We start from the raw sequence: 53,564 nt of genomic DNA on the forward strand, positions 1-53,564 counted from the left end.
CATATGCAGGCTTTTACAAAAACCGAAGTAAAGGTAGCCAAATACATTGTTGATTATGCGGAAACGATCATCTATTGCTCGGTGACTGAATTGGCTGAAAAAGCAGATGTTGGAGAAACGACCGTTCTCCGCTTTTGTAGGAAGCTAGGATATAGTGGATTTCAGGATTTTAAACTTTCGCTCGCTCAAGATCTCGTCAATCCCTCAAGTCAGCTCCATGATGATGTGACGATGACAGATGATGTGTACACGATGACACAAAAGCTCATTGCAGGGCATAACCACAACCTTCAGGAAACGGGACAGCTGCTTGCCATAGACGCAGTTGAAGCGGCCATTACCGTGCTTCATCAGGCGCGAAAAATTGTGTTTTTTGGGGTTGGTGCCTCGGGATTGACGGCATTGGATGGCAGTCACCGTTTTCAGCGAATTGGAAAGGAATGCGATGCACAGCAGGACACCCATTTTCAAGCGATGGCAGCTGCCCGCTTAGGTACTGAAGACGTGGCAGTAGGGCTGTCAACATCAGGGAGCACGAAGGATACGGTTCGGCATTTAGAAATGGCTCGTGAAGCAGGGGCGAAATCAATTTGTATAACGAGCAATGCCAAATCACCGATTACAAAACAAGCGGATATAGAATTGTTTATGACCGCTAAGGAAAGTCCGTTGCAAGGTAGTTCACTTTCTGGAAAAATTGCACAGCTTGCGGTGCTTGACTTGCTTGCTGTTGGTGTTTCCATGCGAATGGAAGATGTGGCTGTAACGTCCCGAAGCAAAATGGCTAAAGCGGTTTCAGAGAAACTGTACTAAGAGCTAAAACATTTGCGTCAGTTGCGCGGACAGACGTCTCGTTATACAATACTTAAGGATACACCTTGAAATGGAGAGGATGACGACAGATGGCAAATCATGTAGGTGTCATAGGCCTAGCTGTAATGGGTAAGAATTTGGCATTGAACATTGAATCGAGAGGATTCGATGTTGCGGTTTTCAACCGTTCGTATGAGAAGACTGAAGCATTACTGAAGGAAGCTGCAGACAAACAGCTGTCCGGATTTCAAAATCTCTCTGATTTTGTTGCTTCGTTAGAAAAACCACGCCGTATCATTATTATGGTGCAAGCAGGAGCAGCAACAGATGCGACCATTAAACAGTTAATTCCTTTGCTCGATAAAGGGGACATTATTGTTGATGGAGGCAATGCATATTTTGAAGACACGCGTCGCAGAAATGAACTGTTAGCAGGTCACGATCTTAACTTTATCGGAACTGGCGTATCAGGTGGTGAAGAAGGAGCATTAAAAGGGCCTTCAATTATGCCAGGTGGGCAAAAGGACGCCTATGAAATGATTGAGCCAATTTTAACAGCCATTTCAGCAAAGGTGAACGGCGATCCGTGCTCTACATATATTGGACCAGACGGAGCAGGGCATTATGTGAAGATGGTTCATAACGGAATTGAATATGGGGACATGCAGCTTATCTGTGAGTCGTACCATTTATTAAAGGATGTTTTGGGCTTTACAGCTACAGAGTTGGCCGAAACCTTTAAAGAATGGAACGCTGGTGAGCTCGATAGCTACTTAATTGAAATCACAGCGGACATTTTCACAAAAGTTGATCCTGAAACGAATCAACCACTCGTTGACGTGATTCTTGACACAGCAGGTCAAAAAGGAACAGGCAAATGGACAAGTCAAAGTGCATTAGACCTTGGCGTTCCTCTTTCGATCATTACAGAATCAGTCTTTTCTCGCTTTATCTCAGCGATGAAAGCTGAGCGAGTGGCGGCGAGTGAAGTTCTCCAAGGGCCATCACCAGCGTCCCTTGAAGGTGACCGGAGTGAATGGGTTGAAGCGATTCGACGTGCATTGTATGCAAGCAAAATTTGCTCATATGCGCAAGGGTTTGCGCATATGAAAGCAGCTTCTGATGAATATGGCTGGGACCTAAAGCTCGGCGACATTTCAATGATTTTCAGAGGCGGATGCATCATCCGTGCAGCCTTCCTTCAAAATATTAAAGATGCCTACGGTCGTAATCCAGAACTGAAAAACTTGCTGCTTGACGAATACTTTAAAGGAATTATTGATGAGTATCAGGACGCTTGGCGTAAAGTGGTTGCTCTTGGCGTGACGAAAGGTGTACCTGTACCTGGTCTTGCGAATGCTCTTTCCTATTACGACAGCTATCGTTCTGCAGTTCTCCCTGCAAACCTTCTGCAGGCACAACGCGATTACTTTGGCGCGCACACGTATCAGCGGACAGACAAAGAAGGCGTATTCCATACGGATTGGATGTCAATGTAACGGTCGTTTGCCGACATAAGGTAATAGATGTATAAAGTGAGGGTCAATATGCCCCTCACTTTTTTGCTATGACAGAAAAAGAGTAAGGGAAGAGGCGAGGAAACGATGTATATTATCGGAGTTGACATTGGAACAACGAGTACGAAGGCGGTATTGTTTGATAATGATGGCAATGCTTTGGCTAGAGAAGAAAAACAGTACCCATTATTAAGTCCGGTAAAGGGTAGCGCTGAACAGGATTCAGATGAAATTGCGGACGCATGTTTTCATTGTATAAGAGAATTAATTCGAAGCAGATCACTTAACGCCGATGTAATTGAAGCCATTTCATTTAGTGCCGTTATGCATTCATTAGTCATTACAGATGCATCTGGAAAACCAAAGACGCCGCTCATTACGTGGGCAGATGAACGGTCTTCTGACAAGACGAATCAATTAAAAGAGACTTATGGCCTTCGTTTCTATGAACGAACAGGCACTCCATTACATCCAATGTCACCGCTTGCTAAGCTAGCATGGATAACGGCTGGCAATGCCCCATGGGATCTGACAGCAGATGACCATGTCCTGTCCATCAAAGACTATGTCTTTTATCGGTTGTTTGGTACGTTTGTTACGGATGAATCCGTGGCTTCTTCTTCTGGTTTATATGATTTATACACGCGGACGTGGAATAAAGAAGCCCTTGATGCTGCGGGTGTGAAAGAGCATCAGTTGCCAACGATCATGGAAACAACAAGTGCGTTACGAGGTCTTGACACGGCCATTGCAAACGACCTAGGTGTCCATCCTGAGACACCGTTCGTTCTAGGTGCCAGCGATGGTGTTCTGGCGAATCTAGGAGCTGATGCTGACGTAGGGGATACGGTCGTCACGATCGGGACGAGTGGGGCTATACGGGCAATCGTTGCTTCCCCCGTAACGCATGAGCAAGGGCATACGTTTTGCTATCATCTGACAGCAGATGCATTTGTCATTGGTGGTGCAATCAACAACGGTGGGGTCGCATTACAATGGACAAAAGAACATTTGTTCAAAGAGGCGTATGAAGGACGGCCAGAAGCTGAGCGGGACGTTTGGTTTGAAGAACTTGCTAAACAAGCACCTATAGGTTGTGAGGGTCTGCTTTGCTTGCCCTATTTATACGGGGAACGAGCGCCATACTGGACAACAGGCGTCACAGGTGGGTTTGTTGGGATGTCTTCAAGGAATGAACAGCCACATTTTGCGCGTGCAGTATACGAAGGTGTGATGTATCAAATGAACTTGATGGCGCAAGACATTGCCGAAATGGTTCCAGAAAATAAACAGCTATTAGTAAACGGAGGGTTCGTGCGCTCATCCTTTTGGGTGCAGATGATGGCTGACATTTTGGAACGTGAAATTATTGTTCCAGAGCATCACGATGCGTCAAGCAAAGGAGCCGCTATGCTGGCGAGGAACGCATTGAACAAACCCCCATTTGAGAAAAAAAATGGGAAAATAACGAGCTATAAGCCAGACAAAGAACAGTCTGTTTTATATGAACAAGCGTTTACAAAGTATAAAAAATGGGCCAATGCAATGCTTGCGATGGAATAGCATTGCAATAGCAAAACAGCCTATGCAGTGATAAAATAAGTTGGTAAGAAGAGAGACTGGAGCTGATTTGATGAACTGGAAGGTTGTGGCTGCCAGCGTCCTTATCTTTGTGTTGCTATATGTCCCAGGAGTGCAAGCGATACTTCGCACTTGGAATACGATCGTCCACGAAAGCGGTCACGCACTCATGGCGGTCATCGTTGGTGGACAAGTATCGAGCATTCAACTGTTTGCCGATTTAACTGGCGTGACAAGATCATGGACCTCCACGGGGTGGCCAATGATTGTTGTCTCTTTGTCCGGATACCTGACCTCTTCTGCCGTTCTTCTACTCTTTGCTTGGTTATGGCGTAAAAAAGCGTACAATGTGCTGCTTGGTATAGCAGGAGTTCTCGTTTTTGCGAATGGTGTTTTTTGGGTGCGTAATCCATATGGTCTTTTATGGATCATCGGTTTCCTCGTCCTCGTAGGTCTGCTCTTTTGGAAAGGGAATAGGTCATGGTTGGCATTTACTAGTTTTGGTCTGACGTTAACGTTGCTTGTCGATTCTGTAAGAGCTGCGTTTGACATTTTTATTCTTAGTTTATTTCGTTCTGGATCTGCTGGGGATGCCTCCTTACTCGCCCAAACCACCTTTGTGCCTGCGCTCGTTTGGGGTTTGCTTTTTCTTATCATTAGCATATGGGCAGCTTGGCAAAGCATTCGTTTGCTTTTGCCTGCGTTTAAAGCGCAAAAGGAAATGGCGGCACCACGTGTTGAAAAAAGACCGAGAGAAACAAGGGGATAACGCTTTCATAAAAGTGAGAAACACTTGCTTTTTTATCATGAAAACGGTAGCATTATGGTAGAAAGACAGAATTTGAAAATTAGGCAACGAGGTGGTGAAGTACATGGAAATGAATGGATTTATGGGCACCTTATACTCCATTTGTGAATGGATCATGCGTTTAGCCTATGTAAATCTTTTGTGGATTGGGTTCACTGTCCTTGGTCTCATTATATTTGGATTTGGTCCAGCGACCGCTGCGATGTTTGCTGTCAACCGGAAATGGGTGCGTGGCGAGCCGGAAGTTGCTGTGTTTAAAACGTTTTGGAGTGAGTACAAGCGTGAATTTGTTCGCGCCAACATACTAGGTGTATTGCTTCTTTTAGTCGGGTTTATCCTCTGGGCCGATTTTCGGATCCTCAACACGCAGGATACTGGAAGCTGGGGAGTTTTCGTGCAATACTTTTTAATCGTAGGGACGTTCATTTACGGCACGATGACAATGTTCTTTTTCCCAGTTTTTGTCCACTATGACCTGAAGCTGTTTCAGTACTTTAAACAAACATTGCTCATCGCCATTTCACGCCCAGGTGAAATAATCATGATGATCGCAGGCGTCATGTTGATCGCTTTTATCATGCAGCAATTTCCTGGCTTGATATTATTTTTCTCAGGCAGTGGGTTGGCGTTTGTCGTCATGTGGTGTGCCAATCGAGCCTTCACGAAAATCGAGCTTAAAGCTGAGGCACTCCGTAACAAAGAACAAGAATCCCAATCGGCATAAAAAGAATGAATACAACGCAGTCCTCGAGCAATTGGAGGGCTGCTTTTTCATCTGTCGAGAACTTTTTATATTGAACTCATGTAGTGGTGGGTGAGTAGCTGGTCACGAAAACACAGGCGAGTACCATTATGTAAGCAAATAAGCCTTCTATAAAAAAGGGCATGGCTGAACCTCCACGCCCTTTTTACATAGACTATGAACGACGACGTTTTTTCTTTTTGCAGCATTTGTGATGATTGCTTGACTCGTTCTCCGACTCTTCCTCATCTTCTGCAAAGACAGGATAGCAGACAAAGCCTATCAGGTCAGTGTTATTGCCATTGTGGTGCTTGCAACATTTTCTACGATGGCGTGAAGATTCCTCAACCTCTTCGACGAACTCCATTTCGTTTACTTCATTTTGATTCTCTTCTTCCCAGCGTCTACAACAACAGCGTTTGTGTTTATGTCTTCCCATTAGGATAGCCCCCTTTGTTTAGCAGCACTCATTCACTGCTTGCTTCATGCTATGTAGGGGACGACATCGCTGCATAAACTTGTACCTAAAAGGGTTCGTAAATGATGCAGGTCCACCAGACGATTTGTCCATTTGCTTAAAAAACTGAATGGAAAAAACATCGGAGGCGAAAAGGGACGTGTAAGATTTGGCATTCGACAGTGAATTTAATACATATTCGATTCATTGTCCTCATACATAAGAAAATTGTATTAAAGTGGGCCGGAAGCCATTATAAAAATGCAAAGACAGTTTGCGAAAAACTGAGTTGTTAACGAAGACGTGCGCCAAACGTCACAAAAGTCCTGCCCTTAAAATCCGCCATCCTGCTCTTGCAATGGAAACAAAAGAAGAAGGGCTTGTCCAATTGTCGTTGTTCTGACTTTTGGACAAGCCCTAATCGATTATTTTGGACGTTTTGAAGTTTGATCGTGCAAAGATTGGGACCAACCGTGAATTTTTGTATTAATGGCTGGATAAGGCTCATTAAAGGGATACGCTTGTTTAATGAGAAGGAGCTCTTCCTCTGATAGTTTCTCCCATTCATTTGCCATTTCGTTGCTGTGCTTCAGCATTTGTTGTAGGTGATAATTAAATTCGCTCATGACGCCGCCTCCTTTTGTAGATGAGATTCCCTACTTTTATAAGGAAGAAACGTCACGCTGCTGAGAATCGCTCGTATTCTTGGTTGTTCTTGTAGAATGTGCACTTTCTCTCACAAACGATAATAACGTTGTGGAATCCATGGTAGTCAAAATGAAGGTCATGAGGGAGGCTGAGTTTAATTAAACGATAAATATGTTTGAAGACGATGTTTTATCCATAAAAGCAGACATCCTTGTTCCTTGTGTTGTTGAGAATGCTAGGATGGAATCTTTGAGTGTGGAGGCAAATTACGGAGAACTTGGAAATGATAATAAAGGCCGAGCGTGAGCATGTGTTCAAAAAGGCTGATGAACACAAAACGAATTATTGAGCCATCTGTTATGATCTCTTCCTGTGCATCACCTACAAAATGCAGCAAAGGTCCGTGGAATCATTTATCTCAGTAGCATGTTATGGCTTCCACGGGTAGCTTTCCCCTAGTCGTTTAAATACAGGTGCTTGACGTTGTTTATGACCTGAGTGCTTTTCATCACTCGTTTGACGCCAGCCTGTATAGTCTTGTAACACATTTTTCGCCTTCGTCAAAGTCATTGATGTCTTTGGGTTCCGGTAGCTTTCACTTACCGTGCCAAGATGCGGTACTTCGGCAAAATCAGATTTGCTCGGTGGCACATGAAAATAATAATCCCCTACACGTATAAGTAAATCCGAGTGTTGTTGAGATTTTTTAGGATTTTTCGTAAAGTGCATGCCGATTTTCTTTGCTTCTTTTTTTTCTATAAGTTTGCGTATCGCTTTATGTTTAAGAGAATACAAATCGCGAGGATTCGTCGCCGTCTTTGCGTGCTTGTTAATGACAAAGATCGCTTGCGCAATGGTTGAAATGGACCAATTTGCTTGTTCGCTTTTTTGCAAAGCGTTCACCTCCTATGTATAGTATACCTTTCCTTATAAAGAGCTTCCAATAGTTCTGTTCAATAAAAAAACGAGCGACCTATTGGCTCTCGTTTTTCATGCATTATGCTGAAGTGTTCGCCATCGGTCGATTTTCCTCAAGTATGGTTTGTGTCACATAATACAATACTTGTTCCGCATCCTCTTCATCGCATGTGAGACTGATTGTGCTGTTCATTGGTGCTACGAGGAAAAAAGAGATGAGGCTTAGCGTATCATCGGCATTAATTGAAGTTTGCTCAAGTGTGAATGTGACATCACGTTTTTCTTCTTTTAAACGATGGGATAAGGCCATAAGTGTCGCGGCAGAAATTCGATTGCGTAAAGTAAATGTCATATGCTTTTTCATTGTTTTTCACTCCGTTATCAAAAAGATGTATAATGCGTAAGAAGGGAGTTCGTTGTTTTACGAACTTATATTGCATATTCCCTGCATTGGCTACGCATTAAACCACTAAAGTGAAAAAAACAAAAAATTTTATACGAAATGATCAGGAGCTTCTTGAATGAGTTGTTTACACAGATTGAAAAAAGAGTTAAAGATGTAACTTTCGCAGTGCGGAAATCACCTTCAACGCTGGCTGTGCTTGAGTGAAGTAAGGTGCGATAGATCGATTCATTGACATCTTGTCATGATAATTAAGGAGTGCATTATTAAAAGCAGCCACTTAACGAGACTTCAGGTGCATCGTAAATCACGATAAGTTAATTTTGACTCGATATTGCACTTGTGCCCTTTAGGGTGCAACGCAAATACGACCGCTTCGTCAAAACACTCCGCTTTCCGCGGGCACGGCTTCAGCTTCCTCGGAAAGCAAAAGCGGCTTTCCTGCGGGATCTTCAGCTCGCGCTGTTCCCGCAGGAGTCTGCGTATTTTGACTACGCTTGATGTTTGTTTCTGCGTAAATTTTTTTATTTTTATAGGTCTCATATAACAGAGAAAATGGAAAAGTGAGTTGAATCGTCCTACTTTAGCATACAAGACAATTAAGTGCATCGTTTCATGCGAAGATATATCACATAATGTAGAGATCCATTAACCTCTTCAAAACAACGCCTGCTGTATTCAGTGACAATAAAGATCCCATTGCTCACAATTCTATATTTTCTAAAGGGGCGCTTGTAAGTAACAAAGCGGATTTGTACATCATAAAAAATGAATGAATCATTAATAGCAGCCACGAACGAGACTTCAGCGGCAATGAAAACACGATGAGGTCCTTTAAATCGAAGCACTTGTGCCTTTAGGGTAAAAGCGAGTTTGTATAAAAAGCAATCACAACAATGAATTTCAAGTTAATCCAGTTATAACTAACCGTGTCTGCCCAACGTAAGGTGCGAAAAGCCATCATCGATGTTTAAGTCTTTCTCTCTAGTGTAAATACGGAGAGTTCGGGGCGGCAAAAAAAACGATAAGGAAGCCGGGTCGTCCCAATGCCTCGATTCACATAAAGAATCATGTCACTGTTTGGAAAAGTGTACATACCATCGAAGTATTTCTCCCCTAGTGGTGGGAGCACAATAGGACCGAAAAACGGAAGTTGAACTTGCCCGCCATGCGTATGGCCGGAAAGCTGCAATGAAATATTTAAGTTCTTTGATTGTGCAGCAATGTCAGGTTCATGAGCAATAAAGATAAGATAATCATCAGGGGATATACCATTCATTGTTTTTGCCAAATCGGGACGTCCTAACATAAGATCATCTATACCGGCGATGACAATATGTTCACCTTCTTTTTCAATGGTTGTTGATTGATTGAGAAGGACAGTAAAGCCTGCATTCTCCATAATGTTTTTGTAAATATTTGTGCCGTAATCCCCGTGATCATGGTTGCCGTAAACGGCTATTTTTCCGTATGGCGCTTTGAGACTTTTGAGGATGGACGTTAAATGGTTTGGCGTCTCGTATTGATTAGGGCTGTCCATTAAATCGCCAGAAAAAACGATAAGGTCGGGCTGGAGGCCATTGATTTTTGTGACAAGGTTTTCGAGTTGCTGCTCTTCATAATGGTAGCCAACATGCGTGTCACTTACCTGGACAATTTTGAATGACTGAAAGCTCTTAGGTAGGTTTTTGCTCGGAATGGTATGATGGGTCGTCTCTACCCAACGTGGTTCAAGATAGGTAGCATAGCTATACCCTCCGGTTGCAGTGACGACCAGCCCGGTAAACCAGCCGAACAGTCGTTTTATAAAAGAACGACGTGTGATTTTTTCATTTTTCATCTATATCAACCTTATACGTATAGTGGTGTGATGCAAAAATCGTAACAAAGACGATACAACCTCAAAGAAAATAAAGGAGGCCGTCATAATGGACCCATTAGATATCGTGACACAAAAGGACAGTGTTTTTCCAGTTTTCCAAGGGGTGTATTCAGCAGATGATTGGCGTGTGAACGCTTGTGAGGTCTATGGAAGACTAAAGCAAACGACGCACGATATGCCATTGGGACCGTTTTTTCACGATGCCAGCGTTCCAGAGGAATACCGATTTGAAATCGATGTCCACCTCTACCATCAGGCGATTGAGCAATTTCTTATCACAGAGGACATTGCAACCTTGTTTCTGAATGCCCATCCAGATGTGCTGTTAGAACACGGAGAAGAGCTCATTGAAATGCTTCTTACTTATGAGAGAGAACGTGGGTTAAAGCTCGACTCGCTTGTGATTGAAATGAGCCTGTCCTCATTTCATGGAGATTTGGAGCATCTGCATCATTTTATCATGTATTTGAAGACCTATGGAATAAAAATTTCGCTCGACAACATTGGGCTGATTGAAACGAACCTTGATGTCATCGGAATGGTTTCGCCACATTTTATAAAAGTGAATCTTCGCCCATTGCTTGATGCTGAAAAACCTCAGGCATATCACGATGTAATGCACTCTTTAACTCAACTTGCGCGGAAGATTGGAGCAGCGATGATCTTTCAAGAAATTGAAACTGAATTTCAGTTGCAATATGCTTGGAGAAACGGTGGGCAATATTACCAAGGAAATTTTTTAGATCAGCCAAACGGCTCAATCGAAAAGTCATCCATACAGCTGGATCATTTGAATGCCATTTTTAGTCGCTTTATTCGTCATGAGAAAAACAAGCTGAAAAGGCGTTTAGCCATTGAAGAAGAGCTGCAAAAAAAGTTGGAGGATGCACTGCTTTTGAGTGAAGATCATACCGATAATGAACTTCTGTCTTATATAGGTACACTGTTTCAACATGAAAGTTTCCGTATTTATTTATGTGATGGAGACGGGTTTCAAAAATCGGCAAATATGGTGTGGCGTGACAGTGAGTGGGCATTCCAACAAGAGTATATGGGGAAAAATTGGAGCTGGCGTCCCTATTTCCTTGAAAATATTGTTCGTATGGAGTCGGGTGGCAAAGGTATTCTTTCAGATCTTTATTCAGATATTGAAACAAAGCAAAACATCCGAACATTTTCTTTCCCTGTGCAGGAGCACTTGTATGTATTCATTGACCTATCTTACGAATTTTTATTTAAAAATGATCATCACGTCTAGGGCACGCCCTAAATGTATGAGCACACTCTTTAAGGGGAGAGTAATCGTAAAAGAGGCTTAGTAATAGCCTCCCTATGAAGAGGTGCTTTGAATCATGGATGCTGCAATACTTGCACTATCTGCTCTCACCGTGTTGGTCGTGTTGTGTGGAGCCATCGTGTCAATGCGGATTGGCAAAGCAACGAAAAAAGAGACGGACAGCTCCGTCTCAGAGTCGATTTCACGGCATCCAGTTGGGAGAAATCCGATCTTTTGGGTCTATGGGATTGCTGCTCTACTAATCCTTGGCTATATTGTGTATTTAGCCATCACCTATACCGCGTCAAAGGGCGTTGCTTAAAAATCCAAATGATGTAAATTAACAACGGAGCGTGGATGTATTATCCATGCTCCGTTGTTTTTATGCTTTGCTTTTCGTTGTTTGCTTGAACGCTTCCTCAAATTCCTGTGCTTTTTCAGCGGATGCTTCAATGGCTTCTCGGAAAACGTCCTTTGCCTGTCCTGCTTCTAGCCGAGCAAGTCCTTCATACGTCGTTCCTTTTGGAGATGTGACTTGAGCACGAAGCTCCGCTGGCGTTCGGTTCGTTTGCCGTACCATTTCAGCAGCACCCGCCATAACGTCAACAATCCATTGGCGCCCCTCTTCCTCTGTAAAGCCGTGTGCTTTTGCAGTATCCTCAAAATATTCCATCACAGCGTACATATAGGCTGGACTGCTTCCAGCAAGCCCCGTAAAGAGATTCATTTTTGCTTCTTCAATTTCATAGGCCGTGCCAAAGCCTGAAAGCAACGAATGCACAATGGCTTTGTCCTCTGTTGAGACGGCTTTTCCTGTGCAATAGCCTGTTGTAGACATTGAAATGGCTGAAGATGTATTTGGCATCACGCGAACGACCTTTGTGTTTTTGGAGGTCCAATGCGTCATTGTCTCTGTAGAGAGTCCTGCAATGACAGAAAGTAGCAGGGGAGAATGGTCTATAAGGGAAGAAATGCGAGCAAAAATCTCCTCAGCATCTTTCGGTTTGACAGCCATGACGACTACAGATGCCCGTGAGATGCAACTGTCAAGATCTTGACTAGCTGTAACGCCATACTGCTGTTGTAACTCCTTTAGCCGTTCGGCGTTTGTCCGATTGAGAACGGTGATTTGGTTAGGTTCGACAAGTTGATTGGCAAGAAGTCCACGAATCATTGCCTCTGCCATAGAGCCAGCACCTAGAAATACGATTTGTTTTCCTTGCATCATGGTGTAACAACCTTTCTAAAGTTCTTCTCATTTGCAAATGGTGAATGGGCTTCGCGCAGCCCTTGTTTAAGCCTTCTAATCGTTATTGTCGTTGATTATAAAAAAAACCACAAGTTTTTTAAGCAAAATCCTTGAAAGTCAAAGTAGGTCAAAGTATACTTTCGATATAGTCAAAGAAAGTCAAAGGTGATTTATCTAAAATAAAGGAGGACAAATCGATATGAATTGTCAACATTGTCATCAACGTCCTGCTTCTGTGCAATTGAGGATGAAAATAAATAATAATAAAGAATCAATACACTTATGCCAACAATGTTTGCTGACTCTTGAAAAACAACATCAGCAAAACCCAAACGCGTTTTATGGACAAATGATGGGTGGTCAAAGTGGAGCGGTTACTCAGCAGCAGACGTCACAAGAAAGCTTACTTGAATCATTGGCTACTGATTTAACGGACCAAGCGAACGCAGGTGCTATTGATCCGGTCATAGGACGTCACGATGAAATTCAAAGAGTAATCGAGGTTCTCAACCGTCGAAACAAAAACAATCCGGTTTTGATTGGTGAACCAGGGGTTGGGAAAACGGCGATTGCTGAAGGGATCGCCTTGCGAATTGCTGATAAAAATGTACCGAACAAGCTATTAAACAAACGAGTCATGCTTCTCGATGTTGCCTCACTCGTTTCAAACACGGGCATACGTGGCCAATTTGAGGAACGCATGAAGCAGCTCGTGGACGAAATACAATCACGCGATGACATTTTGTTATTCGTGGATGAAATACACTTGCTTGTTGGTGCAGGACAGACTCAAGATTCGCAAATGGATGCTGGGAACATCTTAAAACCGGCGCTTGCACGCGGAAAAATGCAGCTCATTGGGGCGACGACATTAAAAGAATATCGCGCGATTGAGAAGGATGCTGCACTTGAACGTCGCTTTCAGCCGGTGATCGTTGATGAACCTACGGAAGATGAGGCTGTTGCGATTTTACAAGGCTTGCAACAGCGTTATGAGGAGTACCACCGTGTCCTCTATACGGAGGATGCCATTAAGGCAAGTGTACAGCTGTCTAAACGTTACATTCAGGACCGGCAGTTGCCAGACAAGGCGATTGACTTGATGGATGAAGCAGGATCTGTTCTCAATTTGTCACATGAAGAAAAGGATGAAAATCAAATAGAGCATCGTTTAACGGACGTGCGCAAGGAAAAAGAGGAAGCAACGGCAAACGAGGCATACGAGCGTGCAGCTCAACTGCGGGATGAAGAAAAACGCTTGCTTGAGCAAAAACAACATGCGACCTCGGATATTCCTGAGGTAACGCGTGAAGTGATCGAGCAGCTCATTCAGAAGAAAACAGGTATTCCCGTTTCGCGTTTAGAAGAAGACGAGCAAACGCGCATGAAGGAGCTTGAAATGCGCTTGTCCCAACAGGTCATTGGCCAGGTCGAGGCGGTTCAAAAAGTTGCCAAAGCCGTGAAACGCTCACGTGCAGGTCTTACCTCGAAACACCGCCCATCAGGATCATTCTTATTTGTTGGTCCAACAGGGGTCGGGAAAACGGAGCTGTCTAAATCGCTTGCTCGAGAGCTGTTTGGTGATGAAGATGCTTTGATTCGATTGGACATGAGTGAGTACATGGAAAAGCATGCCGTGTCGAAGTTGATTGGCTCACCTCCAGGCTATGTTGGGCATGATGAAGCGGGTCAACTAACTGAGAAAATTCGTCGCCAGCCCTATAGTATTGTGTTGCTCGATGAGATTGAAAAGGCACATCCAGATGTGCAGCATATGTTCCTGCAAATTATGGAGGATGGGCGTCTTACCGATAGTCAGGGGCGCACAGTGAGCTTTAAAAACACTATTCTTATCATGACAAGCAACGCAGGTACTCAAGTCAAAACGCTCGATACACTTGGGTTTTCGACAGGCGAGGAAATGGCTCAAGAAAGTCAGTTGCTTTCTTCGTTAGGCGATTATTTTAAACCAGAGTTTCTAAACCGCTTTGATAGCATTGTTTCTTTTAATGCCCTTGAGAGAGACCATCTCGTTGATATTGTTGGTTTGATGTTAGACACTTTAAAGGATGCGCTCAGCGAAAAAGCAATCACTCTGCGTGTGACGGATGTCGCAAAGGAAATCATTGCGGATCTAGGCGACTACAAGGCGTTTGGTGCCCGTCCATTACGTCGAGCCATTCAGGAGCATGTTGAAGACGCGATTGCTGATCTATTAGTTGAAGCAGAGGTTTCTGTAACGAGCATTCTTGTCGATGCTGAGGAAGGTAAATTAAGTGTTCAAGCAACTACCTAAGCGCATAGAATGTGAAACGACCAGAACAAAGGCACCATTGTTCTGGTCGTTTTTTAGTAAAGGATCGTGCTTAAAAAAATGACTAAGCTCACTGTCACTGAAGACAACATTGTCGAAGCGAGCACCGTTTGCGCAGAGAACTCCGGCTCGTTGTTGTACTCTTGCGCGATAATAGCGCTGTTCACCGACGTCGGCATAGCGGCGGAGATAAAAAAAGCTTGGGCTGTAATGCCTTCCAGTTGAAATAAATAAATTAGTCCAGCAGCGATAGCAGGCCCGAGGAGGAGACGCAAGGATAGAGACCCATACACTTTCCCTAAATTGCGTTTTAGCTTAAGCTCAGCGACCTGACAACCGAGGGTGATGAGTGCAATCGCAATGACGGCATCTGAAATATACGTTGCTGGTGTATATAGCGCCAGTGGTAAATCAATTTTTGTAACATTGAGAGCGATAGCAGCCAGCATGGCGTACAAAACAGGTAATTTGGCATATGACAGTAGAGCTTGCCAAAAAGATTTGTCCGAAGACTGCAACGAAAAAATACCGTAGGAAAACGTTACGATGTTTTGGATGAGCAATACGATGACCTGGATTGACATGGCATAAGGATCTGATCGGAACACTAGGTCATTGACTGGAACGCCATAATTTCCGGAGTTATAGAAGATCACTGAATTCGAGAAGGCAATCCGCATGCTTTTCGAAAACCGGAACACCGTTGTGATCACTCTGGCTACCAAGTAAAGAATTGCCAACGATAGCAGTGTAAGTCCTGCAATCGTGAAAAACTCATGAAGAGAAATGGCCGTTTCATAAAGCTTGGTGAAAATGAGTGCGGGCACTAAAAGATAAAGATTCATCTTGCTCAGCGTATACATATCTAAGTGGAACTTTCGTTGTAAAATGACGCCAATTATGACAAGAACAAAGACCGGAGCAATAATGGTGGACACAATAGTAAACCATTGCGAAATCATGCTGGAACCTCCTTCAACTGTACTTATAGATGCTACTGTATCTCGGGTTCAATTGTAAAGAGTTTGTGGAAAACGTTCCCTAAGGAAGTTCCCTGGAAACGATGCTACACTAAAATTATTAGGAGGGAGAAATCATGAATAGAGAGAAGTTCACTGTCGAAGAGAGAGACCTTATTTTAGAGTCACTGTTTAATCAAGACATGGTAGCAGAAGTGATTGCTTCAGAGATTGCGGATAACGAAAGAAGGAAAGAAAGGGTGCCAGACGAGCAAATGAAAAGGTTATCAAATCTTTATGATCGTCTGCAAAAACGTACATAAATAAGCATCCAAATGTGGGGGTGGAAAAAAGGAGGCTAAGCCTTCTTTTTTTCGTACCATGATGTTTTGAAGACAATTTTCGCACCTTAATATCGGGGACACTCATAGATATCGATGGGTAAACCTGAAACTCAGTGTTGTGGCTGCTTTTAATTCGTTGACATTTATTGCAATTTCAGGCTCTGCTTACAAAAACTTTGTAATGAAATTTACTGAACTACCTAATTACATGTTTTGAAGAATTCTTTGCCTTTAAAATAAAGCTTCATATGTAGTGAACGTTGGTATCTTCACTTTACTAGGGCGTGTCTGAGAACTTAGAAGGGAGCAGATGTTGCCGAATTTTCGTTCCAAGCAAGGCGCTTTTTCGCAGGCTTACCGGACGTACGTCAAGGAAAAGGAACGCAGCAGGGGACGAAAAGGCGTTGACAGGTGCCTCAGAGCGGACCTTTTTCATATTGCCTTCACTTCAGCACTTTTAATGTTGAAGATGGTTTTTGAGCTGCAAAAGTTGATTTGGTTTAGAAGGCAGCAGTCTATTCTCATTCCATCTCTGCGTTCTTGTGTTCCATCATCGGCCACCGCTTAATTCTTTTTTTAACTTGACTCTCTCATCCGACAGATCGAACAGAATTTGCAAACACAGCAAAATATACCGCTTCATCAATCCTTCGAAGCAGATAATCTTCGGGCACAATTTGATATAATTCCGCATGAAACGATACATTTACTTGTCTCGTTTGGTAAGCAATTACGCCTTAACACGCTTTCTTACTCATTATACGAGACCGGAACAAAAGAAAAACGATTTACGCAGAAACAACCATCAGCGTAGTCAAAATACGTAGACTCCTGCGGGAACAGCGCGAGCTGAAGATCCCGCAGGAAAGCAAGACTCCGAGGAAGCTGAAGCCGTGCCCGCGGAAAGCGAAGTATTTTGACGCAGCGGTCGTGATTGTAACAAGTGTATCAGCGATTCGAAATTACCTTATCGTGTATTCTTTTCACACTAAGGGTACAAGTGCAATATCGACTTGAGAAGACCTCGTCGTGTTTTCTTTGCCGCAGGAGTCTCATTAGTAGCTGCTTTTAATGATGCATTCATTTTTAATGATGTGACATGATTTAAAAAGGGCATTATGCCAAGTTATGATGGATATGCAGAGGGTGATGGCACTATGGTACACTGGAGAGGCGGACAAAGGACGAGAAGAGGTTGGTTGTCATGAATACGTCAGATTTGCGTTTGTTGCAGGTGCTTGCTGAGGAACGAAATATGAGAAAAGCGGCTGAACGTCTGTTTGTATCACAGCCGGCATTGAGCCAGCGCTTAAAAAATCTTGAGCAGCAATGGAATGCACAATTTTTTCTTCGCTCTGCCCGAGGTGTGACAGTGACGCCTGCTGGTGAGAAAGTGATTGCCTATGCGATTGACACATTAAATAACGAAGAGATGGTTCGTGATGAATTGCGTACGCTTAATGATAAGGTGCATGGCACATTAAAGTTGGCTGTCGCTTCGATTTTAGGTCAGTATTGGTTGCCAGTGTTGCTAAAGCGTTTTGTCGAGCAATTTCCAAAGGTTCGCATTTCGCTGACAACGGGGTGGAGCTCTGAGATGATGAAGCAGCTTTATAACGATGAGATTCATCTTGGCTTTGTCCGAGGCAATCGCAATCCTGATTGGAGTGGTAGAACCATCCACTTGATGACAGACCATTTTTATCTTGTTGATAGAGACATTCAATCCTTTGACGAGCTTGAATCCACTGACAAGCCATTTATTTTATTTAAAAGTGACTCGACATATTATCAAGAAATTCATGATTGGTGGCACCATCACTACAACGCCTCGCCTGAAAGAACGATTGTCGTTGATCAAATTGAAACGTGTAAGCAGCTTGCCTTGCAAGGCATCGGGTATGCCATTCTCCCATCTATCGCGCTGACAAAGGGAGATGAGGCCTTTTATAAAATTCCTTTGAAAAAAAAGGATGGCTCTCCTCTTACACGTGATACGTGGCTTATAGGTTCTGAAGCTTCATTTGGTTTATCCCAAGTACAGGCGTTTGTGGCGATAGTCGATGAACTCAATGGAAGAGTACGTACGTAAGTGCCTATAGTACGATGAAACAGAGGACATGGATTGCGTATTCCGTTATGCTCTGTTACATTAAAGGAAATATGTAAGGAGGAACGTCAAATGAAACAAATGGACGCCAATGAAATCATTCAATTTATTCAAAACAGCGAAAAGGAAACTCCTGTAAAAGTACATATAAAAGGGGATATCGAAAACATTTCCTTTGGTGAACACACGAAAACATTTATTACTGGAAATACGGGAGTCTTGTTTGGTGAATGGTCAGAGATCTCAGTTGCTATTAAAGCAAACGAGGCAGCCATTGAAGATTACGTTGTTGAAAACGATCGTCGTAACTCTGCCATTCCATTGCTAGATTTAAAGCATATCCATGCACGTATTGAGCCAGGTGCCGTCATTCGTGATCAAGTTGAAATTGGTGACAATGCCGTCATTATGATGGGTGCCCTAATCAATATTGGTTCGGTTATAGGAGAAGGCACAATGATTGACATGAACGTTACACTTGGTGGACGTGCAACGGTCGGGAAGAATTGTCACATTGGAGCAGGAGCTGTTCTTGCTGGTGTGATTGAGCCTCCATCTGCCAAGCCTGTTGTTGTAGAAGACGATGTGCTTGTCGGAGCAAATGCTGTTATTTTAGAAGGCGTAACCGTCGGGAAAGGCGCCGTCGTGGCTGCAGGGGCTGTCGTTACAGAGGATGTCCCACCAGACACTGTCGTCGCAGGGATCCCTGCTCGTGTGATTAAGAAAATTGATGACAGCACACGCTCAAAAACAGAAATTAAACAGGAGCTTCGTAATCTTAAGAAAGATAACTAAGGAAATCCACCCACTCGACAATTTGCAGAGTGGGTGTTTTTTTACCTGGGATTAACCAAAAGAATCATAGAAAGTGGGAGCTCTAAATGACATTTAATGCGATCCAAGTAAGGCGTGACCTTCATCAAATTCCCGAACTTGGCTTCAAAGAGTATAAAACACAGCGCTACCTTTTAGACATAATAGAAGCACTGCCACAAGAGCGAATTGAAGTGGAGATGTGGCGGACTGGTATTCTAGTGAAGGTGAATGGCACATCACCAAACGGAAGGTGTATTGGCTACCGTGCAGATATGGATGGCCTGCCCATCGAGGAAGAAACAGGGCTACCCTTTGCTTCAACTCATTCAGGGCAAATGCATGCGTGTGGTCATGATATGCATATGACCATTGCGTTAGGCCTGCTGACTAAAGTTGTCAATCAGCCGATAGGAGACACAATGCTCTTTTTATTTCAGCCCGCTGAAGAGGGCCCAGGAGGAGCAGCACCTATGATGGCATCAGATGCATTCCGGCGCTGGCTGCCTGAAGAAATTTACGCATTGCATATTGCTCCGCAGTTTCCAGTAGGCACTGTCGCCTTAAAATCAGGACTGCTTTTTGCGAATACATCTGAGCTTTTTATTACCCTAAAGGGAAAAGGTGGCCATGCTGCATATCCACATCAAACGCATGACATGGTTGTTGCCGCATCGTATTTAATTACCCAACTGCAAACGGTTGTTTCACGTAGAGTCGACCCAATGGACCACGCAGTTCTAAGCATCGGAAAACTCCAGGCTGGCAATGTTCAAAACGTGATCGCAGAAACAGCACGAATTGAAGGCACGATGAGAACAATGTCTCCTGAGGCAATGGACGCTTTCAAAAAAGAGGTCGAGGGTCATGTGAAAGCGATTGAACTTGCTTTCCACTGCCAAGCGACCATTGATTTTGGTGCCAATTACTATCAGGTAGAAAATAATGATGAGGTGGCCACTACCCTTATACGCCATTTTAAACAATCTACAACACTGAGGTTTTTAGAATGCGAGGCTGCAATGACTGGTGAGGATTTTGGCTATATGACAAAAGAAATCCCAGGTTGTTTGTTTTGGCTCGGAGTTGGTCCTACCGAAGGACTTCATTCATCGAAGATCATTCCTGACGAAGCAGCACTGGATCTAGCCATACAAGAATTATATAGGTACTTTTCATCTAAGTGACTTAACTTTCGCACCTTAATTTCCACTTAGATATAGATGGGTAAAAGCTGCGATTCAATGTTATGGTTATTTTTTATACAAGCTGCCATAAGCACGTTTTTACCCTAAAGGGCATAAGGGCAACACCGATTCGAAAGGACCTCATCGTGATCTTTGCCGCGGGCGAACTGCTAGTGATCGCTCGTGATTAGAAGATTACTTTTTGCACCTTCTGAATCGTTTGTTCTTTAACAGATTTAATTGGAGTCGACACTCAATTGCTAGGATAGGCAGACATAAAGGATTAACGACACCATTAATCGTTGCGAAAGGAACAAACGTTGCTCAAGTCAATCCCGACTTTCGGGTAAGAGTCACATAATTTGAAAAAAATAAAAATTTACCATAATTTTCTCCAATATACGTGTCCAATAAAAAACAAAACCAATTTACGCAGAAACAACCATCAGCGTAGTCAAAATACGTAGACTCCTACGGGAACAGCGCGAGCTGAAGATCTCCTAGGAAAGCTCGCTTTCCTAGGAAGCTGAAGCCGTGCCCGTGGAAAGCGAAGTATTTTGACGAAGCGGTCGTGTTTTCTTACATCTTAAAGGGCATAAGGGCAACATCGACTCAAAAGTACTGTCGTCGTGTTTCTTTGCAGCTTGAGTATCACTAGTGACTGCTTTTGATTTGTTAACAATTTTTCCATGCTTCGGTATGGCTTTTAAAAAACACCTTAGAGTTGAAGATGGTTTTTCCGCTGCGAAAGTTGAGTAAATGAAAATGAAAAAGAAAGAAGAGCAGTCAATTGACCGCTCTTCTCCTTTTTAAATATCAGCTTTTTTTTCCATATATACTTGATGTGGGTAGGGGATTTCAATGCCATTTACATCAAGAGCTTCTTTAAGTCGCTTTCGAAGCGTGCGTTCGCCTGCCCACTGCATCCCATTCTCGGTTTTCCCGATCACTCGCAAGACAATTTCAGAGGCACCGAGGCTTTGCACGCCAATCACATTAGGGCCATCCTTAAAGGAGGAATCCTCCGCTGAGACTTTGTCACAAACCTCCTGTATAACACTTAAAGCCCGGTCAATGTCGTCGTCATAGGAAATGCCGATATCAACCATAGCGCGCATATTGCCTCGAGAATGGTTGCTCACGGTTGTGATTTCACGGTTAGGAATAAAGTGCAATGTACCATCAAAGCCACGAATTTGTGTCGTCCGTAATCCAACTTCCTCAACAACACCATCCAGGCCTCCAACCGTTACATAATCATCTACGTCAATTTGCTTTTCTAGTAAGACGAAAAATCCTGTGACAACATCGCTAACAAGACCTTGCGCCCCGAAACCTATGGCTAGTCCAACGACACCAGCTCCCGCAATTATGGATGTCACAGACACCCCTAGATTTGAAAGTGCTGTAACAACCGTGAAAAAGATTAGCGCATAGGAAAACACATTAATACTTAATTTCTCCAATGTGCGTATCCGACCTGCATTGACGGTATTCTTTTTCTGGTACTTCTCAAATGCTGAACCAATTAGTTTTTTCCCTAACGCACGAATAATGAAAAAGAGTACGATGATAAGTACGAGTTTTAGGGCAATGAGCCCAGCTTGACTAATGAGCCGGGTAAGTACTTCATTGCTCCAGTTGAAATTTCCTTCTCCCATAGCAGTCCCTCCAATTTAGTTCTTTCAATTGTAGAAGTGTAGCATAAATGCATGTCGAAAAAAAGCAAGATGCAAGGCGGAATGTGTGTGAAAATCGACAGGATAGGGTAAAATGGATGTAGTCGTTGCTGAGTGATTTTAATAGATTACATTTATTCTAATATAACATTGACTTTAATTCTCATTTAGCATATACTATGTATTGAATGATCTTAGAATCAAAAACTTTTAGGAGGGTTTACATATGGCAGAACGTATGGTTGCAAAACAAGCACCACGCTTTGAAATGGAAGCTGTATTACCGAACAAGGAATTTGGCAAAGTAAGTCTTGAAGAAAATATGAAAAATGATAAATGGACAGTGCTTTTCTTCTATCCAATGGACTTCACATTTGTTTGTCCAACTGAAATTACATCATTATCTGATCGTCATGATGAGTTTGATGACCTAGATGCAAATGTCATTGGAGTATCCACTGATACGATCCACACGCACTTGGCGTGGATTAATACAGACCGTGACGACAATGGTCTTGGTGATCTGAATTATTCACTTGCAGCGGATACGAACCATCAGGTGGCTCGTGATTATGGCGTCCTTATTGAAGAAGAAGGAATTGCACTTCGTGGACTATTCATTATTTCTCCAGAAGGTGAACTTCAGTATTCAGTTGTGAACCACAACAATATTGGTCGTGATGTTGAGGAAACGTTGCGTGTCCTTCAAGCACTTCAAACTGGCGGTCTGTGCCCTGCGAACTGGAAGCCAGGTCAAGCAACACTTTAAACATTAATGAATCGATTGAATAAAAGATTTAACAGAGGCTGCTCAATAAAGAGCAGCCTCTTCAATTTGCATTATTGATAACGTTCTCATTTGACGATATACGGCACTTTTTAAAAAAAATAGTTTTGTGTAAAAAATCAAAAAAACCCCTTGACCTATGAAATAAAACGTGTAATATAACTAAGACCACAACTTTTAAATACCCTACAAATCGATTTTTTTGCCTAATGAGGCACTTAAATGAATAAATGCAAAGGGAGAGAATTCCGATGTAAGATGTGTGGACCCTCTATGAAGAAGGGAAGACTCCGGCCATCATTGAGGATATGTATGTGAAATTGCTTCGGAACTCAAAATATTTAGCCTGTAAACTATTTACTGGCTGAAAGCGAGGTTATCCCTGTGGACACGTTTAGGCGTTTGAAGGAATTCTACTGGCCACATAAGCGTTATTTTTTTTGGTCACTCTTTGCACTGCTGTTTGTAACAAGCATTACGGTTGCTTATCCCATCGTCCTTCAAATTACCATTGATGAGGTCATTAGAAAGGGAAGGATGGACCTTGTGCCTTACTTGGCAAGTGGTTTTTTCCTCCTCATGGTCATCAAAGCTTTTGCTGGCTATTTCAATCAATACTACGGTGAGTTGTTTGGGATTCGTTCGGTGTATTCAATAAGAGAAGCATTGTATGAAAAGCTACAATTTCTGTCCTTCCGTTATTATGACAATGCGAGGACCGGAGATTTGATGTCACGTTTAACTCAAGATGTGGAAGCCTTTCGTTTTTTCTTATCCTTTGGCGCTTCTCAAGTGCTAAACTTTTTACTGCTTATTGGGATTTCGCTATCTGTGATGTTCTATTACTCAGTGCCACTTGCATTGACGACGATGGCTTTTATGCCTTTCCTAGCGATTGTCGTGTATCGATTTGACCGGAGTGTGCATCCTGCCTTCCGTCATGTACGTAAATCACTGGCGAAATTGAACACAAACATTCAAGAAAATGTGAGCGGAATAAACACTGTGAAATCACTATCTCGTGAGGATTTTGAAATCAACAAATTTACTACAGCTAATACGGACTATAGAGAACGTAACCTGTTTACAACGGACATATGGGCAAGATTCTTCCCTTTAATGGAGCTGATTGGACAAATTAGCGTCGTCGTTTTGTTGGCATTTGGCGGCTATCTCGTCATGAATGGCTCAATGGAACTTGGGCAGCTTGTCGCTTTTTTCAGCCTCGTATGGTACATTCTCGGTCCTTTAATGAACTTAGGATTTATTATTAACACGTTTTCCCAATCCAAAGCCTCTGGTGAAAGACTCTCACAAATTCTTGACCAGGATAACGAAATTGAGAATCCGGAGAACCCTGTAGAGACTAACGATCTAAAAGGGAAAGTGGTCTTTGACAATGTGAGCTTGCAGTACACGAAAGACGATGACCACGCTATAAAGAATGTGAGCTTTCAAGTGGAGCCAGGTAGTACAATTGGGCTTTTAGGGGCAACTGGCTCAGGGAAAACGACGATTCCACAGCTATTGGCGAGGTTTTACGAGCGGAGCGAGGGGAGCATCACTTTTGATGACATCCCGATAGAAAACTTTGCTCTAAATACCCTACGCAGAAATGTTGGTTTTGTGTTGCAAGAAACCTTTTTGTTCTCCTCGTCTATCAAAGCGAATATTGCCTATGGAAATCCTGAGGCGGAAATGGACGACATCATAGCAGCGGCAAAATCTGCGCAGGCTCATGAGTTTATTATGGAAATGCCAGATGGCTATGACACCATCCTTGGTGAACGTGGCATGGGTCTTTCTGGTGGTCAGAAGCAACGTATTGCGATTGCAAGAGCCTTGTTGATTAATCCTGCGGTCTTAATATTGGACGATGCGACGAGTGCTGTTGATATGCAAACCGAAGCAAAAATTCAAAAAGCGCTAGAGCATGTGATGGAAGGTCGAACCACATTTATCATTGCGCATCGTATTTCTTCCCTGCAACATGCGGAGGAGATTCTTGTAATGGATCAAGGCGACGTTGTGGAGCGGGGAACACACGCTGAGCTTATTGCAAAAGCCGATGGGGCATACAGACGTGTGTACGATATTCAATACAAAGATCGACAAGCTGTATTGCAAACCCATACTGGGTAGGGGGACTTCCAATGGCCATAAACAAATCATCAAATGCACCTTCGAAACATCTGCAACGTTTTTATTATTCTCAAGACGAAATCATTGAAAAGCCGTTTAACTGGAAGCAAATGCTCCGGCTATTCACGTACATGAAACCTTACTCCAAATCATTGCTTCCTAAAGCGATCATCGCCGTTTTGATCTCCACGATCATTCGGCTTATCATCCCATTGTTTACAGGGGTGCTTGCGATCGACTACGCAATTGGAGGCGGCAATTACTCTGCGTTGATGTGGATCGTCGCTGCCGTCGCCGTTTTGTATATCATCGCCTATTTTGCAAATGTGTTACGGATGAGATGGATGAACAGACTCGGACAGCATGTCATCTATGATTTACGACACCATTTGTTTTCTCACGTTGAGCGGCTGAGTCATAATTTCTTTGACAAACGTTCGGCTGGATCGATCCTTGTACGTATTTTAAATGATGTAAACTCACTGCAGGACTTGTTTACAAATGGAGTCATCAACTTAATGATGGACTTTATTATGCTGCTAGGGATCGTTATTATCCTGTTCTCATTGTCACCGGAATTCGCTATTGCTGTGGTTATCATTTTGCCAATTATGTTTTTTGTATCGACCAAGCTGCGCCGAAACATTCGCCGGGCATGGCAGGGTGTACGGTTAAAGCAATCAAAGCTCAATTCGCATTTAAATGAAAGCATCCAAGGCATTCGCGTGACCCAAGCCTACACGCAAGAAAAGCAAAACATGGAGTTTTTCGAAGGCGTCAATACCGAAACCTATGGTGCGTGGCAAAACGCGACGCAAAAAAACGCCTTTTTCCGTCCCGTAGTGGAAATGTCCAATGCCGTTGGAACTGTCATTCTCATTGTCTATGGGACATACTTGTATTCAACGGGTTCAATTTCAACTGGAGATCTCGTTTCCTTTGCCTTTTTCCTCGGGATGTTTTGGGAGCCAATCTCGCGACTAGGTCAAGTGTACAATCAGTTGCTTGTTGGTATGGCGTCTTCAGAGCGGATTTTTGAATTTCTCGATGAAAAACCAAATGTGCCTGAAAACGAACACGCAGTCGCCATTGACATGAAGGGCAGAATCGATTTTGAAAATGTTGAGTTTGCGTACGATGAAAAACGCAAAGCGCTAGATAACATTTCAATTCATGCCACTCCAGGTGAAACACTTGCACTGGTCGGTCATACAGGGTCTGGTAAAACAACGATCGCCAGCTTAATCAGTCGTTTTTACGATGCAACAGCAGGCAGTGTGAAAATTGATGGAATTGATGTTAAAGACATTGAATTACAAAGCTTGCGTACACAAATTAGCATTGTCCTTCAAGACACGTTTATCTTTTCAGGGACCATTATGGAAAACATTCGTTTTGGAAACCCCAATGCATCAGACGATGAAGTGATTGATGCGGCGAAGAAAATTGGCGCTGACGGCTTTATTTCACGTATGGCTGATGGGTATCATACTGAAGTAGAGGAAAGAGGAAACATTCTCTCAGCAGGGGAGCGTCAATTGCTGTCCTTTGCGAGAGCTCTCCTTGCAAATCCTCGTATCATCATTCTTGATGAAGCGACAGCAAGCATTGATACCGAGACTGAAATGAGGATTCAGGAAGCGTTAAAAACACTCTTGAAGGGACGGACGGCAATCATTATTGCACACCGTCTCTCTACGATTCGCGAAGCCGACCAAATTATCGTCTTGGATCACGGGCATTTAATGGAGCGTGGCAATCATGATGCACTAATGACGCATCGTGGCATCTACTTCAACTTAGTGCGCTCACAGTTCCAGGCAAGCGAAGCGTAATTTATATGTCCCGGTAATGCGTATGATGGAGTGAACAAAGAAAAAAATCCGAACGCCTACTTGAATTTCGTAGAGCCGTTCGGATTTTTTCAATATAGCTTATCTAAAGAATAGCTTTAACACTACATTGCAATTGGACCCAACACAAATTTGTTTAGACATTCCTTTCTATCTAAAGCGAAATAGTTTGCTCCTTGCTTTTTAATTGCATTTTCTCCATACTAAGTGTACAAATTACATCTAAATGAAGGTGTCAGTAAATGAAAAAACAATTTGCAGTGATTGGACTAGGTCGATTTGGAGGTAGCATTTGCAGAACACTGAGTAAACAGGGTATGGAAGTGATGGCCATCGATATGGATGAAGATCGAATTGATGAGTATGCTTCTATTGCCTCACATGCGGTTATTTGCGACTCCACAGATGAAAAAGCACTTAAAAGTTTAGGGTTGCGGAACTTTGATCATGTCATTGTAGCGATTGGCGACAATATTCAAGCAAGCATTTTGACAACAATTATGTTAAAGGAGCTTGGCGTCGATAAAATAACGGTTAAGGCACAAAACGATTACCACGAGAAAGTGCTCAATAAAATCGGGGCGGACAAGGTCGTTCATCCTGAGCGGGATATGGGGCGGCGCATTGCGCACCATGTCGTGTCAAACAACGTTCTCGACTACTTGGAGATCTCTGATGAGCATTCCATTGTAGAAGTTCGAGCGAGTGAGAAAATGGTAGGGTCAACCCTTCAAGAGTTAGATATTCGAGCAAAGTACGGAATCAATATTGTGGCCTTTCGTCGAAATGGCGAAATTATGGTGTCCCCTCCAGCAGGTGCCGATATTCAACCTGACGACATTATGATTGTTATTGGTGCAGATAAGGACATTAGTCGCTTTGAACAGCATTTGATTAATAATGAAATATAAGAGGCTGGGACAAACGTATTGATATAACAGGTAAATTTCCCCCATCAAGAAATCAAAAAAATCCGAACGACTACGAAATGTCAGTTATCATTTCATAGTACAGATTGGATTTTCTTTTCTGCAGGAAAGAAAAAGTTAGGTCTTTGACACTTACAGCGAGAACACGACGAGAGGCACTTTTGCCCAGTCTTTTTTAAAAAGCTCAAATCAAAGATTGACGAAAAAAACAGCCAAAATGGGCGAAAGCCCATCGTTGGCTGTTTTTTGGTATTTAGACCTCCATGATAATAGGGAGGATCATCGGACGACGTTTCGTTTTTTCATAAAGGAATGGAGCGAGTGTATCTGTAATCTCGTTTTTAATCTCCGACCACTGGGACGTGCGACGCTCCATCACTTTGTTTAAGTGTTTAGAAATGAGCGTTTGTGCATCATTGATTAAATCACCGGATTCCCTCATGTACACAAAACCTCTTGAAATAAGATCAGGTCCAGCAGAAATTTTAAATTCTTTCATGTTGATGCTAACGACAACGATCACAAGACCTTCTTCAGACAAAATCCGACGGTCTCGCAATACGATGTTCCCGATATCACCGACACCATTTCCATCGACGTATACTGAGCCAGACGGAATTTTACCGCCAACTTCAGCTTGTTCTTTCCCAAGTGCTAATACTTCACCGATGTCCATAATAAAACAATGGTCACTTGGTATACCGCACTCTTGTGCGAGCTTTGTGTGCATTTTCATCATGCGATACTCACCATGGATAGGCAAAAAGTATTTAGGCTTCATGAGTCGAAGCATGAGCTTTTGTTCCTGTTGTCCACCATGTCCAGATGTATGAATATCATTTAGTGGACCATGAATAACATCTGCACCTGCGCGGTAAAGCATATCGATAATACGCGATACAGAAATAGTGTTGCCAGGAATCGGGGAGGATGAAAAGACGACCGTATCCCCTGGGATGATTTGAATTTGACGATGAGTCCCATTTGCAATTCTTGATAGAGCAGCCATCGGTTCACCTTGGCTTCCGGTACAAAGAATAACTATTTTATCTGCCTGAAGACGATTAATTTGTTGAGGCTCAATAAATGTATTCTTTGGTGCGCGAATGTATCCAAGCTCTTGACCAATGGCGATGGCACCTTCCATGCTACGACCAAACACAGCTACTTTACGGCCAGTTTGAACAGCTGCTTCAACAACTTGCTGCAAACGGTGAATGTTTGAAGCGAAGGTTGCGAAAATAATCCGACCTTCGACCTTTCGGAAGATGTCATGGATGCTATCGCCAACGCGTCGCTCAGACATGGTGAAGTCTGGCACCTCAGCATTTGTTGAATCAGAAAGCAAGCAAAGTACGCCTTCCTTTCCAATCTCAGCCATTTTTGTTAAGTTGGCAGGTTCTCCAACAGGTGTAAAATCAAATTTAAAGTCACCTGTATGAACAATGTTGCCTGGAGGTGTTTTTACGACGACACCGTAAGAATCTGGGATACTATGCGTCGTGCGATAAAATGCGACGCTCGTTTTACGGAACTTAATCACATCGTCCTCGCTAATAATATTTAGCTTGGCTTTTCTTAGCAAACCGTGTTCTTCAAGCTTGTTTTTAATGAGACCAATGGCCAACTTGCCTGCATAAATAGGCACATTAATTTCGCGAAGAAGGTAAGGAATACCTCCGATGTGATCTTCGTGGCCATGTGTTACAAATAGCCCTTTGATCTTTTCTTTGTTTTTTACAACATAAGTGAAGTCCGGAATGACATAGTCTATGCCGAGTAGCTCGTCCTCCGGAAATTTAATCCCCGCGTCAATCAAAATAATTTCATCTTGGAATTGAACACCGTACATGTTTTTGCCGATTTCACCGAGTCCCCCAAGAGCAAAGACTGCAGTTTGGTCATTTTTTACCGATTTCATAGGTTACAGTTTCTCCACTTGGTAAGATTCGCTTTGTTGTTCATATTCCAGGTGATTCGGGGTTAAAGCCTGGACATATTCAATGTTATAATTTCTCTCGGCTAGTTTTTTGCGCACTACGCGCTCTGACTGTTCGTCAACGTACATTGTTTTCGTACTTTCACGAATCAATGCTTCTTCTTTAGTAGGCTGATAAAGCACTTTAAATATCATCTTTGTTCTCTCTCCTTACGTCTCATAATCGTCTATATTCTATTATATAGGATTTGCGATGATTTTTCATGTATTTTAATGCATTGGTTGTTGAAGAGAGAAAGAAGCTTACTATGCGAGGGTTTTTTTACGCAATAAATCTTTCCATCTTCGTCTGATTTTTCGTTTCAATTGTTTCAACATGACCATCATCTCCTTTCAGACAGGATCTTATACTCCTATCGGTTGACCGGCAGAAAATAGAGTAGTTAACTATAGTATATGGCAAAAACCCTTTTCCATGTGGTTCCCTTTAGAAGAATTCAGTATTTTTAGTCCGGTGCACAGACGAAAAAACGATACCTCAGCGTAAAAAGGAGAAAATTATGAGCAAAATTGTCTTTTTTGATATTGATGGAACTTTATTGAACGAAAAGAAACTCTTGCCACCAGAAACGAAAAAGGCCATCCTCTCGTTATCCGAAAAAGGTATTTACACGGGCATTGCAACGGGCAGGGGGCCTTTTATGTACGAGGCTTTAAGAGAAGAATTAGGCATTAATACGTTTATTAGCTACAACGGGCAATACGTTGTATTCGAAGACAACGTAATTTACAAAGCACCGTTCTCTCAACCAACATTGGCGGAGATTGAAGCACTAGCAGAAAAAAATGGGCACGCGTATGTTCATATGAGTCATGAGAAAATGGTGGCGTCTGAAAAAGCGAACCGTAAAATAGACGAAAGCTTTGCGACACTTCATTTTGAACATCCACCTTATGATCGAACCTTTGCCAAGACCAATGAAATCTATCAAGTCTTGCTTTTTTGTGAAGAAGGGGAAGAGGCGGCTTATCAGGATCAGGACTCGTTGGAAGAGGTGCGCTTTATTCGCTGGCACAAATACTCGACAGATATTGTTCCGGCAAAAGGGTCAAAAGCCATTGGCATTCAACAGGTGATGCAAGAATTAGGCGTTCACCAATCAGAGGTGGTTGCCTTTGGTGACGGGTTGAATGATGTGGAAATGTTAGAGTTTGTCGGCTGTGGCATCGCAATGGGGAATGCTACCAAGGAGGTTCAGCAGAAAGCGGATTATGTCACGCGAAATGTTGAAGATGGCGGCATTGTTCATGGGCTAAAGCATATTGGACTTCTCTAAAAATACCCTCCCGGCAATCTTCTTTGCCGGGAGGGTATTTCTAACGGTCCGCAGGAATCGCACCTTCAGGAACTTCAAATGGCTGCTCTTGGTCGATGTGGTCATAAAACATGACCCCGTTCAAATGGTCGATTTCATGCTGGAAAACAATAGCTGGGAAACCGCGCAAACGCAGTTTTACCTCTTTGCCATTCAAATCAAAGCCTTTGACGGTAATTCGAGCATGTCTAAGCACATTTCCTGGCACTTCTCGGTCAACGGAAAGGCAACCCTCACCGCCCGGTAAATAACTTTTTTCTACGGAATGACTAATGATTCTTGGATTAAACAAACCGTATTCAACGTCACGGTCTTTGTCATCGACACACAAAACGGCAATCATTTGTTTCTCGACGCCAAGTTGAGGTGCAGCAAGTCCGACACCAGGGCGTAAACCAAGCGACTCTGCCAACTCTTCATCTTGAGAATTGGTGAGGAACTCTTGCATGTCTTTCATTAACGCTTTCTCCTCCGCGCTAGGAGGTATTGATACAGCTTCAGCTTTATTACGAAGCGAAGGATGGCCTTCGCGGACAATATGTTCCATCGTAATCATTCAAACACCCCCAAAAAAACGTTACATTATCCAAATAAGTTTACCATAAAGCATGAAGAGCCTGCACGTCGAAAATGATGTAGACTATTCCTCGTGATGATGGCATATGTTACGATATAAAAAAGAGATTTAGTTGAAAGGGAGTTAGAAATGAAGTCTGTACTACGCACGATCGGCTTTGCTGTGATCCTCTTCACACTTTCTGCGTGCAGTTTTGGGGCATCAACTGCCGAAGAAATGTACGAGCATTTGGAGAAAGCTCTAGAGTTAGAGGCGGAGTTTCAAGAGCAACAGGAGCCACTAGTCGAACTTGAGAAAGAAGAACACAAGATTTATGAAGAGATGATTACCTTAACCACTGAGCAAATGGATCAAATTAACGCCCTTTCAGAAGAGGCCCTTGCTACAATTAATGAAAGAGAAGAGCGACTTCAAAAAGAACAAGCGAGCATTCAAGCGTCACAGGAAGAGTTTAAAAAAGTAGAAGCGTTGGTTGCCGATCTTGAGGAAGAGAACGTTCAACAATCTGCTGAAGAATTAGTCACTACTATGGAAGAACGATATTCTACATACCAACTGTTAAATGAAGCGTACACAAAAGCCATCGCACTTGAGAAAGAAATGTACACAATGGTCACAGATGAGAACATGACAATGGAGCAGTTCACAGAACAGGTTGAAAAAATCAATACGGCCTATGAGGACGTCTCTAAAGCCAATAAAACGTTCAATGACCTCACGAATAAATACAATACGTTAAAGCCAGCATTTTATGAGCAGGCAGGATTAGATATCGTTTTCGAAGGCAATGACACCGAAGTTGATGGCGCGTCAGACAATGAGTCGGAAGGACAAGAAGACGCATCCTAAATCTTATGATCAAGAATTTGGGACAGGCCTACCTAAGAATCAATTAAAATAAAGAATCCGGACGACGACGAAATTTCACTTGAAATTTCGTCGTATCGTTCGGATTTTTCTATATCTAAAGGACTCAACTTTCGTTTCAAATTTCGGGGACACTCTTAGATATAGATGAGTAAACCTGCAATTCATTGTTGTGGTTGGTTTTATACAAGCTGCCATACGCTCGCTTTTCCACCCTAAAGGGTACAAGTGCAACATCGACTCGAAAAGACCTCGTCGTTTTCTTTGCCGCTGGAGTCTCGCTAGTGGCTGCTTTTAAATGCTACTCTTTTTTTCTCGCTCAGGCAGGGCTTAAAAAAATTTTGTTATGGTATTTACTCAGTCCAGCTAATTTCATGTGCTGATGGATTCTTAGCATTAGATATGAAATTCCATTTCTTTGGAGGTATAAGGTACTGGACCTCCTTGGTATCTTCACTTTACTAAACTTTAGTATGCTTGTTGCGGAAATGCTCAATGTTCTTCGTTGTATGCATTACGTGGAATCGTCTCACTATGCGTTCTTGTTTTCCATGTTCGGCCGCAACTCACTTTTCCATTTTTTCCATTAAATACGAGGCCGATAAAAAATAATAACAATTTACGCAGAAACATCAGCGTAGTCAAAATACGTAGACTCCTGCGGGAACAGCGCGAGCTGAAGATCCCGCAGGAAAGCTGCTTTTGCTTTCCGAGGAAGCTGAAGCCGTGCCAGGCGGTAAAGTAAACACGATGAGGTACTCGCGAATCGATGTTGACCTTATACCCTTTAGGGTGCAAGCGAAGTATTTTGAAGAAGCGGTCGTGATTTCTTTTCACTCTACGGGTACAAGTGCAACATCGACTCGAGAAGACCTCGTCGTGGTTTCTTTGCCGCAGGAATCTCGCTAGTGGGCTTCTCTAATTGTTTTTCTCTGTATTTCAATGAAGCAGGATTTTGTATGATTTTGTAGAATTTTAGTTGTGAAGAAGGAAACGTTCGTGCATGTCGTACTTTCCTCAAAGTCTTAAGCAGAAAGAGAATGAATGTTTCCGCAGCATTGAAAATCGAAATGAAGGCTTTGACGACCTCCCCGCTGTTCAATAATAACTATAACAGAAGGAACAGTTGTATTATAACAGGAGAGGGTTTGAGAGATTATGTAAAGTAATTCCATTGCACTTGAAATACGAAGTTTCTTTGATTTGACGACGTTTTCTTAGTGGTGTACACTAAGAAAAGAGTGGAATGTGTATTATAAATTTTATTTGATCTATTGATACAGTTGTAGGGAAGTGCTAGACTGTTTTTATTGCTGAGAGTGACACATCAGCCGCTAAATTGTGTCTTGTTTTTGCTTTTTGGGGCACAGTAAAAGCATATGTTTACTGCTCGCGAGCTTAAAATTCATGGAAGAGGTGAAGATATGGGTACAAAGAGTCTCGAACAAGTGGAAAAACAGTTCGAAATGTACCAGATTTTGAATGAAAAAGGGGAAGTCGTTAAGAAAGACGATGTTCCTAAACTTAGTGATGAGCAATTAGTCGAATTAATGACACGGATGGTGTATACGCGGATTCTTGATCAGCGTTGCATTTCGTTGAATCGTCAAGGTCGTCTGGGCTTTTATGCACCAACTGCCGGTCAAGAAGCGTCTCAACTTGCGAGTCATTTCGCGCTTGAGAAAGAAGACTTCGTACTTCCAGGCTATCGTGATGTTCCTCAATTGATTTGGCATGGTCTGCCACTTTATCAAGCGTTTTTATTCTCAAGAGGCCATTTTCATGGCAACCAGTATGCTGAAGATTTAAATGCGATCAGCCCACAGATCATCATTGGTGCACAAATCGTGCAAACAGCTGGTGTAGCTCTTGGTATGAAAAAACGTGGGAAAGAAGCTGTAGCAGTCACATATACAGGTGATGGCGGCGCTTCCCAAGGGGACTTCTATGAAGGAATGAACTTTGCTGGCGCTTTTAAGGCACCTGCGATTTTTATTGTTCAAAACAACCACTTTGCGATTTCGGTTCCAGTTGAACTGCAATCGGCAGCAAAAACAATTGCTCAAAAAGCTGTGGCTGCTGGGATTCCAGGCGTTCAAGTAGATGGAATGGACCCACTTGCTGTCTATAAAGTAACGAAAGATGCGAGAGATCGTGCAATTAAAGGCGAAGGACCTACTTTGATTGAGACCATTACGTATCGTTACGGTCCTCATACGATGGCAGGGGACGATCCTACACGTTATCGTACAGAAGATATGGATACGGAGTGGGAAAAGCGTGATCCACTTGTTCGTTTCCGTAAATACCTAGAAGACAAAGGCATCTGGTCAGAAGAAGATGAAAATAAAGTGATTGAACGTGCGAAAGAAGAGATCAAAGAAGCGATCAAAAAAGCTGACCAGCAACCTAAGCAAAAGGTTACAGAGCTTATTGAACATATGTTTGAGGAGCTTCCGCAAAACCTTCAGGAACAGCACGAAGAATACAAAGCAAAGGAGTCGAAGTAAGCCATGGCTCAAATGACAATGATTCAAGCCATCACTGACGCGTTAAGAACTGAATTGAAAAACGATGAAAATGTTCTCGTTTTCGGTGAAGATGTAGGTCAAAATGGCGGTGTGTTCCGTGCAACAGAAGGCTTGCAAAAAGAATTTGGTGAAGACCGTGTATTTGATACACCACTAGCTGAGTCTGCTATTAATGGCTTGGCAATCGGTCTTGCTCTTCAAGACTTCCGTCCAGTTCCAGAAATTCAGTTCTTCGGTTTTGTCTATGAAACCTTAGACTCCATTAGTGGCCAAATGGCACGTATGCGCTATCGTTCAGGAAACAGCTATACGATGCCTATTACAATTCGCTCCCCATTTGGTGGTGGTGTGAAAACGCCTGAGCTTCATGCAGATAGTCTTGAAGGGCTTATTGCACAACAGCCAGGGGTAAAGGTTGTTATTCCTTCGAACCCATACGATGCGAAAGGTCTTTTACTTGCATCTATCCGTGACAACGATCCTGTTGTTTTCTTAGAGCATATGAAATTGTACCGTTCCTTCAGAGAAGAAGTGCCTGAAGAAGACTACACGATTGAACTTGGCAAAGCTCATGTGAAAAAAGAAGGCACAGATATTACGTTGGTTGCCTATGGTGCAATGGTTCAAACATCAATGAAAGCCGCAGAAGAGCTTGAAAAAGACGGCATCAATGCAGAAGTTATCGACCTTCGTACAATTAGCCCATTGGATGTTGACACAATTGTTGAATCGGTAAAGAAAACAAGCCGTCTGATTGTTATTCAAGAGGCTCAAAAACAAGCAGGTATTGCTTCACAAATTTCTGCTGAAGTAGCCGAGCGTGCGATCTTACACTTAGATGCACCAATTATGAGAGTAGCAGCGCCAGATACGGTATTCCCGTTTGCTGCTGCAGAGGAAGAATGGTTGCCTAACCACGAGGACATCATAGAGAAAGCAAAAGCTGCCATTAATTTTTAAGCTTGCATTAATACAACGAGACAGGAGGTTTTACCGTGGCATATGAATTTAAACTTCCCGACATTGGTGAAGGTATTCATGAAGGTGAAGTCGCGAAATGGCTTGTCAAGCCAGGCGATGTAGTAAAAGAAGATGACATTTTATGCGAAGTACAAAACGATAAAGCCGTTGTAGAAATTCCTTCCCCGGTCGACGGAACGATTAAAGAACTCAAAATTGATGAAGGCGTCACAGCAATTGTTGGCGATGTCATCCTTACCATCGACGCAGAGGGCTACGAGGATCAAGAAGAAAGTGCTCCAGCTCCTGAGGCAGAAGAACAAACACCTGAGTCCCCAGCGAAGGAAGAAAAGGCTGAGGTCGAAACAAAAGGTGAAGACAAGAAGGAAGCAGCTACGGAAGAAAGCGGCTCCTCTAAAAATGTAATCGCCATGCCATCTGTGAGAAAGTATGCTCGTGAGCAAGGTGTGACGATTACACAAGTGAACGGAAGCGGCAAAAACGGTCGTGTTCTGAAAGAAGACATCGATGCGTTTGCAAGTGGCGATCAGCCAGCTGCAGCGCAAGAAAAAGAATCTGATGCAACGGACACAGACAGCAAAGCTGCACAACAGCCATCTGCTGTTGCTGCTCCAGAAGAAGGACAGCTTGAAACGCGTGAGAAAATGAGCGGAATTCGCAAAGCTATTGCGAAAGCGATGGTCAATTCAAAGCATACAGCTCCACACGTTACGCTTATGGACGAAGTTGTCGTTACAAATCTTGTTGCTCATCGGAAGAAGTTCAAGCAAGTGGCAGCTGATCAGGGTGTCAAACTAACGTATCTCCCTTATGTGGTAAAGGCTCTAACGTCTGCCCTTAAGAAATTCCCTGATTTCAATACGTCGATTGACGACAGCACACAAGAGATTGTCCGTAAGCATTATTACAACATTGGCATTGCGGCAGACACAGACAAAGGTTTGCTTGTACCGGTTGTGAAAGGTACAGATCGCAAGTCCATCTTCGAGCTTTCGAATGACATTAATGACCTTGCTGGAAAAGCACGTGATGGCAAATTGTCTGGCGATGAGATGAAAGGTGCATCTTGCACAATCTCAAACATTGGTTCTGCTGGTGGTCAGTGGTTCACACCTGTTATTAACCATCCAGAAGTCGCTATTTTAGGCATCGGTCGTATTGCTGAGAAAGCCGTTGTTGAAAATGGAGAAATCGTTGCAGCGCCAGTATTGGCCCTTTCTCTTAGCTTCGATCATCGTATGATTGACGGTGCAACAGCGCAAAATGCAATGAATCATATCAAACGTTTATTAAACGATCCACAACTTCTTGTAATGGAGGCGTAATTCTATGGTTGTTGGAGATTTTCCAATTGAATTAGAAACTCTTGTTGTTGGTGCAGGACCTGGTGGCTATGTAGCCGCCATCCGCGCCGCACAGCTTGGTCAAAAAGTAGCAATTGTCGATAAAGGGACCCTTGGAGGCGTATGCCTTAATGTTGGATGTATTCCATCAAAAGCGTTAATTACAGCTGGGCACCGTGTGCATCAGGCACAGCATTCTGATGACATGGGTATTACTGTTGACAATGTCAACGTTGATTTCGGTAAAGTACAGGAATGGAAAGGCTCCGTCGTTGACAAGTTGACTGGAGGCGTCGAGTCATTACTTAAAGGCAACAAAGTTGAGATTCTCTCAGGTGAAGCTTACTTCGTTGACAAGAATACAGTTCGTATTATGGACGAGAAACAATCGCAAACGTACACGTTTAAGAATTGCATCCTGGCAACAGGTTCTCGTCCAACAGAATTGCCTGCGTTTAAATGGAGTGACCGTGTCATTTCCTCTACCGGCGCTCTTGGTTTAAAAGAGGTTCCGAAAAAACTCGTTGTGATCGGCGGAGGCTATATCGGTCTTGAGCTTGGCACAGCGTACGCAAACCTTGGTTCAGATGTTGTCATTCTTGAAGCATTGGACGACATTCTTGCTGGCTTTGAAAAGCAAATGTCTTCTTTAGTCAAACGCAATCTAAAGAAAAAAGGCAATGTCGAGGTGCACACGAAAGCCTCTGCCAAATCAGTTGAAGAAACAAAAGACGGCGTGAAGATTACAGCTGAAATCAAAGGCAAGGAAGAAGTTTTTGAAGCTGATTATGTTCTCGTTACCGTTGGACGTAAACCGAATACGGTTGAGCTTGGTCTTGAAGATGTAGGTGTCAAAATCAATGATCGCGGCATCATTGAAACTGACAAACAAGGTCGTACAAGTGTAGATAGCATCTTCGCTATTGGCGACATCGTTTCTGGTCCTCCTCTAGCTCATAAAGCTTCTTATGAAGGAAAAATTGCAGCTGAAGCCATTAGTGGAGAGCCATCTGAAATTGATTATCTCGCGATTCCTGCTGTTGTCTTCTCAGAGCCTGAATTGGCTACTGTTGGACATACAGAAAAAACAGCGAAGGATGAAGGCTTAGATGCGGTTGCATCCAAATTTCCGTTTGCAGCAAATGGTCGTGCGCTTTCACTTAACGAAACAGATGGGTTTGTTAAGCTCATCACTCGTAAAGACGATGGCGTCGTCATCGGTGCACAAGTTGCAGGCGCTGGCGCGAGTGACATCATTTCTGAAATCGGCTTAGCGATTGAATCAGGGATGACAGCAGAGGATATCGCGTTGACAATCCATGCACATCCAACGCTTGGAGAAATTACGATGGAAGCGGCCGAGGTTGCTCTTGGCACTCCAATTCATATTGTGAAATAATGACAATTTAATAAGGGTAAGCTTACGTAAGTCCTTATATAAGTCAAAAAAACATCCTGCCTGTTTTCATAGGCAGGATGTTTCCTTTAAAACGAGGTCCTATTGTCATACGACCGTAAAATGGAATCAAGTCTATTGAAAAGCCTGTCCTCACGCAAGGCTTCTCCACTAAAAACGCCAAGTGTCTGACCACTTCCGGTCACGATAATGGCAGGGTAGTTGGAAATTTGGTCTGATTCCTGAAGAGCGTTAGCTTCTTCCACAGTGACAAGGCTTACTTCGGTTAGATGCTCTGGGTATTTGTTTTTTAGTTGAATAAGGACGTCATACAAGGATGCTTCCTGTTGCTCATGCTGTTGATCGCTAATAATAAAAACGTGAAGGTGATTCCCGTCAGCGAGTTCTTCCATTACTCGCCCTTCCTGTTGGCAAGAGATGAGCAGAAGCATACATGTACTTATGATCATTGGAAGTGTTCTCTTCATCTAAGCCCTACTTTCGTTGCTGTTTTTCCGATTGTACCATGGCTAATGGCTGAAATAACGCGTGTTACAGGTTTGTAAGCAAAATGCAAAAAGTATATACCGAACGTAACAAAGACTCAAACTACGTAACGAGTATGAAAAGGAGGAAGTTCGCAAATGAAAACGTGGTATGTGCTATGCCTAGTAATGGTTATTGCTCTCGTAGGTTGTCAGCAAGGGGCCCCAGCAACAACGACTGACCCAGAGGAAACCACTAACGAAGAGTCTAGTAGTGAAACTGGAGAGGCTTCATCAACTCCTGACGAAACTACGACTGAAAATGGTGTCACTGTTCGTGATGACGAAGAATCGTCTGAAGAGAATGTCGAGGATATTGCCGTCGGAGACAATGAAGACGAAAGTGAGGTACCAGAGCCTTTATATAAACTGAACGAGACGACTTTCCGCGTTGAACCAATTGCTGATGCAGACGAGAACGTTGTTTTGCTTACATTCGACGATGTTCCTGATACATATGGCTTGGAAATGGCAAAGAAATTAAAGGAAATGAACGTGCCTGCCATCTTTTTCGTGAATGGTCATTTCATTCAGACAGAAGAAAAAAAGCAAATCCTCAAAGAAATTTATGATCTGGGCTTCTCTATTGGGAATCATACCTTTTCTCATCCAAATCTTAGTGATTTGTCTCCAGAGGAGCAAACAAAGGAAATTATACAGGTGAATGATGAAGTGGAAGCGATAACCGTTGAAAGACCAACATTTTTCCGTGCCCCATTTGGTGTCAATACAGATACTTCAAAGCAAGTTGTGGCGGAGGAAGGCATGGTTTGGATGAATTGGTCCTACGGCTATGATTTTGTGAAAGAATACATGTCAGAGGACGCCATTGCTGACATTATGGTTAATGCGCCAGAACTAGGTCCTGGAGCCAATTTATTAATGCATGATCGCGAATGGACGAATGCAGCACTTGAACAGATCGTCACCGGGCTTAAAGAGAAGGGCTATAGCTTTGTTGACCCTGATACAATCCAAACACCTTAACCTTCAATAAAAACGGCCAGAACACGTATACGATACGATTCTGGCCGTTTTTTAAGTGATTATTGAATGGCGCGGTACTCCTTAACGACACGTAAATAACGAAAGTCGACGTCTTCAGGTCCTTGGACGGGGAGACCAGCAGCCATATTCTTTTTAATATAAGACAGATTTTCATTAGTAATGATCTCACCAGGAACAAAAATAGGAATACCTGGTGGATAGACCATTATGAATTCAGCAATGATTCTGCCAGCAGATTGATGAAATGGAATTAGCTCGGTTTCGGCATAAAAAGCCTCTCGCGGTGAAATCGCTAAAAGAGGAATGTCAGGCACTTGCACAGCTGGCGCATGATCATTTTTCAAAAATGCTTGATGGAGCTCTGACAGTTCTTCTAACGCTTTAATGAGCAAATCTAACTCCTTCTTGGAATCACCTGGTGTTACGATACATAGAATGTTATACAAGTCAGACAGCTCAACCTCGATTTGGTAGTTTTCACGTAACCAAACCTCAGCTTCATAGCCAGAAATGCCAAGGTTCTTAACCGAGATGAGAAGCTTCGTTGGATCAACATCGAAGGTCGCACTCCCTTTTAAAAGCTCCTCTCCAGGGCACAACAAGCCTGGAATGGATGCCAATCGTTCTCTTCCATAGGCGGCAAGCTCAATGGTTGTGCTCAACAACGCAGCGCCTTCAATAGCAAGGCGTCGTCTTGCTGTATCTAAAGATGCCAACAGTGGGTAAGATGTGGACGTTGTCGTTAACATGCTGAGCAAGGATTTGAGCCGTGTTTTAGAGACGCGTTTTCCTTGCACATTAAGGATTGAGCTTTGTGTCATTGAGCCGCCAAGTTTATGCATACTTGTTGCTGCGATGTCAGCACCAGCTTGCATTGCTGAGAGTGGGAGCTTTTCATGAAAATGGATGTGTACGCCGTGGGCTTCATCCACGAGGACAGGGATATCCATCTCATGAGCAATGGATACAATTTTCTTAAGATCTGTTGCTACGCCAAAATATGTTGGATTAATGACAAGCAACCCTTTTGCATCAGGATGACGTTGAACGGCCTTTTGAACCGCTTCTGCACTCATTCCATGTGAGATTCCGTATGTTTCATCAAGTTCAGGGTGTACAAAAACAGGGTTTGCTCCTGAAAAAACAATCGCACTCATCACTGATTTATGAACATTACGAGGAACGATAATTTTGTCTCCAGGGTTACACACCGACATAACCATAGCTATAATTGCGCCGCTCGTTCCTTGGACACTAAAATAGGTCGCATCTGCTGAGAACGCTTCTGCAGCGAGCTGTTGCGCTTCTTGGATCAAACCTTTAGGGTGATGCAAATCATCTAAGGGAGCAATATTAATTAAGTCCATCTGCAACACTGATTCCCCGACAAATTCGCGGAATTCAGGATCTGCACCTGTCCCACCTTTATGGCCAGGAATATGGAATTGGACGGGCTTCTTTTTTATATGATTGATCAATCCGGTAAATAGAGGTGTTTCGTGCTGAGACAAGGATGGTCCACCTGCTTTTTAATAAGATTATAAGAGCGCACTAAAGACGGCTCACTGAGAGATTATAGCAGAAAGTCAGATAGCTTGTATAGCTACTTTTGCTGGGCGTGACGCGCTGTTTGATAAAAGGGAGTAAGCATTGAAAACGTGTCCTTCGCGAGCGTAATAAAGTCCGCCCCTTTTGAGAGAACGATATCGGTAGTCGGGATTTGCAGTCCTAGCAAAAATTCCGCTTTCTTAACCTCTTTAAAGCGAGATAACATGTCTAAAAGCTCACTATCATCAAGCTCTTGAATGAAGCGAGCCTCTTTTTGCATATGGTCTTGCGACACCATGAAGTGCCCTGGGAGGCTACGAATGTCATTTAAATGATGAAGGTAGCTCTCAGCAACCTTTGCTTTTTCAGGCATTTCGTAAATGTTAGCAAGCCAAATAAAAACATGATCATCAAAGAGGCCAATCTGAAAATGAGGGTGTTTTTTGTATCCTCGTGCGCTATGTGAAAACGCCAGCCATGTATCCTTCGGTGGATTCTTCGTTCGTCTGGCATGCTGAGCAATATGTATATGCAGCGTCTCGTCCGTTTCTTGCGACAAGGTAGAAAGCAATTCTTGCCCAATCACTTCAAATTTAGGCTGAATCTGTTCCTTAATGGCAATCATTCTTGCCTCTAATCCTTGAATATGAAAAACACCAAAGTCCTCTGCAGTAAACCCTTGAAATGACAAAAAATCATCTCCTTCTACGAGTATCGTTCATGAAATAAACACATCATACAGTGTACCATACCCTTTTCAACTCAATCATAGACATGCAGGTCCATTTGCAGATCAGGAGAAGATGTTGACCTTGCTTTATAGGGATTTGATTACGCATACAACGAGGAAGACCTAATGGCTCCTATCCATTTACTATGCCTGCATGTCTACTAAAGCAACTCCCACTTTGAGGTGGGGATTTACTGAGCGGAATTTGGTCGTATTTTCCAAATGAGAGAGTTGAAATTGGAGCTTTAATTCATCCATAGTATGTTATCTCTCTATTGAGGAAAATAATCACGTCGATCAAATGAGAATAGGTTAAAAAATGCAATGAAATGCCGTGCCAAAAGGCATTGTCCTCTCATATGGTGATGTAAGATAGAACCTAAATGTCGGTTGAAAGAGATTTTGAGATACAAGGAGAGTGCAGAGAGATGAAACAGTTGATGGCGTCACTTAAATCTCAGGATGCAAGAAAAAGACTCCCCGTTGTTTTGATGGAGATTGATTATGAACTTGTCAATTTGTCCGATGCCATAAAGGCTAAAGACAAAACGAAAATTCAAGAAACAAAACGGAAATTGGAATTATATCGTCGCGAATGGTTAATGCTGCGTCATGAAACCGCATCACGGAATTAAAATATGCTTGATTGTTTCATTCTAAGGTATCGGTTGTTGGAAGGATGCGGACACATAAACCAGTGCTCACTAGAACATAATGATCATAAAAACGGCACGCCAAGTTTGTGCGTGTCGTTTTTGAATGGCTCTACCTATTTTTCAAAACACGTCACCCATGTCATAATAAGAGTATATTAACTAAATATGAAGGTGACGCTTTGGAACTGAAACACCATCGTTCAAACGAAGGTCGGCCTTAAAAGGAGTCTTGTAATGGACACAAAAGTATGGCAGGAGCGAATGGCTCAAGCGACACTCTGGGTCAGAGAAGCAGGAGCTCGCATTCGTAAGTCTATGGAAAACCCTCTTCATGTGGAAACAAAATCGAACGCAAATGACCTTGTCACGAATATGGACAAGGAGACGGAACAGTTTTTTGTGTCTCGAATCCAATCCCATTATCCTGAGCATTACATTCTTGGAGAAGAAGGATTTGGAGATCAGCTTGAAACAATAGAGGGCACAGTTTGGATTATTGATCCAATTGATGGAACAATGAACTTTGTTCATCAAAAGCGCCATTTCACGATCTCTTTAGGTGTCTACCACGATGGCGTGGGCATGTTTGGTCTCGTGTATGATGTAATGGCAGATGATCTATACGCGGCTTTTAACGGGGAAGGCGCCACATTGAATAACGCACCGTTAATGGGTGTGAACGATGCAGATCTTCATACTGCGATTGTTGGCTTAAACGCAAACTGGCTGACAACAAATGAACATATGCCAGCAGACGCCTTGCATTTTCTTGTGCAAAAGGCACGTGGTGTTCGATCTTACGGATCAGCAGCTCTCGAAATCGTTTATGTAGCGGCAGGTTTTCTTGACGCCTATGCAACGATGAGACTCTCGCCATGGGATTACGCAGGAGGGCTTATTATTGCGAAGGAGGCAGGAGCGGTTGGAACGACTTTACAAGGAGAGCCGTTGAATTTGTTACATAAGCAATCTGTATTGATTGCGACTCCGAAAGTTCACAAAGAAATCGTTGAACGGTTGCACGGTGCATCTTCCTAAATAAGTAAAACACCCACTGCCCAAATGAAGAGGCAGTGGGTGTTTGTTTTATATTTTTCCTGCTATGCGGTCTTTCGCCTTTTGGGAAAAACCGACGCCCATGCAGGCAACGATGCAAAGGGTAGCGATAATGCCTAGTAGCCAGCTTTTAAGTCCAATAGCAACCCCAATCAAACTTATGAAAAATGCGCACAGTACAGCAAGGAGGAGGTACTTCCATTTAATTTCTTTCATTTCCATGCGAAAGCTCCTTTTCTACGTCTCAATTGCTTCGACATCACTTTACCATACGGGGCGCACTGCCGCAATTTGAATACGCCAACTACCTAACACCTCCAAATGATATGAAGCTTCATTTTAAAGCTAAGAATCCTCCAACACTTGAAATCATCTGGAATGAGTAAATGTAATAACAAAATTTTTGTGATCCATGCCTGAGCATGTAAAAAGCGTTAATAAATCAAAAGCATCACTAGCGAGAATCCAGCGGCAAAGAAAACACGCCTGCTTCGTCAAAATACTTCGCTTTCCGCGGGCACGGCTTCAGCTTCCTCGGAAAGCAAGCTTGCCGAGGAGATCTTCAGCTCGCGCTGTTCCCGCAGGAGGCTACGTATTTTGACTACGCTTATGTTTGTTTCTGCGTAGATTTTTTTATTTTTAATTGGTCTCGTATGATGGCGAAAATGGAAAAGTGAGTTAAGCTGTGTTGCTTTAGCAAACAAGACAAGTAAGTGCATCGTTTCATACAGAATCATATCACATGGTGCACGAAGATCATCTGCCTCGTAGATTGATGTAGCGGTGGATTTTGCATAAGAACGCAGAGATGAAACGATTCCACGTAATGCATACAACGAAGTACATGGGGCATTTCCGAAACTTGCATACTTAACTGCAACACCAAACGCATGATAAAGCTAAGCTAATAGAGAAAAAGCAGTCCAAAGAAGCTTCATTATATTAAAGCTAAGAATCCTTCAACACTTGAAATCATCTGGAATGAGTAAATGTAAAAACAAAATTTTTGTAAGCCATGCCTGAGCATGTAAAGAGCGAAAAAAAAATCAAAAACAAACATATGAAAGCTTGTATAAAAAGCAAACACAACATTTAACTGCATGTTTACACAGTTCTCCCTACTCCCAAATTCAAGATGCGACTATTGAGGTAGATGGTAAGACATCAAGATATGCCTTCCTTTTTGCTTTTCATTTAGTCGTTCTGATTGGCATGAGATGAATTTTACAAAGATTTACGGAACGAATGCGATTCCTTTTTAAAAATGTGTTATAATACGAAGGTTGGTTAAAACTGAGTGTAGAATATCCATATTTGCAAAGCAAAGGAATCGGAGAAAGAGGAGTGAATGCGTTTGAAAAAGCGCAATGAAATTCGTAATATTGCTATTATCGCACACGTAGACCACGGGAAAACCACGTTGGTTGATAAAATGCTACATCAATCAGGCTTGTTTAGAGATAACGAGCATGTGGAAGAAAGAGCAATGGATTCAAATGATATTGAGAAAGAGCGCGGCATTACGATTCTTTCTAAGAATACGGCTGTCAATTACCAAGGGACAACGTTAAACATTTTGGACACGCCAGGGCACGCAGATTTTGGTGGTGAAGTAGAACGGATTATGCGGATGGTCGACGGTGTGTTGTTGATTGTTGACGCCTATGAAGGATGCATGCCGCAAACGCGTTTTGTTCTCAAAAAAGCTTTGGATACTGGGCTTACACCAGTGGTTGTTATAAATAAGATGGATCGACCTGCTGCGAGACCTGCAGAAGTGGTTGATGAAGTCCTCGAATTGTTTATGGAATTGGAAGCTGATGATGATCAGCTTGAATTCCCGGTTGTGTTTGCATCTGCCATGAACGGTGTGGCCACAAACGATTTAGATGTACCTAAGGATGATCTTAAGGATTTATTTGAGGCGATTATGACGCATGTCCCTGCCCCAGATGATACCCGTGACGCGCCACTTCAGTTTCAAGTATCTTTGCTGGATTACAACGATTACGTAGGCCGCATTTGTATCGGTCGCGTTTTTGCAGGTAAGATCCGACACGGGCAATCCGTTTCACTTTGTCAGCGTAATGGTTCCATTGCACAAGCGAAAATTTCGAAGCTTTACGGTTTCGAAGGCTTAAAACGACATGAGATTGACGAAGCGGGCGCTGGAGATCTTGTGGCTATAGCTGGAATCCAGGCCAACGTCGGGGAAACCATTTGCCTGCCTGGCAAGGAAGATGCTTTGCCAATTATCAAAATTGATGAACCAACGCTCCAAATGACATTTCATGTCAACGACAGTCCTTTCGCAGGTCGAGACGGAAAATACGTGACAGCAAGAAAAATCGAAGAGCGTTTATTAAAGCAACTTGAAACAGACGTATCAATGCGTGTTACTCAAGGGGCAACACCAGACGAATGGGTCGTTTCAGGACGCGGAGAACTTCATCTGTCTGTGTTTATTGAGAATTTACGCCGTGAAGGGTATGAACTATCCGTATCAAAACCTGAGGTCATCTTGCGTGAGATCAAAGGTGTTCGTTCCGAGCCATTTGAAGCTGTGCACATTGAAGTGCCAGACGAATTTACTGGTTCCGTAATGGAATCTTTAGGTTCACGTAAAGGTGAGATGGTCAACATGTCCGCACAAGGCGAACGGACGATGCTGGAGTTTTTAATTCCATCAAGAGCATTGATTGGCTATCGGACCGAGTTTATGACACTTACTAAAGGGATGGGCATCATGCATCACTCCTTTAAAGAATATCGTGCTGAAGTCACTGGTTATACCGGTGGAAGACGTCGAGGCGTTCTTGTGAATAAGGACCCTGGAAAAGCGACTCAATACGGCATTTTAGGCGTTGAGGATCGTGGTGTCGTATTTGTCGAGCCAGGAACCGATTTGTATGCAGGGATGATTGTTGGCGAACATTCGCGCGAAAACGATCTTACGGTCAATATTACAAAAGCGAAGCAAATGACAAACGTTCGCTCTGCAAACAAAGATCAAACACAAACAATGAAGAAAGCACGTGACATGAGTTTAGAAGAAGCGTTAGAATATATGGAAGATGACGAGCTTTGTGAAGTGACGCCTGAGGCCATTCGTCTTCGCAAAAAAATTCTAATGCAGGCAGAAAGAGAACGTGCAGAGAAACGCAAGAAAAAAGTTGTCGTTGAAGAGTAAACCCGTCATCTGAAACACACGTATGGGGGTGGAGAGTTGACTGGAAATATGGCAGAGACTATTGTCGTCCCTACAGATATGTGGCCAATAGCCAACTTTATTTTTCAAGGCTACGTCGGCAAGACCATTCCGGTAGACAATTTGGACCAGCTCGCGCTAAATCTTTTCTTTTTGTATTGCATCATTGTTGTTTTGAGCGTGCTGGTATACAATTTAGGCTTTGCCAGGAAGCTTCCGATATTAAAAAACGTGATCATTTATGTCATGCTTTTGATAGGCTGTATGCCACTAACAGTAATGGGAATGGGTTTGCCTGTTGCTGAAGGGATGTTCGTCATAGCGATCATTTTTGGCGTATACCGTTTTCGGTTACACAGAGGCAGAAAAAATCAAAGCCAGCAGGCGTGATGATGCCAGCTTAAACTTAAAAGCACCCTAATCGTATGTTGATTAGGGTGCTTTTTTGAGCGCTTTAATCATCGGTATTTCATGAACGCCTTTTACAACACGAGGAGAAGCAAGAAGATCGAGGAAACAAAGCGAAGCCATGGTCCGCATTGTGCATCCATACATGGGGATCCAGGCGAGCAAAGCAGGTGAAGAGGTTTCCCGCTTATCGCCATTTTACAGAGGATATGCCCTTTAGTCCCATCGACTTAACGAACGCGTCGGTGGCTTTACGGGCACTGTATCCGAATTGGAATTATTCCGTATCCGTTGATCGCACTCAGCGCACATATACGTATGTAAAGGACGGTTCCTTAGACGTTTCGCCATAGGACACCAGTCATCAATACGGTCGATTTTTTCGCATAACACACATTTCACACGCACTAGAGGTTCCTCCACTCATTCAGACTTGCCGTTCTTAGTGTGCCACAGAAGTGTCAATTAGAAAAGCAGTGAAACTACTTTTTAGTCTCATGCGGTTCATTTTTTGTATGAAATTCTCGCAGATTTGCAGGTTTTTTGTTTAGTAGCGTTGAATTAAGGCAATAATAATGGAAACACCGTCTATTATCTATTCTTTAGGAGGAAACGACATGAACAAAAATGATTTGATTTCTACAGTAGCTGAAAAGAGTGGTTTATCAAAAAAGGATGCAACAAGTGCTGTTGAAGCACTATTCTCTTCAATCTCTGAAGGACTTGAAAAAGGTGAAAAAATCCAGCTCGTTGGATTTGGAAACTTTGAAGTAAGAGAGCGTTCTGAAAGAAAGGGACGTAACCCACAAACAGGAAAAGAAATGACAATCCCTGCAAGCAAGGTACCTGCTTTTAAACCGGGCAAGCAATTAAAAGATGTCGTGAATTAATAGTAGCAAGCTCTGGTCTCCATTGGGACCAGGGTTTTTTATTTGCGATTTCCGGATACTTTGCTCTCTTTTCAAACACTTTCACATGATTTTCGAGCATATTATGCCTTTTTTCGGACACAGGGAGTTGTATGGATTTCATTCTTTTTCACTTTGCTTGTACATAGACATAGCCTAACACCAATAAAAAGAAAAGCCTTCAATTTCGTAAAAACACTACACAGGAGGCCTGAATTTGGAGACTATTTATGTGCTCGACACAAATGTACTCCTACAAGATCCATATTCGTTATATGCGTTTAAAGACAATCAGGTTGTCATTCCGGCGATTGTTTTAGAAGAAACGGATGCGAAAAAGAAATTCCCAGATGAGATAGGCGTTCATGCACGAACGATCGCAAGAATTTTGGATGGCTTGAGAAAAAGAGGCAAACTGCACGACAACATTTTATTAGACAACGGAGGTACGTTACGTGTCGAGCTGAATCATCGGTCGCTCAATACGTTAAATCAATTTTTCTTAGAACCTACGAATGACAATCGTATTATTGCAGTTGCTTTAAATTTGATGTTAGAAGAGCAAGAAAAAGAAGAGGGCCGACGGGTTGTGCTTGTTTCAAAGGATGCGATGGTTCGAATAAAAGCAGATGTGGTTGGCGTTGTGGCTGAAGATTTTTTGAATGACCGCGTGATTGAATCGGACGATATGTATAGAGGCTTTAGCGAGGTGTATTTAGACAATCAGCATATCCAATCGTTTTATCAAGAGGGAAGCCTCTCAGTTGCTTTATTAGACGAAGATTTCTACCCCAATGAGGCTGTCATCGTCAAGGCGCAAGAAAATCCATCAGGATCGAGCTTAGGGCGCTTAGATTCGACCGCCAGCTTTATTGTGCCTTTTTCGAAACAAACGGATTCAGTATGGGGAATTCGTCCGAGAAATGTTCAGCAGACGATGGCGCTGGAGCTATTGCTAAGTGAAGATGTTCCTCTCGTTACGCTCACCGGACAAGCAGGCACTGGAAAAACATTGTTAGCCTTGGCGGCGGGCTTGCTGCAAACGGAAGAAATGAGACGCTTTAAAAAGCTGCTCGTGGCAAGGCCGATTGTGCCAGTCGGAAAAGACATAGGCTATTTGCCAGGTGAGAAGGAAGAAAAGCTCAAGCCTTGGATGCAACCTATTTTGGATAATCTAGAGCATCTATTTTCGGTAAAGAAGCGCGAAGAACTGGATCGCATTCTTGCCGGCTTAGGTTCTATTGAAGTAGAGGCATTAAGCTATATTCGTGGTCGAAGCTTGCCTGAGCAATTTATCATTATTGATGAGGCGCAAAATCTTACAAAACATGAGGTCAAAACCATCTTAACGAGAGTAGGGGAGGGAAGTAAGATTATTCTAATGGGGGATACCGAACAAATTGATCACCCTTACTTGGATCCATACAACAATGGTCTGACCTACGTCGTAGAAAAATTTAAAGATCAGCCGCTGAGTGGCCATATACGATTGTTGAAGGGAGAGCGTTCAGAGCTAGCGAGGATTTCAGCGCAGTTGTTGTAAGCCTTTGGTTGTGATACTAAAAAAGCCATTGACAAAGGCTTTCAATGGTCAAGTATAGCATCGATCATGGAGTCATTATTCCATGATCGATGACGTATGTTTTCGGAAGAGGCTTCTTTTAAATAACCTCAATTGTTGTTACGTTTCGGAACGGATCTTGCTGGTTCGTTCTATCTGCAAAATATAGATGCACTGGACCATCATCGCGTAGCGGTTTGCCATGATTTGAAAAAGCGGCAACCATCGAGATGCCTTTCTCAAATGGGACATCTGTTACATGTTCGCTGTGATGTATACGAATGCTTTTCGCCTCTGTATCTGGCTCTGACCGTTCAATGTATGGCGCGATAGCCATCGCGAATGACTTTTCCAATACCTCATCACGCTCTTTTTTCGTCATACGTTGATCGCTTCTAGCGTCACTTTTCGTAATGGCGGCTTCACCGATGGCAAAAAACTCATCTAAATCAATTTTTGCTTTGTCAAAAATCCAAACACTTGGATCAAGTGTAATGGGGAATTTGACGTTGCCACGAATTAAAACAATTTCTGGATTCATCTAAAACGCTCCTTTGTTCAAAATTACAAATAAACTGCAATGGGTAAAAATGAAATCGACAGGGGATGATAGCAAGAAAAAACGGAGGTCAAAAGATGTACTGTCAAACATCTAGTGAGCTCGCTGAAATTCTTGAGCGAGCGGTGAAAATGACAACACATGGGAAGGTAGCCACGTATATACCCGCCCTTGCAAAGGCGTCGCCTTCTCTGCTTGGCATTAGCATTTACCACGATGAAGAGAAATGCTTTCATGCAGGTCAAACCGAGCAAACCTTTACGCTTCAAAGTATCTCCAAAGTCATTGCACTCGCCCTAGCTTTAATGGATCACGGGGCAAAGACGGTTTTTCAGCATGTAGGTATGGAACCAACAGGCGACCCTTTTAATTCTATTGCAAAACTGGAAACGATGCAAAACGTAAAGCCACTCAACCCGATGATTAATGCAGGTGCTTTAGTCGTTTCTTCATTAATTAAAGGGGCGACATTTCATGAAAAACTAGGAAGGCTTTTGGATTTAGTGCACGACATGACGAATGTCCCAGAAAGAAAATACAATCATGAGGTCGCTAAATCAGAAATTGAAACGGCACATTTAAACCGTTCACTTGCCTATTTTTTAAAGCAGCATAAGCTGTTAAGTGGTCATGTGGAAGATCTTATAGAATTTTATTCCCATCAATGTGCGATTGAAGTGAGCTGTAAAGATTTGGCTAGGATTGGCGCTGTTCTTGCGTATGATGGCAAAGACCCTGTGACGAAGCGGATTATTTTGCCCGCACATATTGCAAGGATTTGCAAAACGTTTATGGTCACGTGCGGCATGTACAACGCCTCTGGAGAGTTTGCCATTCGGGTCGGTATCCCGGCAAAAAGCGGGGTTTCAGGGGCAATTGTCGCAAGTATACCAGGATGGGGAGGTATCGGCATTTATGGACCAGCGTTAGATGACAAAGGCAACAGCATTGGGGGTATGCGTGCTCTTGAAATAATCTCACACGCCTATGACCTCCACATCTTTTAAGGCAGCAGTAAACAATTAGTGGTGTATGCTCATTTTTAAACACTTAGTTTAAAATGGTTAGGTTCGTCAATGACAAAATGATTGCTCTATGAGTTTTTGTTCAGCAAATCTTGCTTTTTACGGACTAAAGCGATATGATGTGGAGACAAGCAACTGTGTTAAACGGAGGGATCGGTTGATGATATCAGAGACGGCAATCAATCATCAAAGTGCAGCCTTAGCGTTGCTAAAAGAAGATGCCGAAAAGATTCTTAAGCTCATAAAAGTTCAAATGGATAATCTTACGATGCCCCAATGTCCTCTTTATGAAGAAGTACTAGACACACAAATGTTTGGGCTATCGCGTGAAATCCACTTTGCGGTCCGGTTGGGGTTGGTTGAGGACCAAGCGGGTAGAGATATAATTGAGACGCTTGAACGGGAGCTTTTTGCCCTGCATGAAGCAACGATGAACGCAAAATAAGCTCAGACTGTCGCCGCATTAGCGATGGTGTGGGTTTTTCTTTTGCCTAAGAACCCGATAAAGTCACTCTGGCAGACAGGAAACAGACTCCAGAAGACGAATAGTATACATATGAGAAAATGCGCTTGGGGTGGCTTTATTTGTTAAAGAAAATGCTTAAAAACTTTGATTATACACTTGTCTCAATGCCGGTTCTTTTAAGTATTTTTGGCTGCTTGATGGTGTTTAGCGCAAGTATCGTCGTGGCCGTATCCAACGAGTTTGGCGTAGAGCCTGATTATTTTTTCTGGCGACAGCTCAGGTCGCTTGCTGTTGCTCTTTTTATTTTTGTTGTTACTTTGCTGCTTCCGTATAAAATCTATTTAAGTTTGTACAAATGGATCATTTTAGCATGTGTTGCTGCATTGTTTGCTGTGTTTGCAATCGGTACTATTGGTGGTGGCGCGCAATCATGGATCCAATTTGCTCAACTCACAATACAGCCTGCCGAATTTGCTAAGCTGGGTGTTATATTGTATCTTGCTGGTGTGTTCTCAAAAAAACAAGCATACATAAATCAATTTTCTGTTGCTGTTGTACCGCCGTTGATTTTTATCGTGTTGATTTTTGGACTTATTTACAAGCAGCCTGATTTAGGCTCAGCAATGATTGTGTTGCTCATTTCTGCAACTGTAATACTATGTGCAGGTCTGCGTTGGAAACATATTTTAGGTTTAATGGGTCTTGGCGCAGCGAGTGTGACGATTTTAATGCTTTTTTTTGCGTCTGAAAACCAAACCCGCCGTTTTGCGTCTGCATTTCATCCGTTTGCTGATCCAGAAGCAGGCGGCTTTCAGCTTATACAATCCTACCTCGCCATGGGAACAGGAGGATTGACGGGTGTCGGTTTAGGACAAAGTGTACAAAAAGGATTTATTCCAGAGCCTCATACCGATTTTATTCTTGCTATTATTGCAGAAGAGCTTGGAATCCTAGGGGTCGCTTTTGTTATTTTTGGTCTTGGTTTCATCGTTGTCAAAGGGTTGCAGACAGCTATCCGGTGCAAAGATGTTTTTGGTAGCCTCCTTGCCGTAGGGATTTCTTGCATGATTGGTATACAGACGTTTGTAAACGTGGGGGCGATGTCCGGTTTAGTTCCAGTCACAGGCGTTACATTGCCATTTATAAGCTACGGTGGATCTTCGCTCGTGCTCTTAATGGCTTCTGTGGGAATCCTTTGTAACATTTCCATGTTTGTTAGGTACCGTGCAAAGAAAGAAGCTTCGTTAGAACCGACAGAAGAGAGCACAAACATGACTGGACAATATTGAGGCATTGCTGAGCGGAAAAATGCGTAGAGTCATTTAGTCGTTAGAGCAAGTTTTGACTTATCTAGACACGAAGGCTTAGGAGGAGCGGCGTTGCCACAGGGCAATGAGCACCTGACAAGGCAAAGCAACAAAGAAAGAGCTTTAGTTGCCCGGATCAGGCTAGTTGAAAACGCTTG

Annotated in this window: 48 protein-coding genes and 1 pseudogene (1 of these 49 running past the window's edge); 32 read left to right on the forward strand and 17 right to left on the reverse strand. The window is 42.9% G+C overall.

All coding sequences use genetic code 11. The features are described 5' to 3' along the window. The 5 genes from EV213_RS03555 to EV213_RS03575 form a co-directional block, all read left to right on the forward strand. Positions 1-813, forward strand: the 3' portion of a protein-coding gene (locus EV213_RS03555; protein ID WP_243739976.1) for a MurR/RpiR family transcriptional regulator. 48 nt of this gene lie to the left of the window's left edge; 813 of the gene's 861 nt are visible here — the last part of the coding sequence; the start codon falls outside the window, past its left edge; it ends in the stop codon at positions 811-813. An 89-nt stretch (positions 814-902) separates the two neighbouring features. Then, a complete protein-coding gene (gndA, locus tag EV213_RS03560; RefSeq protein WP_133579116.1) occupies positions 903-2,312 on the forward strand; it encodes an NADP-dependent phosphogluconate dehydrogenase in 1,410 nt (469 codons plus the stop codon). A gap of 105 nt (positions 2,313-2,417) precedes the next feature. After that, positions 2,418-3,893, forward strand: a complete 1,476-nt coding sequence (locus EV213_RS03565; protein ID WP_133579117.1) for a gluconokinase — start codon at positions 2,418-2,420, stop codon at positions 3,891-3,893. A 70-nt stretch (positions 3,894-3,963) separates the two neighbouring features. Beyond that, the gene (locus EV213_RS03570) at positions 3,964-4,680 is read left to right on the forward strand and encodes a M50 family metallopeptidase (protein ID WP_133579118.1); all 717 of its coding nucleotides are present in this window, start codon (positions 3,964-3,966) and stop codon (positions 4,678-4,680) included. A gap of 103 nt (positions 4,681-4,783) precedes the next feature. Further along, positions 4,784-5,443, forward strand: coding sequence for a YesL family protein (locus EV213_RS03575; RefSeq protein WP_133579119.1), 660 nt, complete (start codon positions 4,784-4,786; stop codon positions 5,441-5,443). A 193-nt stretch (positions 5,444-5,636) separates the two neighbouring features. Here the strand turns inward: EV213_RS03575 and EV213_RS03580 are convergent, their stop codons facing one another. From EV213_RS03580 to EV213_RS03600, 5 genes are all read right to left on the reverse strand, one after another. Then, positions 5,637-5,900, reverse strand: a complete 264-nt coding sequence (locus EV213_RS03580; protein ID WP_133579120.1) for a hypothetical protein — start codon at positions 5,898-5,900, stop codon at positions 5,637-5,639. A gap of 443 nt (positions 5,901-6,343) precedes the next feature. After that, on the reverse strand, positions 6,344-6,544 hold the full coding sequence (locus EV213_RS03585; RefSeq protein ID WP_133579121.1) for a hypothetical protein: 201 nt from the start codon (positions 6,542-6,544) through the stop codon (positions 6,344-6,346). A 451-nt stretch (positions 6,545-6,995) separates the two neighbouring features. Further along, the gene (locus EV213_RS03590) at positions 6,996-7,460 is read right to left on the reverse strand and encodes a YkyB family protein (protein WP_133579122.1); all 465 of its coding nucleotides are present in this window, start codon (positions 7,458-7,460) and stop codon (positions 6,996-6,998) included. Positions 7,461-7,563: 103 nt separating this feature from the next. Then, positions 7,564-7,848 (reverse strand): HPr family phosphocarrier protein, encoded by a 285-nt coding sequence (locus EV213_RS03595; protein ID WP_133579123.1) that lies wholly within the window; start codon positions 7,846-7,848, stop codon positions 7,564-7,566. 1,009 nt (positions 7,849-8,857) lie between these two features. Then, positions 8,858-9,727 carry a metallophosphoesterase gene (locus EV213_RS03600; RefSeq protein WP_133579124.1) on the reverse strand — a complete coding sequence of 290 codons (870 nt, stop codon included), beginning with the start codon at positions 9,725-9,727 and terminating at the stop codon, positions 8,858-8,860. An 88-nt stretch (positions 9,728-9,815) separates the two neighbouring features. On the opposite strand from EV213_RS03600, the gene EV213_RS03605 reads away from it, so the two are divergent. Both EV213_RS03605 and EV213_RS03610 read left to right on the forward strand, forming a co-directional pair. Next, positions 9,816-11,027, forward strand: a complete 1,212-nt coding sequence (locus EV213_RS03605; RefSeq protein WP_133579125.1) for an EAL domain-containing protein — start codon at positions 9,816-9,818, stop codon at positions 11,025-11,027. Between the two features lie 94 nt (positions 11,028-11,121). After that, positions 11,122-11,367, forward strand: coding sequence for a hypothetical protein (locus EV213_RS03610; protein ID WP_133579126.1), 246 nt, complete (start codon positions 11,122-11,124; stop codon positions 11,365-11,367). A 60-nt stretch (positions 11,368-11,427) separates the two neighbouring features. Here the strand turns inward: EV213_RS03610 and proC are convergent, their stop codons facing one another. Next, positions 11,428-12,273 carry a pyrroline-5-carboxylate reductase gene (gene proC, locus EV213_RS03615; RefSeq protein WP_133579127.1) on the reverse strand — a complete coding sequence of 282 codons (846 nt, stop codon included), beginning with the start codon at positions 12,271-12,273 and terminating at the stop codon, positions 11,428-11,430. A 220-nt stretch (positions 12,274-12,493) separates the two neighbouring features. On the opposite strand from proC, the gene EV213_RS03620 reads away from it, so the two are divergent. Beyond that, complete coding sequence (locus EV213_RS03620; protein ID WP_133579128.1) at positions 12,494-14,590, forward strand: ATP-dependent Clp protease ATP-binding subunit; 2,097 nt, start codon at positions 12,494-12,496, stop codon at positions 14,588-14,590. A 53-nt stretch (positions 14,591-14,643) separates the two neighbouring features. Here EV213_RS03620 and EV213_RS03625 read toward each other — a convergent pair whose 3' ends face one another. Further along, positions 14,644-15,570, reverse strand: coding sequence for an AEC family transporter (locus tag EV213_RS03625; RefSeq protein WP_341770319.1), 927 nt, complete (start codon positions 15,568-15,570; stop codon positions 14,644-14,646). A gap of 134 nt (positions 15,571-15,704) precedes the next feature. Between EV213_RS03625 and abbA the strand changes: the two genes are divergently transcribed. From abbA to EV213_RS03645, 4 genes are all read left to right on the forward strand, one after another. Continuing rightward, positions 15,705-15,890, forward strand: coding sequence for an antirepressor AbbA (abbA, locus tag EV213_RS03630; protein WP_133579129.1), 186 nt, complete (start codon positions 15,705-15,707; stop codon positions 15,888-15,890). Positions 15,891-17,115: 1,225 nt separating this feature from the next. Beyond that, positions 17,116-18,003, forward strand: coding sequence for a LysR family transcriptional regulator (locus EV213_RS03635; RefSeq protein WP_133579130.1), 888 nt, complete (start codon positions 17,116-17,118; stop codon positions 18,001-18,003). Positions 18,004-18,093: 90 nt separating this feature from the next. Next, positions 18,094-18,816: a 2,3,4,5-tetrahydropyridine-2,6-dicarboxylate N-acetyltransferase gene (gene dapD / locus EV213_RS03640; protein ID WP_133579131.1), complete on the forward strand. Its 723-nt coding sequence runs from the start codon at positions 18,094-18,096 to the stop codon at positions 18,814-18,816. A gap of 86 nt (positions 18,817-18,902) precedes the next feature. Next, entirely contained in the window at positions 18,903-20,021 is a 1,119-nt protein-coding gene (locus EV213_RS03645; RefSeq protein WP_133579132.1) for an N-acetyldiaminopimelate deacetylase, read from the forward strand. Between the two features lie 809 nt (positions 20,022-20,830). Here EV213_RS03645 and EV213_RS03650 read toward each other — a convergent pair. Continuing rightward, positions 20,831-21,682, reverse strand: a complete 852-nt coding sequence (locus tag EV213_RS03650) for a mechanosensitive ion channel family protein (RefSeq protein ID WP_133579133.1) — start codon at positions 21,680-21,682, stop codon at positions 20,831-20,833. A gap of 244 nt (positions 21,683-21,926) precedes the next feature. On the opposite strand from EV213_RS03650, the gene EV213_RS03655 reads away from it, so the two are divergent. The 4 genes from EV213_RS03655 to EV213_RS03670 all read left to right on the forward strand — a co-directional run bounded on the left by EV213_RS03655 (position 21,927) and on the right by EV213_RS03670 (position 27,393). Further along, the gene (locus EV213_RS03655; RefSeq protein WP_133579134.1) at positions 21,927-22,469 is read left to right on the forward strand and encodes a peroxiredoxin; all 543 of its coding nucleotides are present in this window, start codon (positions 21,927-21,929) and stop codon (positions 22,467-22,469) included. 402 nt (positions 22,470-22,871) lie between these two features. Beyond that, complete coding sequence (locus tag EV213_RS03660; protein ID WP_133579135.1) at positions 22,872-24,629, forward strand: ABC transporter ATP-binding protein; 1,758 nt, start codon at positions 22,872-22,874, stop codon at positions 24,627-24,629. 11 nt (positions 24,630-24,640) lie between these two features. Next, positions 24,641-26,464, forward strand: coding sequence for an ABC transporter ATP-binding protein (locus EV213_RS03665; protein ID WP_133579136.1), 1,824 nt, complete (start codon positions 24,641-24,643; stop codon positions 26,462-26,464). A 260-nt stretch (positions 26,465-26,724) separates the two neighbouring features. Next, the gene (locus EV213_RS03670; RefSeq protein ID WP_133579137.1) at positions 26,725-27,393 is read left to right on the forward strand and encodes a potassium channel family protein; all 669 of its coding nucleotides are present in this window, start codon (positions 26,725-26,727) and stop codon (positions 27,391-27,393) included. 271 nt (positions 27,394-27,664) lie between these two features. Here EV213_RS03670 and rnjA read toward each other — a convergent pair whose 3' ends face one another. Together rnjA and EV213_RS03680 are read right to left on the reverse strand one after the other, a co-directional pair. Continuing rightward, positions 27,665-29,332: a ribonuclease J1 gene (gene rnjA, locus EV213_RS03675; protein WP_133579138.1), complete on the reverse strand. Its 1,668-nt coding sequence runs from the start codon at positions 29,330-29,332 to the stop codon at positions 27,665-27,667. A 3-nt stretch (positions 29,333-29,335) separates the two neighbouring features. Further along, on the reverse strand, positions 29,336-29,545 hold the full coding sequence (locus tag EV213_RS03680) for a DNA-dependent RNA polymerase subunit epsilon (protein ID WP_133579139.1): 210 nt from the start codon (positions 29,543-29,545) through the stop codon (positions 29,336-29,338). A gap of 365 nt (positions 29,546-29,910) precedes the next feature. On the opposite strand from EV213_RS03680, the gene EV213_RS03685 reads away from it, so the two are divergent. Next, the gene (locus EV213_RS03685; RefSeq protein ID WP_133579140.1) at positions 29,911-30,687 is read left to right on the forward strand and encodes a Cof-type HAD-IIB family hydrolase; all 777 of its coding nucleotides are present in this window, start codon (positions 29,911-29,913) and stop codon (positions 30,685-30,687) included. Positions 30,688-30,727: 40 nt separating this feature from the next. Here the strand turns inward: EV213_RS03685 and def are convergent, their stop codons facing one another. Further along, positions 30,728-31,282 (reverse strand): peptide deformylase, encoded by a 555-nt coding sequence (def, locus tag EV213_RS03690; protein ID WP_133579141.1) that lies wholly within the window; start codon positions 31,280-31,282, stop codon positions 30,728-30,730. Positions 31,283-31,432: 150 nt separating this feature from the next. Here def and EV213_RS03695 point away from each other — a divergent pair, with 150 nt between their 5' ends. From EV213_RS03695 to lpdA, 5 genes are all read left to right on the forward strand, one after another. Then, a complete protein-coding gene (locus tag EV213_RS03695; protein ID WP_133579142.1) occupies positions 31,433-32,152 on the forward strand; it encodes a YkyA family protein in 720 nt (239 codons plus the stop codon). Positions 32,153-33,594: 1,442 nt separating this feature from the next. After that, a complete protein-coding gene (gene pdhA / locus EV213_RS03700; protein WP_133579143.1) occupies positions 33,595-34,680 on the forward strand; it encodes a pyruvate dehydrogenase (acetyl-transferring) E1 component subunit alpha in 1,086 nt (361 codons plus the stop codon). 3 nt (positions 34,681-34,683) lie between these two features. After that, entirely contained in the window at positions 34,684-35,661 is a 978-nt protein-coding gene (locus EV213_RS03705; RefSeq protein ID WP_133579144.1) for an alpha-ketoacid dehydrogenase subunit beta, read from the forward strand. Positions 35,662-35,696: 35 nt separating this feature from the next. Then, a complete protein-coding gene (locus EV213_RS03710) occupies positions 35,697-37,007 on the forward strand; it encodes a dihydrolipoamide acetyltransferase family protein (RefSeq protein WP_133579145.1) in 1,311 nt (436 codons plus the stop codon). Positions 37,008-37,011: 4 nt separating this feature from the next. Beyond that, entirely contained in the window at positions 37,012-38,424 is a 1,413-nt protein-coding gene (lpdA, locus tag EV213_RS03715; RefSeq protein WP_133579146.1) for a dihydrolipoyl dehydrogenase, read from the forward strand. An 86-nt stretch (positions 38,425-38,510) separates the two neighbouring features. Here lpdA and EV213_RS03720 read toward each other — a convergent pair whose 3' ends face one another. Further along, positions 38,511-38,909, reverse strand: a complete 399-nt coding sequence (locus tag EV213_RS03720; RefSeq protein WP_133579147.1) for a hypothetical protein — start codon at positions 38,907-38,909, stop codon at positions 38,511-38,513. Positions 38,910-39,065: 156 nt separating this feature from the next. On the opposite strand from EV213_RS03720, the gene EV213_RS03725 reads away from it, so the two are divergent. Next, the gene (locus tag EV213_RS03725; RefSeq protein WP_133579148.1) at positions 39,066-39,953 is read left to right on the forward strand and encodes a polysaccharide deacetylase family protein; all 888 of its coding nucleotides are present in this window, start codon (positions 39,066-39,068) and stop codon (positions 39,951-39,953) included. A gap of 59 nt (positions 39,954-40,012) precedes the next feature. On the opposite strand, the gene EV213_RS03730 is transcribed toward EV213_RS03725, so the two are convergent. Both EV213_RS03730 and EV213_RS03735 read right to left on the reverse strand, forming a co-directional pair. Further along, positions 40,013-41,485, reverse strand: a complete 1,473-nt coding sequence (locus EV213_RS03730) for an aminotransferase class I/II-fold pyridoxal phosphate-dependent enzyme (RefSeq protein ID WP_133579149.1) — start codon at positions 41,483-41,485, stop codon at positions 40,013-40,015. Between the two features lie 92 nt (positions 41,486-41,577). Beyond that, the gene (locus EV213_RS03735; protein ID WP_133579150.1) at positions 41,578-42,213 is read right to left on the reverse strand and encodes a YktB family protein; all 636 of its coding nucleotides are present in this window, start codon (positions 42,211-42,213) and stop codon (positions 41,578-41,580) included. 467 nt (positions 42,214-42,680) lie between these two features. Between EV213_RS03735 and EV213_RS03740 the strand changes: the two genes are divergently transcribed. Then, positions 42,681-42,887, forward strand: a complete 207-nt coding sequence (locus tag EV213_RS03740) for a hypothetical protein (RefSeq protein WP_133579151.1) — start codon at positions 42,681-42,683, stop codon at positions 42,885-42,887. A 255-nt stretch (positions 42,888-43,142) separates the two neighbouring features. Next, on the forward strand, positions 43,143-43,946 hold the full coding sequence (locus EV213_RS03745) for an inositol monophosphatase family protein (RefSeq protein ID WP_133579152.1): 804 nt from the start codon (positions 43,143-43,145) through the stop codon (positions 43,944-43,946). Between the two features lie 48 nt (positions 43,947-43,994). On the opposite strand, the gene EV213_RS03750 is transcribed toward EV213_RS03745, so the two are convergent. Continuing rightward, complete coding sequence (locus EV213_RS03750) at positions 43,995-44,186, reverse strand: DUF5325 family protein (protein ID WP_243739977.1); 192 nt, start codon at positions 44,184-44,186, stop codon at positions 43,995-43,997. Positions 44,187-45,312: 1,126 nt separating this feature from the next. Between EV213_RS03750 and typA the strand changes: the two genes are divergently transcribed. Together typA and EV213_RS03760 are read left to right on the forward strand one after the other, a co-directional pair. Continuing rightward, complete coding sequence (typA, locus tag EV213_RS03755) at positions 45,313-47,154, forward strand: translational GTPase TypA (RefSeq protein ID WP_133579153.1); 1,842 nt, start codon at positions 45,313-45,315, stop codon at positions 47,152-47,154. Positions 47,155-47,190: 36 nt separating this feature from the next. Further along, a complete protein-coding gene (locus EV213_RS03760; protein ID WP_243739979.1) occupies positions 47,191-47,562 on the forward strand; it encodes a YlaH-like family protein in 372 nt (123 codons plus the stop codon). Between the two features lie 303 nt (positions 47,563-47,865). Here the strand turns inward: EV213_RS03760 and EV213_RS21030 are convergent. Then, positions 47,866-47,988, reverse strand: a pseudogene (locus EV213_RS21030) (YlaI family protein); the annotation flags it as partial. A gap of 209 nt (positions 47,989-48,197) precedes the next feature. Between EV213_RS21030 and EV213_RS03770 the strand changes: the two are divergent. Then, positions 48,198-48,470, forward strand: coding sequence for an HU family DNA-binding protein (locus tag EV213_RS03770; RefSeq protein WP_133579155.1), 273 nt, complete (start codon positions 48,198-48,200; stop codon positions 48,468-48,470). A 235-nt stretch (positions 48,471-48,705) separates the two neighbouring features. Further along, positions 48,706-50,031, forward strand: a complete 1,326-nt coding sequence (locus tag EV213_RS03775) for a PhoH family protein (RefSeq protein WP_133579156.1) — start codon at positions 48,706-48,708, stop codon at positions 50,029-50,031. Between the two features lie 118 nt (positions 50,032-50,149). Here the strand turns inward: EV213_RS03775 and EV213_RS03780 are convergent, their stop codons facing one another. Beyond that, positions 50,150-50,590 carry a hypothetical protein gene (locus tag EV213_RS03780; RefSeq protein WP_133579157.1) on the reverse strand — a complete coding sequence of 147 codons (441 nt, stop codon included), beginning with the start codon at positions 50,588-50,590 and terminating at the stop codon, positions 50,150-50,152. Between the two features lie 95 nt (positions 50,591-50,685). Between EV213_RS03780 and glsA the strand changes: the two genes are divergently transcribed. The 3 genes from glsA to EV213_RS03795 all read left to right on the forward strand — a co-directional run bounded on the left by glsA (position 50,686) and on the right by EV213_RS03795 (position 53,388). Then, on the forward strand, positions 50,686-51,615 hold the full coding sequence (gene glsA, locus EV213_RS03785; RefSeq protein WP_133579158.1) for a glutaminase A: 930 nt from the start codon (positions 50,686-50,688) through the stop codon (positions 51,613-51,615). A 178-nt stretch (positions 51,616-51,793) separates the two neighbouring features. Continuing rightward, a complete protein-coding gene (locus EV213_RS03790; protein WP_133579293.1) occupies positions 51,794-52,078 on the forward strand; it encodes an Fpa/YlaN family protein in 285 nt (94 codons plus the stop codon). Positions 52,079-52,218: 140 nt separating this feature from the next. After that, positions 52,219-53,388 carry an FtsW/RodA/SpoVE family cell cycle protein gene (locus EV213_RS03795; RefSeq protein WP_133579159.1) on the forward strand — a complete coding sequence of 390 codons (1,170 nt, stop codon included), beginning with the start codon at positions 52,219-52,221 and terminating at the stop codon, positions 53,386-53,388. Positions 53,389-53,564 lie beyond the last annotated feature (176 nt).

This window comes from Aureibacillus halotolerans, assembly GCF_004363045.1.
GTDB classification, from domain to species: domain Bacteria; phylum Bacillota; class Bacilli; order Bacillales; family DSM-28697; genus Aureibacillus; species Aureibacillus halotolerans.

Bases quoted from the DNA above. Each gene is read 5' to 3' on its own strand.
- gndA (WP_133579116.1), top strand. From the start codon at position 903: ATGGCAAATCATGTAGGTGTCATAGGCCTAGCTGTAATGGGTAAGAAT.
- EV213_RS03565 (WP_133579117.1), top strand. From the start codon at position 2,418: ATGTATATTATCGGAGTTGACATTGGAACAACGAGTACGAAGGCGGTA.
- EV213_RS03570 (WP_133579118.1), top strand. From the start codon at position 3,964: ATGAACTGGAAGGTTGTGGCTGCCAGCGTCCTTATCTTTGTGTTGCTA.
- EV213_RS03575 (WP_133579119.1), top strand. From the start codon at position 4,784: ATGGAAATGAATGGATTTATGGGCACCTTATACTCCATTTGTGAATGG.
- EV213_RS03580 (WP_133579120.1), bottom strand. From the start codon at position 5,900: ATGGGAAGACATAAACACAAACGCTGTTGTTGTAGACGCTGGGAAGAA.
- EV213_RS03585 (WP_133579121.1), bottom strand. From the start codon at position 6,544: ATGAGCGAATTTAATTATCACCTACAACAAATGCTGAAGCACAGCAAC.
- EV213_RS03595 (WP_133579123.1), bottom strand. From the start codon at position 7,848: ATGAAAAAGCATATGACATTTACTTTACGCAATCGAATTTCTGCCGCG.
- EV213_RS03600 (WP_133579124.1), bottom strand. From the start codon at position 9,727: ATGAAAAATGAAAAAATCACACGTCGTTCTTTTATAAAACGACTGTTC.
- EV213_RS03605 (WP_133579125.1), top strand. From the start codon at position 9,816: ATGGACCCATTAGATATCGTGACACAAAAGGACAGTGTTTTTCCAGTT.
- EV213_RS03610 (WP_133579126.1), top strand. From the start codon at position 11,122: ATGGATGCTGCAATACTTGCACTATCTGCTCTCACCGTGTTGGTCGTG.
- proC (WP_133579127.1), bottom strand. From the start codon at position 12,273: ATGATGCAAGGAAAACAAATCGTATTTCTAGGTGCTGGCTCTATGGCA.
- EV213_RS03620 (WP_133579128.1), top strand. From the start codon at position 12,494: ATGAATTGTCAACATTGTCATCAACGTCCTGCTTCTGTGCAATTGAGG.
- EV213_RS03625 (WP_341770319.1), bottom strand. From the start codon at position 15,570: ATGATTTCGCAATGGTTTACTATTGTGTCCACCATTATTGCTCCGGTC.
- abbA (WP_133579129.1), top strand. From the start codon at position 15,705: ATGAATAGAGAGAAGTTCACTGTCGAAGAGAGAGACCTTATTTTAGAG.
- EV213_RS03635 (WP_133579130.1), top strand. From the start codon at position 17,116: ATGAATACGTCAGATTTGCGTTTGTTGCAGGTGCTTGCTGAGGAACGA.
- dapD (WP_133579131.1), top strand. From the start codon at position 18,094: ATGAAACAAATGGACGCCAATGAAATCATTCAATTTATTCAAAACAGC.
- EV213_RS03645 (WP_133579132.1), top strand. From the start codon at position 18,903: ATGACATTTAATGCGATCCAAGTAAGGCGTGACCTTCATCAAATTCCC.
- EV213_RS03650 (WP_133579133.1), bottom strand. From the start codon at position 21,682: ATGGGAGAAGGAAATTTCAACTGGAGCAATGAAGTACTTACCCGGCTC.
- EV213_RS03655 (WP_133579134.1), top strand. From the start codon at position 21,927: ATGGCAGAACGTATGGTTGCAAAACAAGCACCACGCTTTGAAATGGAA.
- EV213_RS03665 (WP_133579136.1), top strand. From the start codon at position 24,641: ATGGCCATAAACAAATCATCAAATGCACCTTCGAAACATCTGCAACGT.
- EV213_RS03670 (WP_133579137.1), top strand. From the start codon at position 26,725: ATGAAAAAACAATTTGCAGTGATTGGACTAGGTCGATTTGGAGGTAGC.
- rnjA (WP_133579138.1), bottom strand. From the start codon at position 29,332: ATGAAATCGGTAAAAAATGACCAAACTGCAGTCTTTGCTCTTGGGGGA.
- EV213_RS03680 (WP_133579139.1), bottom strand. From the start codon at position 29,545: ATGATATTTAAAGTGCTTTATCAGCCTACTAAAGAAGAAGCATTGATT.
- EV213_RS03685 (WP_133579140.1), top strand. From the start codon at position 29,911: ATGAGCAAAATTGTCTTTTTTGATATTGATGGAACTTTATTGAACGAA.
- def (WP_133579141.1), bottom strand. From the start codon at position 31,282: ATGATTACGATGGAACATATTGTCCGCGAAGGCCATCCTTCGCTTCGT.
- EV213_RS03695 (WP_133579142.1), top strand. From the start codon at position 31,433: ATGAAGTCTGTACTACGCACGATCGGCTTTGCTGTGATCCTCTTCACA.
- pdhA (WP_133579143.1), top strand. From the start codon at position 33,595: ATGGGTACAAAGAGTCTCGAACAAGTGGAAAAACAGTTCGAAATGTAC.
- EV213_RS03705 (WP_133579144.1), top strand. From the start codon at position 34,684: ATGGCTCAAATGACAATGATTCAAGCCATCACTGACGCGTTAAGAACT.
- lpdA (WP_133579146.1), top strand. From the start codon at position 37,012: ATGGTTGTTGGAGATTTTCCAATTGAATTAGAAACTCTTGTTGTTGGT.
- EV213_RS03720 (WP_133579147.1), bottom strand. From the start codon at position 38,909: ATGAAGAGAACACTTCCAATGATCATAAGTACATGTATGCTTCTGCTC.
- EV213_RS03725 (WP_133579148.1), top strand. From the start codon at position 39,066: ATGAAAACGTGGTATGTGCTATGCCTAGTAATGGTTATTGCTCTCGTA.
- EV213_RS03740 (WP_133579151.1), top strand. From the start codon at position 42,681: ATGAAACAGTTGATGGCGTCACTTAAATCTCAGGATGCAAGAAAAAGA.
- EV213_RS03745 (WP_133579152.1), top strand. From the start codon at position 43,143: ATGGACACAAAAGTATGGCAGGAGCGAATGGCTCAAGCGACACTCTGG.
- EV213_RS03750 (WP_243739977.1), bottom strand. From the start codon at position 44,186: ATGGAAATGAAAGAAATTAAATGGAAGTACCTCCTCCTTGCTGTACTG.
- typA (WP_133579153.1), top strand. From the start codon at position 45,313: ATGCGTTTGAAAAAGCGCAATGAAATTCGTAATATTGCTATTATCGCA.
- EV213_RS03770 (WP_133579155.1), top strand. From the start codon at position 48,198: ATGAACAAAAATGATTTGATTTCTACAGTAGCTGAAAAGAGTGGTTTA.
- EV213_RS03780 (WP_133579157.1), bottom strand. From the start codon at position 50,590: ATGAATCCAGAAATTGTTTTAATTCGTGGCAACGTCAAATTCCCCATT.
- glsA (WP_133579158.1), top strand. From the start codon at position 50,686: ATGTACTGTCAAACATCTAGTGAGCTCGCTGAAATTCTTGAGCGAGCG.
- EV213_RS03790 (WP_133579293.1), top strand. From the start codon at position 51,794: ATGATATCAGAGACGGCAATCAATCATCAAAGTGCAGCCTTAGCGTTG.